At 71.5% G+C, this 53,989-nt stretch carries 55 protein-coding genes and 2 rRNA genes (1 of these 57 cut by a window edge); 30 read left to right on the top strand and 27 right to left on the bottom strand.

The window, feature by feature from the left end; translation table 11 throughout:
* The 13 genes in view from FJ694_RS00285 to FJ694_RS00225 are tightly spaced (at most 55 nt apart) and all read left to right on the top strand, a layout consistent with a single transcriptional unit that may run on beyond the window.
* Window positions 1-504, top strand: the 3' portion of a protein-coding gene (locus FJ694_RS00285) for a DUF8689 domain-containing protein (RefSeq protein WP_157263428.1). The gene continues 822 nt to the left of window position 1, outside the view; the window shows 504 of its 1,326 coding nt (coding positions 823-1,326); the start codon falls outside the window, past its left edge; its stop codon occupies window positions 502-504.
* 41 nt (window positions 505-545) lie between these two features.
* Window positions 546-1,409, top strand: a complete 864-nt coding sequence (gene cpaB / locus FJ694_RS00280) for a Flp pilus assembly protein CpaB (RefSeq protein WP_157263427.1) — start codon at window positions 546-548, stop codon at window positions 1,407-1,409.
* Window positions 1,409-3,055 (top strand): type II and III secretion system protein family protein, encoded by a 1,647-nt coding sequence (locus tag FJ694_RS00275; RefSeq protein WP_232539818.1) that lies wholly within the window; start codon window positions 1,409-1,411, stop codon window positions 3,053-3,055. Before cpaB ends, FJ694_RS00275 begins: the two co-directional genes overlap by 1 nt.
* A 14-nt stretch (window positions 3,056-3,069) precedes the next feature.
* Complete coding sequence (locus tag FJ694_RS00270; RefSeq protein ID WP_157263426.1) at window positions 3,070-3,330, top strand: pilus assembly protein; 261 nt, start codon at window positions 3,070-3,072, stop codon at window positions 3,328-3,330.
* Between the two features lie 15 nt (window positions 3,331-3,345).
* A complete protein-coding gene (locus FJ694_RS00265; RefSeq protein WP_157263425.1) occupies window positions 3,346-3,903 on the top strand; it encodes a pilus assembly protein TadG-related protein in 558 nt (185 codons plus the stop codon).
* An 11-nt stretch (window positions 3,904-3,914) separates the two neighbouring features.
* Window positions 3,915-4,400: a TadE/TadG family type IV pilus assembly protein gene (locus FJ694_RS00260; protein WP_157263424.1), complete on the top strand. Its 486-nt coding sequence runs from the start codon at window positions 3,915-3,917 to the stop codon at window positions 4,398-4,400.
* Window positions 4,391-4,858 carry a TadE/TadG family type IV pilus assembly protein gene (locus tag FJ694_RS00255; RefSeq protein WP_157263423.1) on the top strand — a complete coding sequence of 156 codons (468 nt, stop codon included), beginning with the start codon at window positions 4,391-4,393 and terminating at the stop codon, window positions 4,856-4,858. Before FJ694_RS00260 ends, FJ694_RS00255 begins: the two co-directional genes overlap by 10 nt.
* A gap of 31 nt (window positions 4,859-4,889) precedes the next feature.
* The gene (locus FJ694_RS00250) at window positions 4,890-6,044 is read left to right on the top strand and encodes a CpaE/TadZ family protein (protein WP_157263422.1); all 1,155 of its coding nucleotides are present in this window, start codon (window positions 4,890-4,892) and stop codon (window positions 6,042-6,044) included.
* A 46-nt stretch (window positions 6,045-6,090) separates the two neighbouring features.
* Window positions 6,091-7,446, top strand: a complete 1,356-nt coding sequence (locus FJ694_RS00245; protein WP_157263421.1) for a TadA family conjugal transfer-associated ATPase — start codon at window positions 6,091-6,093, stop codon at window positions 7,444-7,446.
* Window positions 7,447-7,452: 6 nt separating this feature from the next.
* The gene (locus FJ694_RS00240; RefSeq protein WP_157263420.1) at window positions 7,453-8,427 is read left to right on the top strand and encodes a type II secretion system F family protein; all 975 of its coding nucleotides are present in this window, start codon (window positions 7,453-7,455) and stop codon (window positions 8,425-8,427) included.
* Window positions 8,428-8,437: 10 nt separating this feature from the next.
* On the top strand, window positions 8,438-9,382 hold the full coding sequence (locus FJ694_RS00235) for a type II secretion system F family protein (protein WP_157263419.1): 945 nt from the start codon (window positions 8,438-8,440) through the stop codon (window positions 9,380-9,382).
* 17 nt (window positions 9,383-9,399) lie between these two features.
* Complete coding sequence (locus FJ694_RS00230) at window positions 9,400-10,560, top strand: LytR C-terminal domain-containing protein (protein ID WP_198320664.1); 1,161 nt, start codon at window positions 9,400-9,402, stop codon at window positions 10,558-10,560.
* A 55-nt stretch (window positions 10,561-10,615) separates the two neighbouring features.
* Entirely contained in the window at window positions 10,616-10,996 is a 381-nt protein-coding gene (locus FJ694_RS00225; RefSeq protein WP_375140183.1) for a COG4315 family predicted lipoprotein, read from the top strand.
* Between the two features lie 77 nt (window positions 10,997-11,073).
* Here the strand turns inward: FJ694_RS00225 and FJ694_RS00220 are convergent, their stop codons facing one another.
* Complete coding sequence (locus FJ694_RS00220) at window positions 11,074-12,363, bottom strand: extracellular catalytic domain type 1 short-chain-length polyhydroxyalkanoate depolymerase (RefSeq protein ID WP_157263417.1); 1,290 nt, start codon at window positions 12,361-12,363, stop codon at window positions 11,074-11,076.
* A 296-nt stretch (window positions 12,364-12,659) separates the two neighbouring features.
* Here FJ694_RS00220 and ahpC point away from each other — a divergent pair, with 296 nt between their 5' ends.
* Together ahpC and ahpF are read left to right on the top strand one after the other, a co-directional pair.
* Window positions 12,660-13,223: an alkyl hydroperoxide reductase subunit C gene (ahpC, locus tag FJ694_RS00215; RefSeq protein WP_157263416.1), complete on the top strand. Its 564-nt coding sequence runs from the start codon at window positions 12,660-12,662 to the stop codon at window positions 13,221-13,223.
* Between the two features lie 215 nt (window positions 13,224-13,438).
* The gene (gene ahpF / locus FJ694_RS00210; protein ID WP_157263415.1) at window positions 13,439-15,010 is read left to right on the top strand and encodes an alkyl hydroperoxide reductase subunit F; all 1,572 of its coding nucleotides are present in this window, start codon (window positions 13,439-13,441) and stop codon (window positions 15,008-15,010) included.
* Window positions 15,011-15,105: 95 nt separating this feature from the next.
* Here ahpF and FJ694_RS00205 read toward each other — a convergent pair whose 3' ends face one another.
* From FJ694_RS00205 to FJ694_RS00175, 7 genes are all read right to left on the bottom strand, one after another.
* A complete protein-coding gene (locus FJ694_RS00205) occupies window positions 15,106-15,777 on the bottom strand; it encodes a 3'-5' exonuclease (protein ID WP_259373139.1) in 672 nt (223 codons plus the stop codon).
* A complete protein-coding gene (locus FJ694_RS00200; protein ID WP_157263414.1) occupies window positions 15,774-17,609 on the bottom strand; it encodes a DUF294 nucleotidyltransferase-like domain-containing protein in 1,836 nt (611 codons plus the stop codon). Before FJ694_RS00200 ends, FJ694_RS00205 begins: the two co-directional genes overlap by 4 nt.
* A 95-nt stretch (window positions 17,610-17,704) precedes the next feature.
* Window positions 17,705-18,349: a 2-hydroxychromene-2-carboxylate isomerase gene (locus tag FJ694_RS00195; protein WP_157263413.1), complete on the bottom strand. Its 645-nt coding sequence runs from the start codon at window positions 18,347-18,349 to the stop codon at window positions 17,705-17,707.
* Window position 18,350: 1 nt separating this feature from the next.
* Window positions 18,351-18,608, bottom strand: coding sequence for a DUF1289 domain-containing protein (locus FJ694_RS00190; RefSeq protein WP_157263412.1), 258 nt, complete (start codon window positions 18,606-18,608; stop codon window positions 18,351-18,353).
* Window positions 18,605-19,102 carry a YbaK/EbsC family protein gene (locus FJ694_RS00185; RefSeq protein ID WP_157263411.1) on the bottom strand — a complete coding sequence of 166 codons (498 nt, stop codon included), beginning with the start codon at window positions 19,100-19,102 and terminating at the stop codon, window positions 18,605-18,607. The genes FJ694_RS00190 and FJ694_RS00185 overlap by 4 nt, the downstream gene beginning before the upstream one ends.
* A 113-nt stretch (window positions 19,103-19,215) precedes the next feature.
* Window positions 19,216-20,406 (bottom strand): dienelactone hydrolase family protein, encoded by a 1,191-nt coding sequence (locus FJ694_RS00180; RefSeq protein WP_157263410.1) that lies wholly within the window; start codon window positions 20,404-20,406, stop codon window positions 19,216-19,218.
* A complete protein-coding gene (locus tag FJ694_RS00175; RefSeq protein WP_157263409.1) occupies window positions 20,403-20,840 on the bottom strand; it encodes a rhodanese-like domain-containing protein in 438 nt (145 codons plus the stop codon). Before FJ694_RS00175 ends, FJ694_RS00180 begins: the two co-directional genes overlap by 4 nt.
* Window positions 20,841-20,963: 123 nt before the next feature.
* Between FJ694_RS00175 and FJ694_RS00170 the strand changes: the two genes are divergently transcribed.
* Window positions 20,964-21,593 carry a hypothetical protein gene (locus FJ694_RS00170; RefSeq protein ID WP_157263408.1) on the top strand — a complete coding sequence of 210 codons (630 nt, stop codon included), beginning with the start codon at window positions 20,964-20,966 and terminating at the stop codon, window positions 21,591-21,593.
* A 77-nt stretch (window positions 21,594-21,670) separates the two neighbouring features.
* Here the strand turns inward: FJ694_RS00170 and FJ694_RS00165 are convergent, their stop codons facing one another.
* From FJ694_RS00165 to FJ694_RS00150, 4 genes are all read right to left on the bottom strand, one after another.
* The gene (locus tag FJ694_RS00165; RefSeq protein WP_157263407.1) at window positions 21,671-22,333 is read right to left on the bottom strand and encodes an SDR family oxidoreductase; all 663 of its coding nucleotides are present in this window, start codon (window positions 22,331-22,333) and stop codon (window positions 21,671-21,673) included.
* A gap of 93 nt (window positions 22,334-22,426) precedes the next feature.
* On the bottom strand, window positions 22,427-24,280 hold the full coding sequence (gene aceK, locus FJ694_RS00160) for a bifunctional isocitrate dehydrogenase kinase/phosphatase (protein WP_157263406.1): 1,854 nt from the start codon (window positions 24,278-24,280) through the stop codon (window positions 22,427-22,429).
* A 47-nt stretch (window positions 24,281-24,327) separates the two neighbouring features.
* Window positions 24,328-25,074 (bottom strand): carbonate dehydratase, encoded by a 747-nt coding sequence (can, locus tag FJ694_RS00155; RefSeq protein ID WP_157263405.1) that lies wholly within the window; start codon window positions 25,072-25,074, stop codon window positions 24,328-24,330.
* Window positions 25,075-25,142: 68 nt separating this feature from the next.
* A complete protein-coding gene (locus FJ694_RS00150) occupies window positions 25,143-25,598 on the bottom strand; it encodes a PaaI family thioesterase (RefSeq protein WP_157263404.1) in 456 nt (151 codons plus the stop codon).
* A gap of 66 nt (window positions 25,599-25,664) precedes the next feature.
* Here FJ694_RS00150 and FJ694_RS00145 point away from each other — a divergent pair, with 66 nt between their 5' ends.
* Entirely contained in the window at window positions 25,665-26,738 is a 1,074-nt protein-coding gene (locus FJ694_RS00145) for an MBL fold metallo-hydrolase (RefSeq protein ID WP_157263403.1), read from the top strand.
* Window positions 26,739-26,996: 258 nt separating this feature from the next.
* Here the strand turns inward: FJ694_RS00145 and FJ694_RS00140 are convergent, their stop codons facing one another.
* The 7 genes from FJ694_RS00140 to FJ694_RS00110 form a co-directional block, all read right to left on the bottom strand.
* On the bottom strand, window positions 26,997-27,806 hold the full coding sequence (locus FJ694_RS00140; protein WP_157263402.1) for a M48 family metallopeptidase: 810 nt from the start codon (window positions 27,804-27,806) through the stop codon (window positions 26,997-26,999).
* 1 nt (window position 27,807) lies between these two features.
* Window positions 27,808-28,593 carry a lysophospholipid acyltransferase family protein gene (locus FJ694_RS00135; protein ID WP_157263401.1) on the bottom strand — a complete coding sequence of 262 codons (786 nt, stop codon included), beginning with the start codon at window positions 28,591-28,593 and terminating at the stop codon, window positions 27,808-27,810.
* 1 nt (window position 28,594) lies between these two features.
* Window positions 28,595-29,200 carry a D-glycero-beta-D-manno-heptose 1,7-bisphosphate 7-phosphatase gene (gmhB, locus tag FJ694_RS00130; RefSeq protein ID WP_157263400.1) on the bottom strand — a complete coding sequence of 202 codons (606 nt, stop codon included), beginning with the start codon at window positions 29,198-29,200 and terminating at the stop codon, window positions 28,595-28,597.
* Complete coding sequence (glyS, locus tag FJ694_RS00125) at window positions 29,197-31,338, bottom strand: glycine--tRNA ligase subunit beta (RefSeq protein ID WP_157263399.1); 2,142 nt, start codon at window positions 31,336-31,338, stop codon at window positions 29,197-29,199. Before glyS ends, gmhB begins: the two co-directional genes overlap by 4 nt.
* 14 nt (window positions 31,339-31,352) lie before the next feature.
* The gene (glyQ, locus tag FJ694_RS00120) at window positions 31,353-32,282 is read right to left on the bottom strand and encodes a glycine--tRNA ligase subunit alpha (RefSeq protein WP_157263398.1); all 930 of its coding nucleotides are present in this window, start codon (window positions 32,280-32,282) and stop codon (window positions 31,353-31,355) included.
* A gap of 75 nt (window positions 32,283-32,357) precedes the next feature.
* The gene (gene lnt, locus FJ694_RS00115) at window positions 32,358-33,887 is read right to left on the bottom strand and encodes an apolipoprotein N-acyltransferase (protein WP_232539817.1); all 1,530 of its coding nucleotides are present in this window, start codon (window positions 33,885-33,887) and stop codon (window positions 32,358-32,360) included.
* Window positions 33,884-34,732, bottom strand: a complete 849-nt coding sequence (locus FJ694_RS00110) for a CorC family transporter (RefSeq protein ID WP_157263397.1) — start codon at window positions 34,730-34,732, stop codon at window positions 33,884-33,886. The genes lnt and FJ694_RS00110 overlap by 4 nt, the downstream gene beginning before the upstream one ends.
* A gap of 171 nt (window positions 34,733-34,903) precedes the next feature.
* On the opposite strand from FJ694_RS00110, the gene FJ694_RS00105 reads away from it, so the two are divergent.
* The 7 genes from FJ694_RS00105 (at window position 34,904) to FJ694_RS00075 (ending at window position 41,983) form a co-directional block, all read left to right on the top strand.
* Window positions 34,904-35,953, top strand: a complete 1,050-nt coding sequence (locus tag FJ694_RS00105) for a CobW family GTP-binding protein (RefSeq protein ID WP_157263396.1) — start codon at window positions 34,904-34,906, stop codon at window positions 35,951-35,953.
* A gap of 4 nt (window positions 35,954-35,957) precedes the next feature.
* On the top strand, window positions 35,958-36,683 hold the full coding sequence (dksA, locus tag FJ694_RS00100) for an RNA polymerase-binding protein DksA (RefSeq protein WP_232539844.1): 726 nt from the start codon (window positions 35,958-35,960) through the stop codon (window positions 36,681-36,683).
* 32 nt (window positions 36,684-36,715) lie between these two features.
* The gene (locus FJ694_RS00095) at window positions 36,716-38,230 is read left to right on the top strand and encodes a hypothetical protein (RefSeq protein WP_157263395.1); all 1,515 of its coding nucleotides are present in this window, start codon (window positions 36,716-36,718) and stop codon (window positions 38,228-38,230) included.
* Between the two features lie 73 nt (window positions 38,231-38,303).
* Window positions 38,304-38,864, top strand: coding sequence for an ATP-dependent protease subunit HslV (gene hslV, locus FJ694_RS00090; protein WP_157263394.1), 561 nt, complete (start codon window positions 38,304-38,306; stop codon window positions 38,862-38,864).
* Between the two features lie 56 nt (window positions 38,865-38,920).
* A complete protein-coding gene (gene hslU, locus FJ694_RS00085; RefSeq protein ID WP_157263393.1) occupies window positions 38,921-40,258 on the top strand; it encodes an ATP-dependent protease ATPase subunit HslU in 1,338 nt (445 codons plus the stop codon).
* Window positions 40,259-40,399: 141 nt separating this feature from the next.
* A complete protein-coding gene (gene egtB, locus FJ694_RS00080; protein ID WP_157263392.1) occupies window positions 40,400-41,665 on the top strand; it encodes an ergothioneine biosynthesis protein EgtB in 1,266 nt (421 codons plus the stop codon).
* A gap of 36 nt (window positions 41,666-41,701) precedes the next feature.
* On the top strand, window positions 41,702-41,983 hold the full coding sequence (locus tag FJ694_RS00075) for a DUF427 domain-containing protein (RefSeq protein WP_157263391.1): 282 nt from the start codon (window positions 41,702-41,704) through the stop codon (window positions 41,981-41,983).
* A gap of 83 nt (window positions 41,984-42,066) precedes the next feature.
* On the opposite strand, the gene FJ694_RS00070 is transcribed toward FJ694_RS00075, so the two are convergent.
* From FJ694_RS00070 to minC, 5 genes are all read right to left on the bottom strand, one after another.
* Window positions 42,067-42,834 carry a type III pantothenate kinase gene (locus FJ694_RS00070; protein ID WP_157263390.1) on the bottom strand — a complete coding sequence of 256 codons (768 nt, stop codon included), beginning with the start codon at window positions 42,832-42,834 and terminating at the stop codon, window positions 42,067-42,069.
* 56 nt (window positions 42,835-42,890) lie between these two features.
* Complete coding sequence (locus FJ694_RS00065) at window positions 42,891-43,274, bottom strand: hypothetical protein (protein WP_157263389.1); 384 nt, start codon at window positions 43,272-43,274, stop codon at window positions 42,891-42,893.
* 55 nt (window positions 43,275-43,329) lie between these two features.
* A complete protein-coding gene (gene minE, locus FJ694_RS00060; protein ID WP_157263388.1) occupies window positions 43,330-43,590 on the bottom strand; it encodes a cell division topological specificity factor MinE in 261 nt (86 codons plus the stop codon).
* 6 nt (window positions 43,591-43,596) lie between these two features.
* On the bottom strand, window positions 43,597-44,412 hold the full coding sequence (gene minD, locus FJ694_RS00055; RefSeq protein WP_157263387.1) for a septum site-determining protein MinD: 816 nt from the start codon (window positions 44,410-44,412) through the stop codon (window positions 43,597-43,599).
* 62 nt (window positions 44,413-44,474) lie between these two features.
* Window positions 44,475-45,215, bottom strand: coding sequence for a septum site-determining protein MinC (minC, locus tag FJ694_RS00050; protein WP_157263386.1), 741 nt, complete (start codon window positions 45,213-45,215; stop codon window positions 44,475-44,477).
* A gap of 116 nt (window positions 45,216-45,331) precedes the next feature.
* Here minC and FJ694_RS00045 point away from each other — a divergent pair, with 116 nt between their 5' ends.
* From FJ694_RS00045 to fusA, 6 genes are all read left to right on the top strand, one after another.
* Window positions 45,332-46,819: an AMP nucleosidase gene (locus FJ694_RS00045; protein ID WP_157263385.1), complete on the top strand. Its 1,488-nt coding sequence runs from the start codon at window positions 45,332-45,334 to the stop codon at window positions 46,817-46,819.
* Between the two features lie 145 nt (window positions 46,820-46,964).
* Window positions 46,965-47,129: a hypothetical protein gene (locus tag FJ694_RS00040; protein ID WP_157263384.1), complete on the top strand. Its 165-nt coding sequence runs from the start codon at window positions 46,965-46,967 to the stop codon at window positions 47,127-47,129.
* Between the two features lie 21 nt (window positions 47,130-47,150).
* A complete protein-coding gene (locus FJ694_RS00035; RefSeq protein WP_157263383.1) occupies window positions 47,151-48,038 on the top strand; it encodes an endonuclease/exonuclease/phosphatase family protein in 888 nt (295 codons plus the stop codon).
* Entirely contained in the window at window positions 48,035-49,282 is a 1,248-nt protein-coding gene (gene clsB / locus FJ694_RS00030) for a cardiolipin synthase ClsB (RefSeq protein ID WP_157263382.1), read from the top strand. The genes FJ694_RS00035 and clsB overlap by 4 nt, the downstream gene beginning before the upstream one ends.
* 28 nt (window positions 49,283-49,310) lie before the next feature.
* The gene (locus tag FJ694_RS00025; protein ID WP_157263381.1) at window positions 49,311-50,309 is read left to right on the top strand and encodes a lysylphosphatidylglycerol synthase transmembrane domain-containing protein; all 999 of its coding nucleotides are present in this window, start codon (window positions 49,311-49,313) and stop codon (window positions 50,307-50,309) included.
* Between the two features lie 183 nt (window positions 50,310-50,492).
* A complete protein-coding gene (gene fusA, locus FJ694_RS00020; protein WP_157263380.1) occupies window positions 50,493-52,541 on the top strand; it encodes an elongation factor G in 2,049 nt (682 codons plus the stop codon).
* Between the two features lies 1 nt (window position 52,542).
* On the opposite strand, the gene FJ694_RS00015 is transcribed toward fusA, so the two are convergent.
* From FJ694_RS00015 to FJ694_RS00005, 3 genes are all read right to left on the bottom strand, one after another.
* The gene (locus FJ694_RS00015) at window positions 52,543-53,520 is read right to left on the bottom strand and encodes an alpha/beta hydrolase (RefSeq protein WP_157263379.1); all 978 of its coding nucleotides are present in this window, start codon (window positions 53,518-53,520) and stop codon (window positions 52,543-52,545) included.
* Between the two features lie 134 nt (window positions 53,521-53,654).
* Window positions 53,655-53,767, bottom strand: a 5S ribosomal RNA gene (gene rrf / locus FJ694_RS00010).
* Window positions 53,768-53,898: 131 nt separating this feature from the next.
* A 23S ribosomal RNA gene (locus FJ694_RS00005) occupies window positions 53,899-53,989 on the bottom strand; the annotation flags it as partial.

Genomic DNA, 53,989 nt, shown 5'->3' with positions numbered 1-53,989 from the left:
AAGGCCAACAACGGGCTGCTGCTGGTGGACGACCTCGGGCGCCAGATCGTCACGCCGCGCCAGCTGCTCAACCGCTGGATCATGCCCATGGAGCAGCACCACGACTACCTCACGCTGCGCAACGGCATCAAGTTCCGCATTCCCTTCGACAGCCTGCTGTTCTTCTCGACCAACCTGCGTCCCGAGGAGCTTGGCGACGAGGCCTTCCTGCGCCGCATCGGCTACAAGATCTTCGTCGGCCCGGTGCCGCCCGAGGACTACCGCCACATCCTGCGCCAGAGCTGCGAGCAGTACGGCGTGCCCTACGACGAAGCGGCCTTCGAGCAGCTGCTCAACGAGATGCACCAGCCCGAGGGCCGGCCGCTGATGCCGTGCTACCCGCGCGACCTGGTCAGCCAGATCGTTGACTTTGCAAACTACAACGGCCTCAAGCCCGAGCTCAGCCCCAGGCTGATGAAGTGGGCCTGGGGCAACTATTTCGCCAACAGCGCGGTGTGGGCCTGAGCCGGCACCGCCAAACCTGAGCGCACACGGGAGGACTTGACATGGGCGGCGGCAAGCGAGGATTGACGATGCTGGCGGTGGCACTCATCGCGGGGCTGCTGGCGGCGCTGTCCGCGGCGCGCTGGCTGGGCAGCCAGTCGGGCAACGTGGGCAGGATCGCCGTGGCGGCGCAGGACGTGGAGATCGGCGCGCGCATCGGTGCCGACGCGGTCAAGCTCGTGGAGTGGCCCAAGGGCAGCGAGCCGCCGGGCGCCTTCGACGACCTCGCCAAGGTGCAGGGGCGCGTGGCGCGCACCGCGCTCACGCGCGGCGAGCCGGTGCTCGAAGCCAAGCTCGCGCCCGTGGGCACCAAGGGCGGGCTCTCGGCGGTGGTGGTCGAGGGCAAGCGCGCCATGACCGTGCGCGTCAACGACGTCATCGGCGTGGCCGGCTTCGCGCTGCCGGGCAACTACGTCGACATCATGGTCAACACGCAGAACAAGGACAAGGCCGGCTCGCAGGTCAGCGAGCAGGACAAGGCCATCAGCAAGATCGTGCTGGAGCGCATCCTGGTGCTGGCCGTGGCGCAGGAGGCCAACCGCGACGAGACCAAGCCCAAGGTCGTCAACGCCGTGACGCTGGAGGTTACGCCCGAGCAGGCCGAGATGCTCGACCTCGCGCGCAGCGTGGGCACGCTGTCGCTGGTGCTGCGCAACCAGGTCGATCCGCAGCCCGGGGGCACCGGCGGCGCCACCAAGGACTCGCTGCTGCAGGTCGTCTCCACCGTGGAGCCGCCCGCGGCGCCGGCGCCGCGCGCGCAGCAGCCCGCGGTCCGCCACAGGCCCGTGGCCACAGCCGCCGCGGCGCCCGCGCGGCACTGCGTCGAAGTCATCCGCGGCACGACTCGCACCAACGAATGCTTCTGATGAACCAGCCTCACCGTCGTATGCGCATCACCTTCCAGACCCTCTTCGCGCGGCGCCTGCCGGGGCCGGGCCGCGCCGCGCCGGCGACGCTGGCGGCGCTGATGCTGCTGGGCACGCTGGCGCCGGCCGTGCCGGGCATGGCCGCGGCACCGGCCCCCGGCGCCAGCGCCGGTGCCGCCGGTGCCGGGCCGTCGTGCAGCCGCGTCGAGATCGCACCGCCGGTGCAGGTCACCGCGGGCAAGTCCACGGTGATCCGGCCCGCGGGCGCCATCCGGCGCGTGCTGCTGGGCAATGCCGAGGGATCGCGCGCCGTGGCGCCGCGCCCGGCGGCGCCGGCCTCGGGCGCGGCCGCCGGCACGCCGGCGCCGGCCGACGACTCGGCGCAGCGCCCGGGCGTGGCCGACATCGACGTGCTGCTGCTGGGCCCCACCGAGGTCTACGTGCTGGGCAAGTCGCTGGGCACGACCAACCTGGTGCTGCTGGAGCAGTCCGGGCGCTGCACGGCGGTGGACGTGGTGGTGAGCATGGACACCAGCGGGCTGCAGGCGATGCTCACGCAACTGCTGCCCGAGGAGAAGAACATCCGCGTGAGCGCCGCCTACGACGCCGTGGTGCTCTCCGGCACGGTCAGCGACTCCATCACGCTGTCGCACGTCAACGAGATCACCAACGCCTACGTGCGCGGCCCGGGCATCGGCGGCTCGCTCAACGGGCTTTCCGCCGTGGCCGGCATCAACCCGCGCATCGTCAACATGCTCAGCGTCAACGCGCCGCAGCAGGTGATGCTCGAAGTCAAGGTGGCGGAGATCTCCAAGTCGGTGCTCGACAAGTTCGGCACGAGCATCGCCGCCTCGCGCACCAAGGGCGACTGGACCTACAGCTTCCTCACCAACTTCCTCAGCGGCGGCGGCGCTGCGGCCGGGGCGGCCAAGCCCATCAACGGCTCCAGCGTGGTGCTGGACGCGCAAAAGGACGACGGCCTGATCAAGATCCTGGCCGAGCCCACCGTGATGGCCATCAGCGGCCAGAAGGGCCACTTCCTGGCCGGCGGCAAGATCTTCATCCCCGTGGCCGTGGACAACGGCAGCAGCGGCCGCACCATCACGCTGGAGGAAAAGGAGTTCGGCGTCTCGGTGAACTTCCTGCCCACGGTGCTCAGCGGCGGGCGCATCAACCTGGAGGTGTCCTCCGAGGTGTCGGAGCTCAACCGCGAGGGCGTGGGGCTGACCGTGCCGGGCAGCAGCGGCCTGGCCGTGCTGCCCTCGTTCACCTCGCGCCGCGCCCGCACCACGGTGCAGCTCGCCGACGGCCAGAGCTTCGCCATCGGCGGGCTGATCAAGAACAACAGCACCAACAGCATCCGCGCCCTGCCCGGCCTGGGCGAGATCCCGATCCTGGGCGCGCTGTTTCGCAGCACGCAGTTCCAGACCGACCAGTCGGAGCTGCTGTTCGTGATCACGCCGCGCCTGGTCAAGCCGCTGCCCTCGGGCTACGCGCTGCCGACCGACCAGTTCGTGCCGCCCAGCCGCGCCGAGCTGCACCTGCTGGGCCGGCTCGAAGGCCAGCGCACCGCCCAGGACGGCGAGGCGGCGGCGACCCAGGCTGCACCCAGCGCCGCTGCCGCCCCCGGCTTCCAGGTCAAGTGAAGGAGAAGCGCACCATGAAGACGACTCTGGCCCTGCTGGCGCTGGTGCTGGCCGGCTGCAGCTCCACGCCCGACTGGGATGCCCGGCTGGGCCACAGCAGCCGCCAGGCGCGCGCCGCGCAACTCATCGACCCGGCGGCATCGAGCCGCACGCCGCCGCCGGCCACCGTGGACGGCAAGGCCGTGGCCGGCTCGCTGCGCGACTACGCCGACACCTTCGACTACGTCGAGCGGCCGCCGCGCACCCTGCTGCCGCAACGCATCAACCCGCGCTGAGACCAGGAGCCGCACATGCAGGCGCACCGCAACTTCCGCTCGCGGCGCCGCGCCCGGCAGCAGGGCGCGGTGGCCGTCATGTTCGCGCTGGCGCTGGTGGTGCTCATGGGCTTTGCCGGGCTGGCGCTCGACGGCGCACGGCTCTACGTCAACCGGGCCGAGCTGCAGAACGCCGCCGATGCCTGCGCGCTGGCGGTGGCGCAGGAGCTGCCGTCGTCGGGCAACACCACGCTGGCGCTGCGCCAGCGCGCCCGCGACGCCGGCCTGCGCGTGGCCACGCGCAACCGCATCGACTTCCAGCAGCAGGCGCTCACGGATGCGGACGTGACGGTCGAGTTCTCCAGGAGCGCCACCGGCAACCCCTGGCTGGCAGCGGATGCCGCGCCCGCGGATGCGCGCTTCGCGCGCTGCAAGGTGGCACCAAGCGCCGTGACGCTGTGGTTCATGCCGGTGCTGGGTCAGGGCAGCGCCCAGGTCAACGCGCTGGCCGGCGCCACGCGCGACATCAGCGGCAACAACTGCGCAGCCCGGCCGCCCGACAACTGCACCACCGTGGCCAGCCTGGTGAGGTGAGGAACCATTCCATGAAGGCACTGCATTTCCCCCGCTCCCGTGCGCGCCGCCGCGACCAGCGCGGCGTGGCCACCGTGGAGCTCGCGCTGGTGCTCATGCCGCTGGTGCTGCTGCTGGCAGCCACGGCCGACCTGGGCCGCGCCTTCTACACCTACAGCACGCTGACCAGCAGCACGCGCAACGCCACGCGCTTCCTGGCGCTGTCCAATCCGCTCGACGACACGGCCAAGGATCGCGCCCGCAACCTGGTGCGCTACGGCAACATCCACGGCACCGGCACCCTGCTGGTGTCGAACCTGAGTGCCGACAAGATCGAGATCTGCACTAGGAGCACCTGCGGCGACCACGACGCCGTGGCCACCGGCTCCGGCACGGTGAACCTGGTGTCGGTGCGCATCAGCGGCTACGTCTACACCTCGCTCTTCAGCGCCGTGCTGCCGGCCCAACTGGCCTTCAGCACGATCAACATGACGATGAGGTCCCACCCATGCTGCTGATGAGTCGTGGCGGTTGCCGCAGGGCGCGCCAGCGCGGCGCGATGGCGGTGGAGTTCGGCCTGGGCGCCTTCCTGCTGTGCACGGCGCTGCTGGGCGCCATCGAGGTGTCGCGGCTGCTGTGGGTCTGGAATGCCGGGGCCGAGGCCACGCGGCTGGGCGCGCGGCTGGCGGCGGTGTGCAGCCCGGACGAGAACCGCATCAAGACGCGCATGCTGGCGCAGCTGCCGCCCGGGATCGTGACCACCAACATCTCGCTGACCTACTCCAACCCCGGCGGCGGCGGGGGCGCGTGCAACGCCAACAACTGCCGCTTCGTGAGCGTCGAGCTGCAGGGCTACACGCACCAGCTGCTGATGCCGCTGCCGACCTCGCTGGGCGCCATTGCGATGCCCTCGTTCACGACCACGGTGCCGCGCGAAGTCATGGACAGCGGCAACTCGCCGGAATGCTCCTCGTGACCCGACCGACCTCCCCCATGCAGGAAACGCCATGAAGATCAAGGTCATCTCCCCTCTCGCACAACGCGCCGAACAGGTCGCCCGGCTGCTGGGCGAAGGCGACTCCAGCCTGGAAGTGCTCAGTGCCGCGGCCGAGCCGCATGCGCTGGCCGAAGCCGTCAACGGCAGCCGGCCCGCGCTGGTGGTGGTGGACGGCGTGAACGCGCCGGCGCTGCCGGCCATCGGCCGCTTCACGGCCGAGCACCCGCAGATCGAGATGCTGGTGCTCTCGGCCGAGCAGTCGCCGGCGTTCCTGATGCAGGCCATGCAGTCCGGCGTGCGCGAGGTGCTGCCCGCCGGCGCCGACGCCGCGGCGCTGCGCGCGGCCGTGCAGCGCGCGGCACGCCGCCACGCGCCGCCGGCGGTGCAGCAAAGCCGCGTGGCGGCCTTCATCGGCTGCCGCGGCGGCAACGGCGCCAGCGTGCTGGCGGCCAACCTGGCGCAGCGCCTGGCCGCCGGCGGCACGCAGCGCGTGGCGCTCATCGACCTGGACCTGCACGGCGGCAACGCGCTGCTGCTGCTGAGCAGCCAGCATGCGGCCAGCGACGTGGCCGAGGTGGCGCGCAACGTGCAGCGGCTCGACGCGGAGCTGCTGCGCGCGGCCATGGTGTCGCTGTCGGAGACGCTGCACGTGCTGCCCGCGCCCGAGGACGTGGCGCAGGCCCTGGAGGTCAAGGCCGAGCACGTGCAGGCCATCGTGCGCCAGGCACGCCAGATGTTCGACTGCGTGGTGCTGGACCTGGGCGGGCGCATCGACGCGCTAAGCCTGCCCGCGCTGGACCAGGCCACGCACGTGTTCCCGGTGCTGCAGCTGTACCTGCCGCAGCTGCGCGACGCGCGGCGCATGCGCGCCACGCTGCAGTCGGTGGACGTGCCGCAGCACAAGCTGTGCTGGATCGTCAACCGCTACCAGAAGAACAGCGAGCTGCCGCTGCAGGCGCTGACGCAGGTGCTCGGCGGCGACCCGGTGCACACGGTGCCCAACCACTACGCCAGCGTGAACGCGGCCGTGAACCAGGGCCACCCCATCGCGCCCGGCAGCCCCGTGACGCGCGCGCTCGACGGGCTGGCGCAGCGCCTGGCGCCGCAGGAAGCCGCGCCGCCCAGGGAGCAGCGCTGGTTCGCGCAGTGGTTCGCCCGGGCCTGAAGACCCGGCCAGGACCAAGACCAAGGAAGAGGGAGAGGACCAGACCATGAACCTGCGACAGCAACTCGTGACCGGGCCGGGCATCGACGCCCCGGCGATGGGCGGGTCCGAGCCCGGCGGGCGCGACCTGCACGCCTACCAGCGCATGAAGTCGCAGGTGCACCAGCGGCTGCTGGAGCGGCTGGACCTGCACGCGCTCGAAGGCATGGCGCCGGAGCGGCTGCGCCAGGAGCTCGGCGCGCTCGTGGAGCGGCTGCTGGGCGAGGAAAACCTGGTGCTCAACGCCGCGGAGCGGCGCACCCTGGTGCGCGACATCCAGCACGAGATGCTGGGGCTGGGACCGCTGGAGCCGCTGCTGGCCGACCCCACCGTCTCCGACATCCTCGTCAACGGCCCGCGCCAGGTCTGGGTCGAGCGCCGCGGCAAGCTCAGCCTCACCGACGTGGTCTTCGCCGACGACGACCACCTGATGAAGATCGTGGACAAGATCGTCTCGCGCGTGGGACGCCGCGTCGACGAGCTCAGCCCCATGGCCGACGCGCGGCTGCCCGACGGCTCGCGCGTGAACGTGATCATCCCGCCGCTGGCGCTGGACGGGGCGCAGATGTCGATCCGGCGCTTCGCGGTGGTGCCGCTGACCATCGACAACCTGGTCGAGTACAAGACGCTCACGCCGGGCATGGCGCAGCTGCTGCAGGCGCTGGCCACGGCCGAGGTCAACCTGCTGATCTCCGGCGGCACGGGCAGCGGCAAGACCACGCTGCTCAACATCCTGTCGGGCTTCATCGATGCGGGCGAGCGCATCGTCACCATCGAGGACGCCGCGGAGCTGCAGCTGCGCCAGCCCCACGTGGTGCGGCTGGAGACGCGCCCGCCCAACATCGAGGGCCGCGGCGAGATCACGCAGCGCGACCTGCTGCGCAACGCGCTGCGCATGCGCCCGGACCGCATCATCCTGGGCGAGACACGCGGCGCCGAGGCGCTGGACATGCTGCAGGCCATGAACACCGGCCATGAGGGCTCGATGACGACCATCCACGCCAACACGCCGCGCGACGCGCTCTCGCGCCTGGAGAACATGCTGGCCATGGCGGGCCTGAATGCGCCGCCGCGCGTGGCGCGCGCGCAGATCGCCTCGGCCATCGGCGTGGTGGTGCAGGCCAACCGCCTCAGCGACGGGCGGCGCAAGGTCACCAGCATCGCCGAGGTCACCGGCATGGAAGGCGAGATGGTGACGATGCAGGAGATCTTCGTCTTCAAGCAGACGGGCGTGGCCGAGGACGGCAGCGTCAAGGGTCACTTCCAGGCCTGCGGCGTGCGCCCGCGCTTCATGGACCGGCTCAAGGCGCGCGGGCTGGTGCTGCCCGACGACCTGTTCACCCCGGGCATCCGTTGGGAGTGACACACCATGGACACGAGCTACCTGCTCTTTGGCGTGCTGCTGTTCCTGGCCGTCGTGCTGGCCCTGGAAGGGCTGTACCAGATGTGGAACTCGCGCCACAGCGCCGAGGCCCGCCGCCTGGAGGCGCGGCTGCGCTACCTCGAAGGCGCGCCGGCGGTCGATCCCGAGTCCGGCGCACGGCGCAATGCCGAACAGCGCTGGAAATGGATCGAGAGCCAGCTGTTGCAGCCGCTGCCCCTGGGCCAGCGGGTGCTGGACTACGTGGCCAGCGCCGCCACCGGGCGCAGCGCGGGCGAGCTGGTGCTGGCGAGCGCGGGGCTGGCCGCGCTGGGGCTGGCGCCGGTGCTGATGCTGGACTGGCCCTGGCTGCAGGCGCTGGCGGCGGGCGGCGCCGGCGCGGTGCTGCCGTGGCTCTGGCTGGCGCGCCAGCGCGCCAAGCGGTTGCGCCGCCTGGAGCAGCAGCTGCCCCTGGCGCTGGATCTCATGGGCCGGGCGCTGCGCGCGGGCCATGCGCTGCCCACGGCCATCCGCCTGGTGGGCGAGGAGGCCTCCGACCCGATCGCGCGCGAGTTCCGGCAGCTTGCGGAGGAAACCAACTTCGGCATGGGCCTGTCCGAGGCGCTGATGCGGCTGTCGCAGCGCGTGCCGCTGGAGGACGCGCGCTACTTCGTCATCGCCGTGCTGATCCAGCGCGAGACCGGGGGCAACCTGGCCGAGCTGCTGGACAACATCGCCAGCATCGTGCGCGCGCGGCTCAAGCTCATGGGCCAGGTCCGCACGCTCTCGGCCGAGGGCAAGCTCTCGGCGTGGATGCTGGGCACGCTGCCCTTCGTGATGGCCTTCCTGATCCACATGATCAACCCGGAGTTCATGAAGGTGCTGTGGACCGACCCGGCGGGCACGAAGCTGGTCGGCACGGCGTTGGGCGTGATGGCGCTGGGCGTGTTGTGGATGCGCAAGATCATCCGCATCCGGATCTGAAAGGCTTGCAATGAATACAGCGGAGCTGAGCTTCGTCGGGCTGATCTTCGTGGCCTCGGTCGCGCTGGTGCTGCTGGTGGGCCAGTTCGCGGCCCGCGGCGCCACCAAGGAGCGCACGCGCCGCCTGGTCGCCGGCGGCAGCGACACGCAGGCGCGCAAGCGCCGGCCCTGGATCGAGCTGCTGGCGCGTGGCACGCAGCCCCTGGCACGCTTCTCGGAGTCCGAAACCGGCGCACAGGCCTCGGCGCTGCGGCGCAGGCTGCTGAACGCGGGCATCCGCCATCCGCAGGCGCCCGGCGCCTACTTCGGCACCAAGACGCTGCTGGCCATCGGGCTGCCGCTGCTGGCGTTCGGCGCGCAACTGCTGCTGCCCAAGCCGCTGGAGGGCAACGCGCTGATGCTGGCCCTGCTGTTGGCCGCGGCGCTGGGCTACTACCTGCCCAACGTGGTGCTGTCGCGCATGGTCTTCCTGCGCCAGCGCGAGATCTTCGAGAGCTTCCCCGACGCGCTGGACCTCATCACGGTGTGCGTGGAGGCGGGCCTGGGCATCGAGTCGGCGCTGGCCCGCGTGGCCGATGACATGCAGCACCGCAGCCGGGTGCTGTGCAACGAGCTCCACCTGGTGGGGCTGGAACTGCGCGCGGGCGCGCCGCGCGAGCACGCGCTGCACAACCTGGCGCTGCGCACCGGGGTGGAGGAGGTGGACGGCTTCGTGTCCATGCTGATCCAGGCCGAGCGCTTCGGCACCAGCATCGCGCAGGCGCTGCGCGTGCATGCCGACATGCTGCGCACACGCCGGCGCCAGCGCGCCGAGGAGGCGGCGGCCAAGATCGCGCTGAAGCTGCTGCTGCCGCTGATCCTGTGCATCTTCCCGGCGCTGCTGCTGGTGCTGCTGGGGCCGGCCATGATCAACATCCACCGCGTGCTCATGCCGGCCCTGACGGCCGGCGGCTGAAAGTGCGAGCCATGTCGATGACGCAACCACCCTCTTCCCTGCTGCCCTGGTGCGCGGCGCTGCTGCTGGCGCTGGGCGGCTGCGCCACCCAGAAGAACCCGTTGCCCTGGCGCATCGAGCCGGTGCAGTCGGTGAAGCACGGCACGGCCTCGGCCCAGGGCTACTACGTGGTGGGGCGCCAGGTCGAGCGATCGCGCGACTGGATGCGCGCCGCCGACGCCTACCGCCAGGCGCTGCGCCTGGACCCCGGCCACGTGGACGCGCGCAACGCGCTGGCCGTGGCGCTGGCGCAGCTGGGGCTGCTGCCCGAGGCCGAGGCGCAGCTGCGCCTGGCGCTGGCCGCCGCGCCGCAGCGCGCCGACCTGCACAGCAACCTGGGCTACCTGCTGCTGCTGCGGCAGCGGCCGCAGCAGGCGCAGGCGGCGCTGCAGGAAGCGCTGGCGCTCGATCCGCACAACCCGGTGGCGCAAGCCAACCTCCTACTCGCCCGGGGACGCACCGAGGCACCGGCCACGCCTGAGACGGCGCTGGCACGGGCCGAGGCGCCTGCCGCAGCCAGCGCTGCGGCAGCGGCGACGACCATGCCAGCGGCGGCGGTCCCGGCCGCCGCGGCGCCACCGCAGCAGCACCCCGGCACGGCGGCGCTGCAGGCGTCGGACCGCCCGACGCTGGCGGCCCTGGACCGGGTCCAGGCGGCCGATGCCGGCGCGGACACCGCGGCGGAACCCGGCTTCGCGCCCGCGCCGCCGCTGCCCAGCGCGGCTGCGGCCACCGCCGCCCTGCCGGCGGCCTCGCCCGAGGGCGCCCCGGCGCCGGCTGCGGCGAGCACGCCGGCGGCCAGGGCAGCCGCGGACACGCCCGCGCAGTCCTTCACGCTGGAGCTGAGCAACGGCGCGGGCCGGCGCGGCGCCGCCACCGAGTTGCGCACTCAACTCCAGCGCCGCGGCTTCGCGGTGCATCGCACCACCAACCAGACGCCCTACCGCCAGCGCCACACCGTGGTGCTGTACCAGCCCGGCCAGGAGGCCGCGGCGCGGCGCGTGGCGCGCTCGCTGCCGCTGTCGGTGCCGCTGCAGCCCGACGCCGCCCAGCGCACCGGCGTGCGCGTGCTCATCGGCCGCGACTGGCCCGGGGTTTCCTTGCGCGTGGCCGGCACCGTGGCCGGCAGCGCCGAATAAAAGGCGGGCGTCGCGCGTACACCTGCCGTCACGATCGACGACAGGAGAAGACGCGATGCGAATGAAGTTCACGGCCGCGCTGGTGCTGGCGGCGTTGCTGCAGGGCTGCGCCATGACGGGCGGCGCCGGCGCGCCGGCACGCACGGCCGACGGCGCCCTGGTCGGCCCCAGCGGCATGACGCTCTACACCTTCGACCGCGATGCCGCCGGCAGCGGCAAGAGCGTGTGCAACGGCCCCTGCGCCACCAACTGGCCGCCGCTGGTGGCCGCGGCCGATGCCCGCGCCCAGGGCGACTGGAGCGTGGTCACGCGCGACGACGGCTCGCGCCAGTGGGCCTACAAGGGCAAGCCGCTGTACTACTGGGCCAAGGACGCCAAGCCCGGCGACCGCACCGGCGACGGCGTCAACCAGGTCTGGCACACGGCCCGGCCCTGAGAGGCCCCTCGGCCGGCGCGCGGCCCCGGGCGGCAGGAGAGGAGCGCCCGGGGCCGCGTGTTTTTTTCTGGTCGGCCTCAGCCGCCGCAGCCCGCGGGGCGCTGTGGCTGCCATTGCCCCGCCGACACCTGGTACAGCCGCACGCTGGACCAGCTGTCCCAGGCGAAGCCGATGTCCTGCCGGTTCGCCGTGGCCAGCGCGCGCAGGTTGAAGTACCCGCCCGCCACCGCCCGCGCCGCGCCGATGTGCGCCATGGGCGTGGCGGCGGTGCCGGTGCAGTCCGCACCCGTGGGCGGCGGCGGCGGGGACGGCGGGGGTGGCGTCGTGCCGCCGTCGGTGCGCGGATGGCGCGCGAAGAAGCTCCAGACGATGTCCGGATACACCGGCCCCTGGCGCAGCGCCCACTTGCCGTCGAGGCCCTGCTCGCCGCCGATCCAGTAGTGGCCGTGGTCGGTGTCGGCGGTGTTGGGCGTGGCGGTGGGGCCGCCGTAGATCACGGTTTCCACCAGCGAGCGGCTCTCGGGCCGGCCGTCCACGGTGTAGCGCGCATGGCGGCACCCGTAGTCGCTGCCGAAGACGGGCGTGCAGGCCTTGTCCTCGGCCAGCGCTTCGGCCGGCGTGTCGTGCGCCGCGTCGCCGTTGAGCTTGAGCTGCGCGTCGCGCAGCAGGTGGGCCGCCTGCAGCAGCACGGTGCAGTCGCGCTGGTTCTGCAGGACCATGAGCGGGATCGGGTAGGCGCTGTCGCGCTCGGCGCGCATGTCGGCGGCGAGCCGGTCGGCCGAATGGAAGGTGGCCGAGCCGGGACAGCCCGAGAAGGACACCGAGGCCGCGTCCTCGCCGTAGCCCAGGCCCGCGGCGCTGGCCGCCGCGGCCCAGTACTCGTTGTGCGCCACCGAGGCCGCCACCGTCATCGCGCCGCCCGAGGACAGCCCGGTGATGAAGCGCCGCCGCGGGTCGATGCTCCAGCGCCGCTCCACCTCCTGGCCGATGCGGCGCAGGTCCTCCACCTCGCCGGCGCCCTGGTGGCGGTGCTGCTCGAACCAGAAGCCCCAGCAGTTGGCGTTGCGCAGCCCGTCGTAGCGCGTGATGAAGGGCGTCACCAGCACGAAGCCGTGGCGGTCGGCCGCCGCGCGCAGGCCCCAGTCATTGAGCACGTCCTGCTCGGTCTGCTGGCAGCCGTGCAGCGCCATGACCATGGGTGCCGGGCCGCTCAGGCCGTCGGGCACGTACACCTGCACGCGGCGCAGCTGCGAGCCGGCGTAGCCCTGCGGGCCGACGTCGAAGCTGCTGAGCGTGCCCGCCAGCGCGGTGCCGCCCGCCACGGCCAGCGCCGCCGCGGCGACCCAGCGCCTGATCGCGTATCGCATGGCTTGTCTCCTGTGCTTGTCGGTAAAGGGCGCCCATCGTAGGAAGCGCGCCCGTACCGGCGGCAGTGACACGGGTCAGGGCGTGGGCATGCGAGGCCTGCACGCACTTGCCCCCTGCGCTAAGGTTGACGGGATGTCCGCGCCATGCTGTGGCCGGACAGGGCCCGCGCCGGGTCACGAGCCCGGTGATAGGCAGCGTCAATCGGCCTCATTTGATTAACTTTCACAATTGAGAAGCCGATGGCTATAGTATTCATCCCGTTCCGTTCAACCACCCAGCCAACAGGAAGCACGCAATGTCCCTGATCAACACCGAAGTCAAGCCTTTCAAGGCCACCGCTTTCCACAACGGCAAGTTCGTGCCGGTGAGCAACGAGGACCTGAAGGGCAAGTGGTCGGTCCTGATCTTCATGCCGGCCGCCTTCACCTTCAACTGCCCGACCGAAGTCGAGGACGCGGCCGACAACTACGCCGAGTTCCAGAAGGCCGGCGCCGAGGTCTACATCGTCACCACCGACACCCACTTCTCGCACAAGGTGTGGCACGAGACCTCGCCGGCCGTGGGCAAGGCGCAGTTCCCGCTGGTGGGCGACCCGACGCACACCCTGACGCGCGCCTTCGACATCCACATCGACGAGGAAGGCCTGGCGCTGCGCGGCACCTTCATCATCGACCCGCAGGGCGTGATCAAGACGATGGAAGTGCACGACAACGCCATCGCCCGCGACGTCAAGGAGACGCTGCGCAAGCTCAAGGCCGCCCAGTTCGTGGCCTCGCACCCGGGCGAAGTCTGCCCCGCCAAGTGGCAGGAAGGCGCCAACACGATCAAGCCGTCGCTGGACCTGGTCGGGAAGATCTAAGTCGCAGGAGCGGGTGGCCTGCGGCCACCCTTCCCGGCTGTGCGGCGGCTGCGCCGCCGCGCAACACCCACGTGCCGTCTCCCCGGCGGCACGCGCCCTGCCCGGGCCTCCCGGAAAGCGCCTGCGGCGCACCGCCTCGCCAGGCGCTTTCCATGCGGCCACGAGCTGCAAGCACGAATCCCAATTCGAAGTTTTTCGACCCGAAGGACACCGCCATGTTGGACGCCGACCTCAAGGCCCAGTTGAAGGGCTACCTGCAACGCCTCACGCAACCCATCGAGCTGGTCGCCTCGCTCGACGACTCCAAGAGCGCGCAGGAGATGCTGGAGCTGCTGCGCGACGTGGCCGAGCAGTCCGAGAAGGTGTCGCTGGTCGAGAGCCGCGACGACGCCGAGCGCAAGCCCTCGTTCCTGATCCGCCGCGTGGGCACCGACATCGGCGTGCGCTTCGCCGGGCTGCCCATGGGCCACGAGTTCACCTCGCTGGTGCTGGCGCTGCTGCAGGTCGGCGGCTACCCGCCCAAGGTCGAGCGCGAGCTCATCGAGCAGATCGCGTCGCTGGACGCCGACCTGCACTTCGAGACCTACATGTCGCTGTCCTGCCACAACTGCCCGGACGTGGTGCAGGCGCTGAACCTGATGGCGGCCGTCAACCCGCGCATCAAGCACACGGCCATCGACGGCGGGCTGTTCCAGAAGGAGGTCGAGGAGCGCCAGGTCATGGCCGTGCCGATGATCTTCCTCAACGGCCAGCACTTCGGTCAGGGCCGCATGGGCCTGGAGGAGATCCTGGCCAAGGTGGACACCAACGCCGCCGCGCGCGACGCCGCCAAGTTCAACGCCAAGGACCCGTACGACGTGCTCATCGTCGGCGGCGGCCCTGCCGGCGCGGCCGCGGCCGTGTACGCCGCGCGCAAGGGCATTCGCACCGGCGTGGTGGCCGAGCGCTTCGGCGGCCAGACCCTGGACACCCTGGGCATCGAGAACTACATCTCCGTGCTGGCCACGGAAGGGCCGAAGTTCGCGCTCGCCCTGGAAGAGCACGTCAAGGACTACGACGTGGACATCATGGCCGCGCAGCGCGTGGAAGAGCTGCTGCCGGCCGATGCCTCCGGGCTGGCGCAGGTGCGGCTGGCCAACGGCGCGCTGCTCAAGGCCCGCTCGGTGATCCTGGCCACCGGCGCGCGCTGGCGCAACGTGGGCGTGCCCGGCGAGCAGGAGTACCGCAACAAGGGCGTGGCCTACTGCCCGCACTGCGACGGCCCGCTGTTCAAGGGCAAGCGCGTGAGCGTCATCGGCGGGGGCAACTCCGGCGTGGAAGCGGCCATCGACCTGGCGGGCATCGTCGCGCACGTCACGCTGGTGGAGTTCGCCGACCAGCTCAAGGCCGACGCGGTGCTGGTGAAGAAGGCGCAGAGCCTGCCCAACGTCACCATCATCACCAACGCCCAGACCACCGAGATCACCGGCGAGGGCGGCAAGGTCAGCGGGCTGCGCTACAAGGACCGCGCCACGGGCGAGGAGCACCTCGTGCCGCTGGAGGGCGTGTTCGTGCAGATCGGCCTGGTACCCAACACCGAGTGGCTCAAGGGCACGGTCGAGCTCAGCCGCTTCGGCGAGATCGTGATCGACGCCAAGGGCCAGACCAACCTGCCCGGCGTGCTGGCCGCAGGCGACTGCACCACGGTGCCGTACAAGCAGATCATCATCGCCGCCGGTGCCGGCGCGGCCGCGGCGCTCAGCGCCTTCGACCACCTCATCCGCAGCCCGGCGCCGGTGGCGGCTTGAGGCCGGCAAGGCCGGGCCTGCCGGCCCGGCCCATGGAAAAAGCCCGCTGCCGCGGGCTTTTTTTCCTCTGGAGGCAGCGGGCCTCGCTGCCGTGCCTACGTGCCGCTGAGCAGCCGGCGCAGCTTCACGAAGGCCAGCGCCGCCATCACCGCGTCGTTCATGGCGTCGTGCGCCTCGCGCAGCGGCAGTTCCAGCTCGCCCATGACGGCGGCGAAGCTCAGGTCCACGTTGCGGTTGCCGCGCTCGTGCGCGGGCAGCCGGCGGTTCTTCCACTCGTAGAACAGGGCCGAGACCTCGATCTTGGGCTGCGGCAGCCGCAGGCCCAGCATCGGCCAGACGACGCGGTTGAGCATGGCCACGTCGAACTCCAGGTAGTAGCCCACCAGCGGGCGGCTGCCGATGAAGCGCAGCAGCCGGGCCATGGCCTCCTCCGGCTGCAGCCCCTGCGCCACGTCCTGCTCGCGCAGCCGGTGCACCTTCACCGCCTCGGAGGAGATGGTGCGCTTTTCCGGGCGCACGATCAGCTCCAGGCGCTCGCTGGTGAGCACGCGGCTGCCCACGATGCGCACCGCGCCGATGGAGATGATCTCGTCGCGCCGGCGGTCCAGCCCCGTCGTCTCGCAGTCCAGCGCCACCCACTCGTCGGGCGGCGGCGGCTCGAACATGAAGCGGAAGTTGTCGTTGGCCAGGTGGTAGAGCAGCCAGCCCTTCTTGAGCTTCTCCCAGGGGCCGGCCAGGGGGCCGAGAAGGTTGACGGTGGACTTCAATGCAGTGCGTCCAGGTGATAGCGCAGCCGCAGCGTGGCCTTGAAGCGCTTGACCACGCCCAGCGTGTCCTTGAGCAGGTCGCGGTCCAGGCTGTTGAGCTGCGAGGTGTGCACCGCGCCGGTCACGTCGCGGCCGAGCTCCAGCTCCTGCAGCCCGGCCTTGAGCTTGAGTCCCATGAAGAACTGCAGGCTCTGCACCACGTCGCTGCCGATCTCGGGCGCCATGTGGCCGGCGGCCACCAGCGCCTGCACGCGCTCGACCGTGCCGCATTCGCGCACGCGCTTGTCCAGCGCCAGGCTGCGCACGCCGTGCACCAGCGGGAAGATGCCGGCCTTCTTCAGGTCCAGCCGCTGCGGGTCCTGCTCGCCCAGCGTCAGCAGCCGGTTCCACCAGCCGCTGTGCTCGTCGAAGAGCGTGATGGCCGCGGCAAAGCGCGCCTTGAAGGCGTCACTGTCGGCGGCCAGCGCGAACACCTCCTCGCGCAGCGCCTCCAGCAACGCCGGATCGCCGGACACGGCATGCGCGTCCACGAAGATGGCCAGCGCCATGAGGCTGTCGGCCGTGGGCATGAGCATCCAGCGCCGCACGGTCTCGGCGAAGGCCGCCTGCGGCTGGCGCCATGCCGGGTTGCTGACCATGATGTTGCCCGGGCACGGCGGGTAGCCGAAGTCGATGAGCGCCTGCGTGAAGCGCGCGCAGATGTCCTCCAGGTCGGGCGGGGGCTCGTAGCCGTCGCGCAGCACCAGGCCGTTGTCCTGGTCGGTCTTGAGCAGCTGCTCGCCGCGGCCCTCGCTGCCCATGACGAACAGGCAGCTGTTGGCCACCAGCTCGCGCGGCGCGATGAGCTGCCAGGCGCGCTCGAACAGCTTGGCGTTGAGCTCCCGCACCAGCCGCGCGATCATGCCCACGCGCGTGCCGCCGCGGTGCAGGATGGCGATGAGCCGCGTGATCTGCTGCGAGGCCTCCTTCAGCGCCGCCAGGTCGCGCGCCTGCGCGATCTGCACGCCCACCAGGTAGGAGTGGTTGGAGAGGAAGCTGAACACCTCCAGCGCCTCCAGCACGCCGTGCACCGTGCCGTCCTCGTCGCGCACCACCACGCGGTGCAGGTTGTGGCGCAGCATCAGCGCCAGCGCCTCGCCCACCGGGTCGCTGGGCTTGACGCACACCAGCGAGAAGGTGGCCAGCCGCCCCACCGGCAGCTGCTCCAGCGGCGTGCCGTCGAGGATGGCGCGCTGCAGCCCGGTGGTGGTGAAGATGCCCAGCCGCGGCGCCTCGCCGCCGTCGTCGCGCACCAGCACGCTCGACACCTTGTGCTGCTGGAATACGCGCGCCACCTCGACGATGGAGGTGTCGGCCGCGACGATCTGCGCCGGGCGCACGCCGTTGTCGGCGACGCGCGCCATGGTCAGCGACTGCATCTCGTGCTGGCTGCGCCGCTGCGACAGCGCCGAGAGCTTGTTGGAGAGGTCGGAGAACAGCAGCGCGCCGAAGGTGGCGTTGCGCGCGATGAGCTCGTTGACGGCGCGGCGCGCCAGCTGGTAGGCCAGCACCTCCTCCTGCGCCACGAAGCGGCTGGTGACGCGCCCGGCCACGAGCGCGCGGCCGTCGAAGGTGTCGTCGGGCCCGTAGGTGGCGAGCACCTGCTGGTCCTCGTCGAACTGCTGCACGTGGCCCTTGATCAGCACGAACAGGTAGCCCGGCTCGATGCCGGGCTCCAGCATCGCCTCGCCGGCGCGGAAGTAGGCGATGTCCACGCTGTCGCGCACGAGCTGCCGCTCCTCGGTGTCGAGGCAGTCGAAGGGCGAGGCGTCGAAATTGAAGGCGGTAGGCATGACCGGACATTGTGAGCACCGGTGCCTGACGCGAACTTGATGCAGCGCGTGCCCGGTGCGCGGTGACCGGCGGGCCGGCGCGCCCGGGGCCGGGCTCAGCGCCGCTTCACGCCCGGCCGCGGCCGCGCCGCCTCCTGCCACGGCCCGTCGAACCACGGGTCGCCCTGCAGCGCGGCCCTGAGCATCGGCAGCGCGTCCAGGCCCCAGAACAGCCGGCCCTCGCAGGCGATGGTGGGCACGCCGAAGATGCCCAGCGCGATGGCTTCGTCGGTGTGCTCGCGCAGCCGCGCCTTCACGGTGTCGCTGCGCGGGTCCAGCGCGGGGGCGAGCTCGCGCTCGAGGGCCTGCAGCCGCGCCGGGTCGTTGGCATCCGCCCCGCCGCCGCGCCAGACGTGGTGGAACAGCGCCTCCACCACGCGGCGACTGGGCAGGGCGTCCGCCGTCTCGCCGCAGGCCAGCGCCAGGCGCTGCAGCGCCAGCGGATTGAAGGGATGTTGCGCCGGCAGCGCCAGCTCGATGCCGGCCTCGTGCGCCAGCCAGTGTACCTGGCGCATGGTCCAGGCCCGCTTGGGCTCGAACTCGGCCGGGCCGAGCTGTCCCCAGTGGTTCAGCAGCGCCCCGAACAGCAGCGGGCGGTAGCGCACGCGGTACGAGCAGCCTTCGAGCGCCTGCGGCAGCCGCTCGAAGGCCAGGTAGGCGTAGGGCGAGACGGCGTCGAACCAGAAGTCCAGGGTCTTCATGTCACGGCTTCCGTGGCGCGGGCAGCGCGCCGTGCAGGGTTTTCAGCCGGGCCTGGCGCGGCGGCAGCTGCAGCCACACGGCATGCCGGGCCGCGTCGTCGAGCGTGGACCAGGCGGCGATCTCGTCGATGGTGCGGGCGCAACCCAGGCACCAGCCGGTGCTGGCGTCCATGCGGCACACGCCGGTGCAGGGCGAGGACACGCGCGCGGGCGGGCTGGCGGGCGTGTCGCCGCAGGGCGGTGCGGGCGGCGCCTTCACGGCAGCTGCACCACGTCGGCCACCGGCGCGCCGGTGAGCGCTTCGAGCTCGCGCGGGCTGAGCCGGAACACGCCGTTGGGATGCCCGGCGGCGGCCCAGATCTCGTCGAAGCGGAACAGGTCCCGGTCGATGAGCGTCAGCGGCGGGTTCGCATGCGCCACCGGCGAGACGCCGCCGATCGAAAACCCCGTCTGCGCCTTGACGAAGTCGGCGTCGGCGCGGCCCACCGGCCCGACCAGCGCCGCCACCTTCTTCTCGTCCACGCGCCGGTCGCCCGAGGTGACGACGAGGACGGCACGCGGCGCGTCGGCGCGGAGCTTGAAGATCACGCTCTTGGCGATCTGGCCCACCGACACGCCCAGCGCGTCGGCCGCCTCCTGCGCGGTGCGCGCTGCGGTGTCCAGGTAGCGCGGCGCGTGCGGATGGCCCTGCGCCGCCAGGGCCCGCGCCACGCGGATGAAGCCTTCCGGGCGCTGCTGGAGATCGTCGTCCATGTCTTCTTCTTCCTCGAAACCGCCGCCGCGGTGGACGGCGCGCGGCGACTATAGCGGCCGCCCTGCACCCGCCCGGCGCGCAGGGGCGGGCGGGTGCGGGGCCGCTTCCGTGCTCAGGGCGCGTCCGTCGGCACGGGCCAGACCACCGCGTCGTCCACGGCGTAGAGCGTGCACTCGCCGCGCTGCACGCGGGCACAGTTCGCCAGCGCGCGGCCCGGCGCGTCGTCGCCGCCCTGGGCCCAGCCCCAGGCGCCGCCGGCCGACAGCGCGAAGGCGCGCGGGGGCGGCTTGTCCAGGAACACGCGGTAGCCCGCGCGCCCGGTGTCGCGCAGGTGCGGCAGCCGCTCCACGTCGTGCAGCGCGGCAAAGCCGCTGGGCGGCGGCACGGCCGCCTTGCCCGCGCTGGCGTACTGCGGCAGCACCACGTCCACCGGCAGCTGCGCCGCCGCCAGCGCCTGCAGCAGCGGCGGCAGCCAGACCGACACGCCCTCGGGATGGTTGAGCAGCCCGTGCGCGTCGCGGCCCGGCAGCTCGTAGCTCACCAGCTGCGCCGCGCCGCCGGCGCTGCGGTAGGCGGCATGCGCGGCGCTGGCCAGCGCCGGGGGGAAGTAGCTGTCGCTGGCGCCGTAGAACCACAGCGAGGCGCCGCGCGTGGCGGCGCCGTAGCGGCGGAAGGCCTGCACCATGCCCTCGCGCCAGTCGCAGCCGTTGGCATCGCTGCCGCGCAGGCCGCCGGCGAAGTTGACGAACAGCCGGTAGCCCGGATGCGGCTGCTGCGCGTAGGCCAGCGTGGCCAGCCCGCCGTGCGACTGGCCCAGCATCACCATGCGCTGCGTGTCGGCCCAGGGCTGCTGCTGCAGCCATTGCGTCACGGCGTCCAGGTCCAGGGCCTGCGCGTCGCCGGCGGCGGCCGTGTTGCAGGAGTTGCCCACCACGCTGCCGCCGGAGCCGGCAAAGCCCTGGCGCATGGGCAGCACCACGGCGTAGCCGCGCTGCAGCAGCTCGCGCACCAGCAGCAGCGGCCGGTAGCGCGGCTGCTGCTGGTTGTTGCCCGGGGCCTTGCCGTGGTTGACCACGGCCACCGGGAACGGCCCCGGGCCGGCGGGCCGGAACACGGTGGTCTCCAGGCCCTCTCCGACCGGCAGCAGCCGCAGCGAGCGCACCAGCTCGACGCTCTCGCCCAGCGCCGGCTCCACGGCCACGGCCGGGGCCGCGGCCGCTGGCCCCAGCACGAACGCCAGGGCCAGGCCCGCCAGGGCCCGGGCGGCACGCCGCTTCGGGACCGGGAACCGCCCGGTGCTCAAGCCGCGCGGCCGGCCGCGGCCGGCGGCTCGCCACCCGGCGCCTTGCGCGGCGCCAGCGCCGCCACCGGCCCGCCGCCCTCCTTCCAGGCCTTGAAGCCGCCGTCGATGTGGGCGACGTTGTCGAAGCCCATCTCCTGCAGCGTGCGCGTGGCCAGCGCCGAGCGCCAGCCCATGGCGCAGAACAGCAGCAGCCGCTTGCCCGAGGCGAACACCGGCTTGTGGTACGGGCTTTGCGGGTCGGCCCAGAACTCCAGCATGCCGCGCGGGGCATTGAAGGCACCGGGGACGGTGCCCTCGCGTTCGAGCTCGCGGATGTCGCGCAGGTCGATGAACTGCACGTCCTCGCGCCCGTGCAGCGCCAGCGCCTCGGCCAGCGTGCAGGTCTCGATCGACGCCAGCGCTTCCTCCACCAGCTGTTGAGCGGTCTTCTTCATGGCTCTCCTCCTGGGTTTCCCTCTTCACACCGTAAGCATGGTCCATATGAACCCGAATCCGCGCCTTCCCTTGCGCTGGGCAAAGGAGACTGCACCGGAATTTGGGCACGATGGATGCTGACCATGCGCATGCTGCTTGAACTTCTCGCCCTGCTCACCGCCTGCGGCGTGGCCCTGTGCTTCAAGCCCTGGGCCACGCTGCGCGCCGCTGACCTGCGCAACCCTTGGCTCGGCGCGCTGGTGCTCATGCCCTGGGTCTGGTCGATGCAGGGCGTGCTGCCGGGCGGGCCGCCGCTGCAACTGTCGTGCGTGGCGCTGCTGGTGCTGATGTTCGGCTGGCCGCTGGCGGTGTTGAGTTGCGTGCCGGTGGCCATCGGCACCGCGCTGATCGACGCCGGCGGCGCCGCCGCCGCGCTGCACCAGGCGGTGTGGAACGGCGTGCTGCCGGCCACGCTGGCGCTGGGCGTGGGGCTGCTGACGCGGCGCTGGCTGCCGCAGCACCTGATGGTCTACATCCTGGCGCGCGGCTTCGGCGCCACGCTGCTGGCCATGGCGTTCACGGGCGGGCTGTGGCTGCTGGCGCATCCGCTGCCCGCGGGCAGCGACGTCGCCGCCGTGCTCACCGGGCGCTGGCTGGTGGCCTGGAGCGACGCCGTGCTCACCGGCATGCTGTGCGCCATCTTCGTGGCCTGGCGCCCGCAGTGGCTCATGACCTATTCCGACCAACGCTACCTGCCGGTGGCGCCGCGCTGAAGCGCAGCCAAAGGCGCCACGCGGTTCAGCCCCCTGACACCCGCAGGCCGTCCTTTCCAGGGCGGCCTGTTTCACGTTTACCAGGCAATGGGTTGACCCCGGTAGTCGAAGAAGCCTCCGTGCTGCCGCGCCGTCAGCCCGGCAAGTACCTGCCGCAGCGCCGCCACGCTGTCCTCCACCGTCAGCGCCGCGCCGGGCCCACCCATGTCGGTCTGTACCCAGCCCGGGTGCAGCGCCACGCACAGCGCACGGCCCTGCAGCGCCAGCGCCGCGTCCTTCAGCACCGAGTTCAGCGCCGCCTTGGAGGCGCGGTAGAGCCAGCGCCCGGATGAATTGCGAGCGCCGATGGAGCCCATCTGCGAGGACAGCACGGCCAGCCGCGCGCCCGGCGCCAGCACCTCGGCCATTACCGGCAGCAGCCGCATGGCGCCCAGCACGTTGACGTGCATCACCGCGTCGAAGTCGGCCTGCGATGGCGGCTCCAGCCCGGCGCTGGCCGGGCCGATGAGGCCGGGACAGTAGATCGCCACGTCCATCTCCAGCCCGTCCAGCCGCCAGCTCAGGGACGAGGCGCTGGCCGCGTCCGCCACGTCCAGCTCGAAGGCCGTGGCGCCCAGCGCCTGCACCGCCTGCAATGCCTCGCCGCGCGCCGTGGCCCAGACCTGCGCGCCCGCCGCGCGGTACTGGCGCACGAACTCCAGGCCGATGCCGCGCGAGGCGCCGATCACCAGGACTTTCATGGAATGCTCCCCCTGCCGTGTCCGCAGCCGGCCCGGCACCACGCCGCCGGCGTCGGAATCCAGGGGCAATCGCGACGCCGGCCGCGCGCGCCTTCAGGAAGCTGCCGGGATGCCGGATTCAGTGGCGGCTTCGGCAGCGGCCGCCGCGGCCCGCGCCGCGCGCTGGTGCACGAAGCGCTTGTGCGGGTCGTAGGGAAAGACGTCGTGCACGTGCCCGGCCTGGATGCGCTGCTTGTGCGCGTTCCAGAAGCCGGCGTCGAGCAGCTCGGCGTGGTGCTTCATGAACACCTCGCGCACGCTGGCGTTGCCCAGCAGGAAAGGCGCGAAGGTCTCGGGGAACACGTCCTTGGGGCCGACGTGGTACCAGATCTCGCCCGACATCTCCTCTTCCTCGTTGCGCGGCTCGGGCACACGGCGGAAGTTGCAGTCGGTGATGTACTCGATCTCGTCGTAGTCGTAGAACACCACCTTGCCGTGGCGCGTGACGCCGAAGTTCTTCCACAGCATGTCGCCGGGGAAGATGTTGGCCGCCACCAGGTCCTTGATGGCGTTGCCGTACTCGATCACGGCATGCTCGATCTGCTCGGCCGTGGCCTCCTGCAGGTAGATGTTGAGCGGGATCATGCGGCGCTCGATGTAGACGTGCTTGAGGATCACCTCCACCTGCCCGTCGCCGTCGCGGTCGGAGATCTCCACCAGGCTGGGGCAGAAGTGCCGCAGCTCCTGCACCAGCGCGTCATCGAAGCGCATGCGCGGGAAGGCCACGTTGGAGTACTCCAGCGTGTCGGCCATGCGCCCGACACGGTCGTGCGTCTTCACCAGCTGGTACTTGGCCTGCACCAGCTCGCGCGTGGTCTCCTTCGGCGAGGGGAAGAAGTCCTTGATGCACTTGAACACGAAGGGAAAGCTCGGCAGGTCGAACACCAGCATCACCATGCCCTTGATGCCCGGCGCGATGCGGAACTTGTCCGTCGAGTGGCGCAGGTGGTAGAGGAAGTCGCGGTAGAACAGGTTCTTGCCCTGCTTCTGCAGCCCGATGGCGCTGTAGATCTCCGAGCGCGGCTTGCGCGGCATGAGGCTGCGCAGGAACTGCACCCAGGCTGCGGGAATCTCCATGTCCACCATGAAGTACGCGCGCGCGAAGCTGAACAGCAGCAGCAGCTCCTCCTCGCCGAAGAGCGCCGCGTCGATCATCAGCGTGCGCCCCTCCTGCGCATGCAGCACCGGCAGCACGAAGGGCGTCTCGTGGAAGCCGTTGACGATCTTGCCCACGATGTAGCCGCCCTTGTTGCGGAAGAACATCGACGACAGCACCTGGATCTGGAAGTTGGTGCGCCAGCGCGTGTCGCCCAGCTGGCGGCGCAGCGCCTCCAGCACGTCGTCGAGGTCGCGGCCGAGGTCTTCGAAGGGCAGCTGCAGCCCGAAGTGCCGCACGATCCGCTCCAGCGTCTCGCGCAGCGTCGCCGGCGTCGGGTAGTAGGCGCGGTAGGTCGGCGCCGCCGCGGGCTCGTCGTTCTCGATGTACTCGGTCGAGACCGCCGGGCGCACGAAGATGAAGTCGTTGTGGAAGTAGTTGCGGTGCAGGATCTTGGTCGTGACCGAGTTGAAGAAGGTCTCGGCCAGCTCGGGCTGGTGATGGTTGGTCAGCAGCCCGATGTAGTGCAGCTTGATCTGCTGCCAGGTGTCCATGGGCAGGCTCGACGCCTGGAACTGCGTCTGCAGCCGCTCCACCGCCTCGTCCACGCGCATGTCGTAGAACTCGATGCGCTCGCGCTGCGCGCGCTGCTGGCCGTGCCAGTCGGCCTGCTCGAAGCGCTGCCGCGCCGCGGCGCTGGTCTCGCGAAAGAGCCGGTAGTGGCGGTTGAAGCCCTCCAGCAGCGCGCCGGCAATGGCATAGGCGCGGCTGTCGTCGAGCACCCGGGGAAAGCGCTGCGGGTTGTTCAGCATCGTCGTGTCTCCTCCTCGCGGCGCGGGCCGGACGGCCGCCGTGCGGCTCAGGCCCCGGACGGCGGGGCCACGGCCTCGGGCGCGGGGGCCGGCGCGGGCTCGCTCCCCGACCCGGCCAGCAGCTTCTCCTCCAGCACCGCCACGCGCTGCTTGAGCGAGTGCAGCGCCTGCTCGTAGGCCGGCGCGATGTCGTCGGGGCCGCCGACGGTCATGGCCAGGTCCTGCAGCAGCCCGTTGTGCAGCCCGTACACCCAGCCGTGCACCACCACGCCCTGGCCGCGCAGCCAGGCGTCCTTGACCACCGTGGTCTGGCACACGTTGAGCGCCTGCTCCAGCACGTTGAGCTCGCACAGCGCGTCGGTGCGCAGCTCCGGCGCGATGCCGAAGAGCCACTCGCGGTGCTTGTCGCGCACGTCCTGCACGTGGCGCAGCCAGTTGTCCACCAGGCCCACGCGCAGGTCGTGCAGCGCGGCCTTGACGCCGCCGCAGTTGGAGTGGCCCACGACGATGACGTGCTGCACCCGCAGCGCGTCCACGGCGAACTGCAGCACCGACAGGCAGTTCAGGTCCGAGTGCGCCACCACGTTGGCGACGTTGCGGTGCACGAACAGCTCGCCCGGCAGCAGCCCGACCAGCTCGTTGGCAGGCACGCGGGAGTCGGCGCAGCCGATCCACAGGTACTGCGGCGTCTGCTGCTTGAGCAGCCGCGAGAAGAAGCCGGGTTCGCGCGTCTCGGTGCTTTCAGCCCATTGCTGGTTGCGCTCGAAAAGGTCCTGCAGGTCGTTGTTGGGCATGGCGGGGTGTGGTTGCTTCGGTAACGGGATGCAGGACGCGCGGATGCGGCCGGGAGAGGCGGCTCGCCTCAGCCGCGCACGTCGGGGCGGCCCTGCACGGTCATCATGGTGGCGGTCATGGTGGCCACGAGCCTTTCCGGGCCGCCGCCGTCGTGCTGCAGCGCGCGCCCTTCGACGACGCTGATGGTGCGCCCGGCCTTGATGACGCGGCCCTCGCAGCGCAGCCACGGCCCCTGCGCGGGCGCAAGCAGGTTGACCTTGAACTCCACCGACAGCACCGAGGCATCGGCGGGCATGAGCGAGAACGCGGCGAAGCCGCAGGCCGAGTCCAGCGCCGCGGTGAGCATGCCCGCGTGCATGAAGCCGTGCTGCTGCGACAGCTCGGCCTTGTGGCGCAGCACGATGACCACGTGCCCGGGCGACACCACGTCGAGCGAGGCTCCGAGCGTGCGCATGGCGCCCTGGCGCGCGAAGCTCTCGCGCACGCGCTGCGCGTAGCCGGGATCTGCGGGAACGAAGCTCATCAATCCTCTCCGGGTACTCGGCGGCAGTCCCCGGATTCTAGGGGGGCCTCGCTACACTGCCCGCGCATGAGCCATTCGCAGGAACAAGCACAAGCGCTGCACTACCCGCTGGGCGAGCAGCTTCCCGCCACCGGACGCACCCTCGACATCGCCCCGGGCGTGCGCTGGGTGCGCATGGAGCTGCCCTTCGCGCTGGACCACGTCAACCTCTGGCTGCTGCGCGACCGCATCGACGGCGTCGAGGGCTGGACGGTGGTGGACACCGGCATCGCCAACGACGCCACGCGCGCGGCCTGGGAGCAGCTCTTCGAGCACGCCCTCGACGGCCTGCCGCTGCTGCGCGTGGTGGTCACGCACATGCACCCCGACCACATTGGCCTGGCGCAGTGGCTCACCGCGCGCTGGGACTGCCGGCTGTGGATCAGCGCCACCGACTACCTCGCGGCCTGCCAGGGCAGCCGCAGCACCACGGGCCACGGCGGCGAGGCCGCGGCCGAGTTCTTCCACTGCCACGGCCTGTCGGATGCGACCGCGCTGGACGAGGTGCGCCAGCGCGGCAACTTCTACGCCAGCATGGTGCGGGAGGTGCCGGCGCAGTTCCGGCGCCTGATCGACGGGCAGCGCCTGCTCGTCGGCGGCCACGAGTGGCACTGCATCGCCGGCCACGGCCACGCGCCCGAGCACATCAGCCTGCACTGCCCGGCGCTGGGCGTGCTGATCTCCGGCGACATGCTGCTGCCGCGCATCTCCACCAACGTCAGCGTCGTCGACCTCGAGCCCGAGGCCGACCCGCTGCCGCTGTACCTGGCCTCGCTGGAGCGCCTGGCGCAGCTGCCCGGCGACACGCTCGTGCTGCCCTCGCACGGCAAGCCCTTCACGGGCATCGGGGCGCGCGTGCAGCAGTTGCGCGAGCACCATGCGGCGCGGCTGCAGGAAGTGCTCGACGCCTGCGCGCGCGAGCCGCTGCATGCCGCGGCGCTGCTGCCGGTGCTGTTCCGCCGCCCGATGGACCTGCACCAGACCACCTTCGCCCTGGGCGAGGTCATCGCGCACCTGCACGCGCTGTGGCACGGCGGCCGGCTTGAGCGCCGCCTCGGCGACGACGGCGTGTGGCGCTTCGCCCTGCCCGGGGCCGCCTGACGGCGGCGACGGCAACGCGGGCAAAAAAGAAGGGCCTGCCCGCACATGCGGACAGGCCCTGCCGGTGCACCGCCCTCGCCGTCGGACGCGGCCTCCTCCCTCGGTGCACGCCGTCATGGACAGCGAGCCGCCAGTCTGGGCCCACCCCCGCATCCCCGCTCCCCCCAAGAGGGGGATGCCGTGTGCTGAACGCCACGTTTCTGCGCTATTGCAAGCGCCCCGTGCGGCCCGGCTTGCGCGCGCCGCCGCCAGGCTTTCTCACTCCAGCAGCGGCAGCACCGCGGCGCGCAGCGCGGCGCGGCGCTGGGCGAAGTCGGGCAGCACGGCGCGCACGTGAGCCCAGAAGGCGGTGCTGTGGTTCATTTCGCGCAGGTGCGCCAGCTCGTGCACGACCACGTAGTCGATGAGCGGCAGCGCCAGGTGCGCCAGGCGCCAGTTGAGCCGGATCGCGCCGCCGGCGCTGGCGCTGCCCCAGCGCGTGGCCGCGGCCGACAGCGACAGCCGCGTCGGGCGCACGCCCAGGCGCGGCGCGTACAGCGACAGGCGCTGGCGGAACAGCTCCAGCGCCCGCGCCTGCACCCAGCCGCGCAGCGCGGCGGCCCACTGCGCCGGCGGCGCGTCGGCGGCCAGCGGCATGTGCAGCAGCGCGGCCTCGACGTCGAGCCGCCAGTCGATCGCATCCGGTTGCAGCCGCAACGTCCCGCCCAGCCAGGGCAGCGTCGCCTGCGGTCCCCACACCGGCTGCGCGGCGCGGCGGCGCAGCGCCTGGTCCTGCTGCGCGGCGAGGTGGCGCAGGATCCACGCCGCCTTGGTGCGCAGCACCTGCTCCACCTGCGCCAGGGTGGCCGCGCGCGGCGCGGCCACGCGCAGGCCCTGCGCATCGACCACCAGCCCGATGCTGCGCCGGCTGCTGCGCTTGAGCGCGTAGGCCACCTCCGCGCCCGGCAGCGCCACGGCATGCCGCGCCTCGGGATGGCGCCACAGCGCCGGGGTGGAGGCCTCGGCGTCGCGCGCCCGGGCCGGCGCGGCGGCGGCGTCGTCGTGGGAACGCGGCGCGCGCGGGCTCAACTCAGGACTGCGCGGTGGCGGCGGGCTGCCGCGGCTCGGCCGCGGCGTAGGCCTCGGGATCGAGGCGGCGCATCTCGGCCTCGATCCAGCCCTCCACCTCGCGCGTGAGCGAGTCGGGGCTGCGGCCCTGCACGGCGATGGGCGCGCCGATGGAGATGTCGATCACGCCCGGCTTGAGCAGCCAGCTCTTGCGCGGCCAGCAGCGCGCCGAGGTCACGGCAATGGGCACCAGCGGCACGCCCGCTGCCAGCGCCAGGCGCGCCGCGCCGCTCTGGTAGCGCGCCTGCTCGCCGCGCGGCGTGCGCGTGCCCTCGGGGAACATGATCACCCAGGTGCCGCGCGCCATGAACTTGCGGCCCTGCGAGGCAACCTTGTTCCAGGCCTCGGTGCGCTTGGCGCGGTCGATGTGGATCATGTCCAGCCGCGCCATGGCCCAGCCGAAGAACGGGATGTAGAGCAGCTCGCGCTTGAACACGTAGGCCAGCGGGTGCGGCATCAGCGCGGGAAACGCGAAGGTTTCCCAGGTGGACTGGTGCTTGGCCGCCAGCAGCACCGCCTCGGTCTTGCCCTGGGGCAGGTGCTGCAGGCCCTGCACGCGCCAGCGCACGCCGCAGATGATGCGCGCGCCCCAGATGGCCAGGCGCAGCCAGCCCGCGCACATCCAGTACACCGGGTCGCCGCGCCGGAAGATCGACACCAGCATCACCGCCAGCGCCCACGGGATGACGGTCACGGCCAGGAAGACGAGGTACAGCGCCGAGCGCACGATGGACAGCAGACGGCCCATGTCAGCGGCCTCCTTCGACTTCGGCGCCGAAGCGCTCGGGGCGCTCGCGCTCGAGCAGGTAGTCGGCAAAGGCCGAGAGGTCGGCGTGCACCATCAGCCCGGGCACCTGGGCGGCGAGCTGCTGCAGCTGCGCCTCGTCGAGCGACGCGCCGCGGCCGCTGCGCAGCAGGTGCGGCTGGCAGCCCGCGGCGCGCGCGGCGAGCATGTCGCGCGCGGTGTCGCCCACCAGCGGCACCTGCGTCAGGTCCGCGCCGTAGCGGCGGCCGATGTCGAGCATCAGCCCGGGCAGCGGCTTGCGGCAGTCGCAGCGGTCCTCGGGCGTGTGCGGGCACAGGAACACCGCGTCCACCCGCGCGCCGTTGGCCACCAGCGTCTTCATCATGTGCGCGTGCACGGCATTGAGCGAGGCCATGTCGATCATCCCGCGCCCGATGCCGGCCTGGTTGGTGGCCACCACCGCGTGCCAGCCGGCATGGTTGAGCCGCGCCACGGCCTCCAGCGCGCCGGGCACCGGCACCCACTCCGAAGGCTCCTTGACGTGGTCGTCGCGGTACTGGTTGAGGATGCCGTCGCGACCGAGGATGACGAGTTTCGGGATGGGGTTCATTGCGCCAGCCGCGACAGGTCGGCCACGCGGTTCATGGCCGCGTGCAGTGCCGACAGCAGCGCCAGCCGGTTGGCGCGCAGCGCCGCGTCCTCGGCGTTGACCATGACGTGGTCGAAGAACGCGTCCACCGGCGCCTTGAGCGCGGCCAGCGCCTGCAGCGACGCGGTGTACTCGCCCTGCTCGAACAGGCTGTCGGCACCCGGCTGGACGGCGCGCAGCTGGCTGGCCAGCGCCTGTTCCGCGGGCTCGCGCAGCAGCTCGGCGTTGACTGCGGCCGGCGCCGGCTCGGCCGACTTCTTCAGGATGTTGGCGATGCGCTTGTTGGCCGCGGCCAGCGCGGCGGCTTCGGGCAGCCCGGAGAAGGCGCGCACCGCCGCCAGCCGCTTGGGCACCTGGCCCAGGCGCTCGGGGCGCAGCGCCAGCACCGCGTCCACTTCCTGCGCGCTGTAGCCCTGCTCGCGCAGGGACACCGCCAGGCGGTCGAACATGAAGTCCTGCAGCGGCGCCACGGGGTTCGTGACCAGCTCGCCGAAGGGCGGCACCGCCTGCGCCAGCAGCTCCGGCAGCGCCAGCGGCAGGTTCTTCTCGACGAGCAGCCGGATCACGCCCAGCGCGTGGCGGCGCAGCGCGAACGGGTCCTTGTCGCCGGTGGGCAGCTGGCCGATGCCGAAGAGGCCCACCAGCGTCTCCAGCTTGTCGGCCAGCGCCAGCACCGTGCCGGTGTGGTTGCGCGGCAGCACGTCGCCGGCGAAGCGCGGCTTGTAGTGGTCCTCGATGGCGATGGCCACGCCGTCGCGCAGGCCCTCGTGGCGCGCGTAGTAGCCGCCCATGATCCCCTGCAGCTCCGGGAACTCGCCCACCATGTCCGTGACCAGGTCGGTCTTGGCCAGCAGCGCGGCCTCTCGCACCTTGCTGTCGAGCACGTCGAACTCGTCCTTGGCCTCGACCGTGTACGGCACCGTGGCCAGGCGCAGCTGGTTGACGATGGCGTGGCCGATGGCCTGCACGCGCTCGGCGCGCTGGCCCTGCGTGCCGAGCTTGCCGTGGTAGACCACCTTGGCCAGCGCGGGCACGCGCGAGGCCAGCGTCTTCTTGCGGTCCTGGTCGAAGAAGAACTTGGCGTCGGCCAGGCGCGGGCGCACCACGCGCTCGTTGCCCTGCACCACGGCGCTGGCGTCGTCCGGGCGGATGTTGCTGACCACCAGGAAGCGGTGGGTCAGCCGGCCGGCGGCGTCGAGCAGCGGGAAGTACTTCTGGTTGGCCTTCATCGTCAGGATGAGGCACTCCTGCGGCACTTCGAGGAATTCCTTCTCGAACTGGCAGGTCAGCACGTTGGGCCGCTCCACCAGCGCCGTGACCTCGTCGAGCAGCGCCTCGTCCTCGATGGGCTGCAGGCCCTCGCGCGCGGCAGCCTCCTGCAGCTGGCGCGCGATGTCGGCACGGCGGTCCGCGAAGCTGGCGATGACGGCGCCCTCCTCCTGCAGCTGCGGCGCGTAGCCGTCGGCGTCGCGCAGCTGCACCGGGTCGGCCGCGGCCTCGAAGCGGTGGCCGTGCGTGGCGCGCCCGGCCTGCAGGCCCAGCGCCTGCACCGGCACCACGTCGGCGCCGTGCAGCGCCACCAGCGCATGCGCCGGGCGCACGAAGTTCACGCTGCTCCAGCCGTCGGCGAGCTGGTAGCTCATGACCTTCGGAATGGGCAGCTTTGCCAGCGTGTCGTCGAGCGCCTTCTGCAGCCCTTCGGCCAGCGCGGCGCCGCGCAGCGTGCTCTGCAGGAACAGCGCCTCGGCCTTGCCGTCGGGGCGGCGCTGCAGTTGCGGCAGCACCGAGGCGTCGGCGCCCAGCGCGCCGAGCTTCTTGAGCAGCGCCGGCGTGGGCTGGCCCTCGGCATCGAGCGCCACGGCCACGGGCATCAGCTTCACGAGCTGCTCGCGGTCGGCGGCTTGCGCGGCCACGGCGGTGACGTGCGCGGCCAGGCGGCGCGGCGAGGCAAAGGGCGTCGCCACCGCGTCCGCGCCGGCCAGGCCGGCGGCCTGCAGGCCCTTGAGCAGCCCTTGCGTGAAAGCCTCGCCCAGGTTCTTCAGCGCCTTGGGCGGCAGCTCCTCGACGAAGAGCTCGACCAGCAGGTTCTTGGTATTCATGTCCGAAGCCGCCATCACGCCGCCTTCTTCTTCAGTTCGAGTTGTGCCGACACCTCGTCGGCCCAGGCCTTGGGTGCCATGGGGAAGCCCAGGCGCGCGCGGCTGTCCAGGTAGCTCGCCGCCACCGAGCGCGCGAGGTTGCGGATGCGGCCGATGTAGGCCGCGCGCTCGGTCACGCTGATGGCGCCGCGCGCGTCGAGCAAATTGAAGGTGTGCGCGGCCTTGAGCACCTGCTCGTAGGCCGGCAGCGCCAGCTGCTGCGCCACCAGGTGCTGCGCCTGCTTCTCGTGCGCGCCGAAGGCCGTGAGCAGGAACTCCACGTCGGAGTGCTCGAAGTTGTAGGTGCTCTGCTCGACCTCGTTCTGGTGGAACACGTCGCCGTACTTGAGCCCCTCGGTGTACTCCAGGTCGTAGACGTTCTCCACGCCCTGCAGGTACATCGCCAGCCGCTCCAGGCCGTAGGTGATCTCGCCGGTGATGGGCTTGCAGTCGATGCCGCCGACCTGCTGGAAGTAGGTGAACTGCGTCACCTCCATGCCGTTGAGCCACACCTCCCAGCCCAGGCCCCAGGCGCCCAGCGTGGGGTTCTCCCAGTCGTCCTCGACGAAGCGGATGTCGTTCTTCTTCAGGTCGAAGCCGAGCGCCTCCAGCGAGCCCAGGTACAGCTCCAGGATGTTGGCCGGCGCGGGCTTGAGCACGACCTGGTACTGGTAGTAGTGCTGCAGCCGGTTCGGGTTGTCGCCGTAGCGCCCGTCCTTGGGGCGGCGGCTGGGCTGCACGTAGCCGGCCTTCCAGGGCTCGGGGCCGAGCGCGCGCAGGAAGGTGGCGGTGTGGCTGGTGCCCGCGCCCACCTCCATGTCGTAGGGCTGCAGCAGCGCGCAGCCCTGGGCGCCCCAGTACTCCTGCAGGCGAAGGATGATTTGCTGGAAGCTCAGCGTGGCCATGAGGTGGAAGTTCCGGACATAAACCCTTGATTTTAGGGTGGCGCCCGGGCCCTCTCCCCGGGCCGGCGTCAAGTCTCAGGCGCGGCGCACGCGCAGCAGCACCAGCGCGATGGTGGCCAGCGCCGCCAGCAGCAGCGGCCACAGCCCGGCGCGCGCGGCCCACCAGGCGAAGGGCGTGACGCCCTCGCGCGCCTGCACCACGGCGTCGAGCGTGCCGCGGGTGAAGGACGGCAGCTGCGCCGTCACCTTCCCCTGCTCGTCGACGACCGCCGTCACGCCGGTGTTGGTGGCCCGCAGCATCGGGATCTGGAACTCCAGCGTGCGCATGCGGCTGATGTTGAGGTGCTGCGGCAGCGCCACCGTCTGGCCGAACCAGCCGATGTTGCTGACGTTGACGAACACCGTGGGCGCGTGCGCGGGCTCCCCGAAGCGCTGCGCCAGCTCCTCGCCGAACAGGTCCTCGTAGCAGATGTTAGGCGCCAGGCGCTGGCCCAGCGCGACGAAGGACGGCGCGTTCAGCGGCCCGCGCTCGAAGTCGCCCAGCGGGATCTCCATCAGCCGCGTGAACCAGCGGAACCCCGTCGGGATGAACTCGCCGAAGGGCACCAGGTGGACCTTGTCGTAGCGGTAGGGGTCGCGGTCGGCGGTGTGCGAGGACAGCCCCAGCACCGAGTTGGCGTAGCCCTGCTCGAAGTCGCCCAGCGGCACGCCGATGAGCGCGGCCTGCGGCGAGTGCTCGAAGCGCTCGCGCAGCGCGGGCCAGTAATTCGGGTCGAATTCCTGCAACTGCTGCGGCAGCAACGGGATGGCGGTCTCGGGCGCGACCACCAGGTCGCCCTGGGCCGCGTCCAGCGCCTGGCGCAGCCACTGCAGCGCGCCAGGCAGGTGCTCGACGGCGAATTTCTCGTCCTGCGCCACGTTGCTCTGCACCAGGCTCACGCGCAGCGTGCCGTGGCCCAGCGTGAAGGCCGCCGGCCCCAGCGCCGCGGCCAGCCCCAGCACGGCCGCCACGCCGGCCAGCGACAGGCCCAGCGCGCGCGCGCCCATGCGCGCGGCCACCGCCGGCAGCGCCGACAGCAGCGCCAGCGCCGCGCCGATGCCGTAGACGCCGACCCAGGGCGCAAGCACCGCCAGCGGCGCGTCCACCTGCGCGTAGCCGCTGGCCAGCCACGGGAAGCCCGTGAACAGCGTCCCGCGCGCGATCTCCGCCAGCAGCCACAGCGCCGCCCACAGCAGCGCGTCGGGCAGCACGCCGCGGCCGCGCCGCAGCCGCGCGTACAGCCCCATGGCCACGCCCAGGTACGCCCCCATCGCCAGCGCCAGCGCCGCCACCGCGGCCATGGCCAGCGGCGCGGGCAGCCCGCCGTAGCGGTGCATGCTCACGAACAGCCACCAGGTGCCCGCGCCCACCCAGGCGCTGCCGAAGGCCCAGCCCAGCAGCGCCGCGCGCCGCGGCGGCGCCGCCTGCACCCGCCAGGCCAGCAGCGCCACGCACAGCAGCTGCAGCGGCCAGGCCGCCGTGTGCACGAAGATCAGCGAATGCAGCGCCCCCAGCGCCGCCAGCAGCAACGGCTCCAGCCGGCGGATCCAGGCAGCGGCAGTCAAGATGCGGGCGCGTCGGCGCCGGGGGCGGTGCGCGTCACCTTGAACCAGCGCACCGCGCCGCCGCGCGTGAGCATGACCGTGAAGCGCAGCGCGCCGATCTCCACCGCCTCGCCGCGGCGCGGCACGTGGCCCATCTCGTGCGCCACCAGCCCGCCGATGGTGTCGAAGTCCTCGCGCGGCAGCGCCGCGGCGAAGGCCTCGTTGACGGCGTCGATCTCGGCGTCGCCGGCCACGCGGTAGCTGCCGTCGGCCAGCGTGTAGACGGCGCTCTCGACGTCCTTGTCGTCGAACTCGTCCTCGATCTCGCCGACGATCTGCTCCAGCACGTCCTCGATCGTGATCAGCCCGGCGGTGTTGCCGAACTCGTCGATGACGATGGCCAGGTGGTTGCGGTTGCTGCGGAAGTCGCGCAGCAGCTCGTTGAGCCGCTTGCTCTCGGGCACGAACACGGCCGGGCGCAGCAGCGTGCGCAGGCTCAGCTCCGGGGCGCGCTGCAGCTTGAGCAGGTCCTTGGCCATGAGGATGCCGATAATGTTGTCGCGCCGGTCGTCGAACACCGGGAAGCGCGAGTGCCCCGCGGCGATGACCTGCTCCAGAAGCTCCTCGTAGGGCGACTCGATGTCGAGCAGGTCCATGCGCGGCGCGGCCACCATCACGTCGCCGGCGCTCATGTCGGCCATGCGCAGCACGCCTTCGAGCATCAGGCGCGACTCCGGCTCGATGAGTTCGCGCTGCTCGGCGTCGGCCAGCGTCTCCATCAGCTCGGCCTTGGAATCGGGCCCCGGCGAGATGAACTCCACCAGCCGCTCGAACAGGCTGCGTTTCTCGGCCGGCAGGCGCGGCATCCTGCCAGAGGGGGACTTGACGGATTGAGGCGGCTCTGACACGGCGGGTGTCGCAAGTGGCAAGGGGGCCAAGAATACCCGATCGGCTTGACAGGGCACGGAGCTTGCATGACAGTCCGTCGCCCTCAACCGCCCCCCCGGCTCATGGGCCGGACAGCAGCCCACATTCCCATGTCCAACGGATTGATTCCCGCCACCATCCTCACCGGCTTCCTCGGCAGCGGCAAGACGACGCTGCTCAAGCGTGTCCTCAGCGAGAGTCACGGGCAGAAGATCGCCGTGATCGAGAACGAGTTCGGCGAGGAGAACATCGACAACGAGATCCTGGTGGCCGACACCGAGGAACAGATCGTGCAGCTGTCCAACGGCTGCGTGTGCTGCACCATCCGCGAGGACCTGCGCTCCACGCTGTCGGTGCTGGCGGCCAAGAAGCGCCGCGGCGAGCTCAGCTTCGACCGCGTCGTGATCGAGACCACCGGCCTGGCCGACCCCGGCCCCGTGGCCCAGACCTTCTTCATGGACGACGAGATCGCCGAGAGCTTCCTGCTCGACTCGATCCTGACGCTGGTGGACGCCAAGCACGCCAACGGCCAGCTCGACACCCGCCAGGAAGCGCGCCGCCAGGTCGGCTTCGCCGACCAGATTTTCATCAGCAAGTCCGACCTGGTCGCGCCTGAAGAGGTCGAGGCGCTGTCGCACCGCATCAAGCACATGAACCCGCGCGCGCCGCAGCGCCGGGTGCACTTCGGCGAGGTGCCCATCAGCGAGGTCTTCGACCTCAAGGGCTTCAACCTCAACACCAAGCTCGAGATCGACCCGGAGTTCCTCAACGACACCGGCCACGCTCACGCCCATCACCACGACCACGACCACGACCACGAGCACGGCGAGCACTGCGACCATCCGCACCACCACCATCACGACGACGACGTCAAGTCCTTCGTGTTCCGGGCGGACAAGGCCTTCAACCCGGCCAAGCTCGAAGACTTCCTCGGCGCGATCGTGCAGGTCTACGGCCCCAAGATGCTGCGCTACAAGGGCGTGCTCTACATGAAGGGCAGCGACCGCAAGGTCGTGTTCCAGGGCGTGCACCAGATGATGGGCAGCGACCTGGGCCCGAAATGGGCGCCGGGCGAGAAGAAGCAGAGCAAGATGGTGTTCATCGGCGTGGACCTGCCGCGCGACATCCTGCTGCAAGGCCTGGAGCAATGCCTGGTGTAAGCAGCTGCAAGCAAGGCGCTGGCTACAATGCCGCGCGCCTTGCGCACCTGCCCGCCGCAGGGCGTGCCGTCGATTCGAGGAGAGCGAAGTGAGCAAGACCCCGGTCAAGAGCGCGGCAGCCGCCGGCACCTCCCCTGCGATCGAATCCGGCGCCGCCGCCGTGGCGGCCTCATCCGCCGCCTCCAGCCGCTTCGCCGAGCGCTTCTCGCCTTCTCCCCAACCCGCCGCCAGAACCTATCCCGAACCCGCCATGGAATCCCTCAAGCAACCCGTCAAGGCGGACCCCAAGCTCGCCAACGCCTGGAAGACCAAGTCGGGCCGCGAGCTGACCGAAGAAGAGCTGCTCGCCATGCCCGACAGCGAGTACATGAACGACAAGCAGCTGGAGTTCTTCCGCACGCGGCTGTCGGCGCTCAAGGACGACCTGCTGTCCAACGCCGGCGAGACCACCGAGCACCTGCGCGAGGACACCTCCATCGTCCCCGATCCGGCCGACCGCGCCACGATCGAGGAGGAGCACGCGCTGGAGCTGCGCACGCGCGACCGCGAGCGCAAGCTGCTCAAGAAGATCTCGCAGTCGCTGGCGCGCATCGACGCCGGCGACTACGGCTACTGCGACGAGACCGGCGAGCCCATCGGCCTGGGCCGGCTGCTGGCGCGCCCGACGGCCACGCTGTCGCTCGAAGCGCAGCAGCGCCGCGAGCTCAAGCAGAAGATGTTCGGCGACTGACGGCGCCGCGTCCACTCGACCCAGCAGTCCCCATGGCCGAGCCGAAGGACGGCACGAGCTTCCTGCGCAAGGTGGCGCGTTTCGTGTCCACCGGCGGCGCCGAGGGCGACAGCCCGGCCGAAGACAGCACGCTCATGGGCCTGGAGCGCTCCGAGCTCAAGGCCATGATCGAGCGCAAGCGCCGCAACGACTTCGTGCGCAAGCGCGAATTCGACATGCTGCGCAAGCTGCGCCGCGAGGGCCTGTCCAGCGGCGTCCCGCTCGACGCCCTGCAGCTCGACACCGAGCCACGCGCCGACAGCGCCGGCGCCTTGCCGCCGGAGTACGGCGTCAAGGCCAAGATCGACGCGATCGAGCAGCAGATGGTGGGCGATGCCGCGTCCGCCAGCCGGCTGCTGGCGCGCGCGCCGGCGCGGCCCCTGGCCATGCTGGAGCCCGCGCCTGCGGGCTTCCCCACTGCCGCCAGCACCGAGGTGGCGCAGGACCCGCTGCTCGACGAGGCCGTCATCGCCTTCGCCAACGGCGAGTTCGTGCGCTGCGAGCAGCTGCTGGCCGAGCTCACCGGCCCGGGCGGACTGCGCTTCAACCATCCCGACACCTGGCTGGTGCGGCTCGACCTCTACCGCGCCACCGGCGCGCAGGCCTCCTTCGAAACGCTCGCGGCCGAGTTCGCGCAGCGCTTCCACCGCTCCCCCCCGCAATGGTTCTCGCTGCCGCAGCGCCTGGCGCTGCAGCCGCCGCAGGGCTGCGCCGCGGCGCAGCCGGGCCAGGGCTGGGTCTGCCCGGCGGTGCTCGACGCCGCAGCGGTGCGGCGGCTGCAGGAGCATGTGCGGCGCATGCCCGCGCCGTGGCTGCTGGAGTGGTCCGGGCTGCAGCACGTGCACGCCGACGCCCCGGCGCTGCTGGCGCCGCTGCTGCAGGAATGGGCCAGCCAGCCGCTGCAGCTGCACTGGCTGGGCAGCGAGACGCTGCTGCAGCGCCTGCGCGAGGCCACGCCCGCAGGCGTGCGCGACACCGACCCGGCGCTGTGGCTGCTGCGGCTGCAGGCGCTGCGGCTGCTGCACCGCGCGCAGGCCTTTGACGAGGCCGCCATCGACTACTGCATCACCTACGAGATCTCGCCCCCGCCCTGGGAGGCGCCGGCCTGCCGCGTGCGGCTGACGCGCGACGGCGCGCCCGCGCCGGTGTCCTCGCTGCCGCCGCCCTCCACGCTGCTGTCCGTGGTGGCCAGCGGCTTCGACTCCTCGCTGCACTACGGCGCCGAGGCCGTGGCCGAGCTGGAGCTCGCCGGCCAGCTCACCGGCGACATCAGCTCGACCCTCGGCCGGCTGCAGCAGCAGCTCGGCGACGCCGCCAGCGTCAACGTATGCTGCGCACGGCTGGTGCGGGTGGACTTCAACGCCGCCGGCGACCTGCTCAAATGGGTCGTGGCGCGGCGCCAGGAGCACCGCAGCCTGCATTTCTGCGACGCTCACCGCCTCGTCGCGCTGCTGCTGGGCGCGATGGGCATCAACGAGCACGCGCGCGTGCGCGTGCACAGCACCTGAGAGCCCGCCGTCCGCGCCCTGTGCGCCGGACGGCGCCACCCGCGGCCCTGGCGCCGCCCGAAACCCCGATCCCATGGAATCCTTTCACGGCACCACCATCCTCAGCGTGCGCCGCGGCCCGCTCGTCGCCCTGGGCGGCGACGGCCAGGTGACGCTGGGCAACATCGTCGTCAAGTCCAGCGCGCGCAAGGTGCGCCGCCTCTACCGCGACCAGGTCCTGGCCGGCTTCGCCGGCGCCACGGCCGACGCCTTCACGCTCTTCGAGCGCTTCGAGGGCAAGCTGGAGAAGCACCAGGGCCACCTGGTGCGCGCCGCTGTCGAGCTGACCAAGGACTGGCGCACCGACCGCGTGCTGCGCCGCCTCGAAGCCATGCTGGCCGTGGCCGACAAGGAAACGTCGCTGATCATCACCGGCAACGGCGACGTGCTCGAGCCCGAGCACGGCATCGTGGCCATCGGCTCCGGCGGCGCCTATGCGCAGTCCGCGGCGCGCGCGCTGCTGCAGCACACGCAGATGTCGCCCGCGGAGATCGTCAAGCAGTCGCTGCAGATCGCCGGCGACATCTGCATCTACTCCAACCAGAACCACGTCATCGAAACCCTGGGCACCGCCGCTCCCGCGGCCGGCGCCTGACACCAGGGGCCATTCCCAGCGTGCCGTCCGACAACCCTTCCCCCGTGAGTCCCGCCATGAGCGCCATGACCCCCCAGGAAATCGTCTCCGAGCTCGACCGCCACATCGTCGGCCAGGCCCAGGCCAAGCGCATGGTGGCCATCGCGCTGCGCAACCGCTGGCGCCGCCAGCAGGTGGACGAGAAGCTGCGCGCGGAGATCACGCCCAAGAACATCCTGATGATCGGCCCCACCGGCGTGGGCAAGACCGAGATCGCCCGGCGCCTGGCGCGGCTGGCCGACGCGCCCTTCATCAAGGTCGAGGCCACCAAGTTCACCGAGGTCGGCTACGTCGGCAAGGACGTGGACACCATCGTGCGCGACCTGGTGGACGTGGCCGTGAAGCAGGAGCGCGAGCGCCAGATCCGCGCCAAGCGCACCCAGGCCGAGGACGCCGCCGAGGACCGCGTGCTCGACATCCTGGTGCCGCCGCCGCGCCACCCCGGCTTCGGCCTGACCCCGGCCGAGCCGCCCGCCGACAACGCCGCGCGCCAGGGCATGCGCAAGCGGCTGCGCGAGGGCACGCTCAACGACAAGGAAATCGAGATCGAGGTCGCCGACCACCGCCCCGCGCTGGAGATCCTGGGCCCGCAGGGCATGGAGGAGATGGCCGAGCAGCTCAAGGGCCTGTTCTCGCAGTTCGGCCAGGCCAAGCGCCACACGCGCAAGCTGCCCATCGCCGAGGCGCTGAAGCTGCTGGTCGAGGAGGAAGCGGCCAAGCTCGTCAACGAGGACGAGATCAAGACCGCCGCGCTGGCCAATGCCGAGGGCAACGGCATCGTCTTCATCGACGAGATCGACAAGGTTGCCGGCAGCGGCGAGTCGCGCGGCGCCGACGTCTCGCGCCAGGGCGTGCAGCGCGACCTGCTGCCGCTGGTCGAGGGCACCACCGTCAACACCAAGTACGGCATGGTGCGCACCGACCACATCCTCTTCATCGCCTCGGGCGCCTTCCACCTGGCCAAGCCCAGCGACCTGATCCCGGAGCTGCAGGGGCGTTTCCCGATCCGCGTCGAGCTGGGCTCGCTGTCGGTGGACGACTTCGAGGCCATCCTCAAGTCCACCCACGCCAGCCTGGTGAAGCAGTACCAGGCGCTGCTGGCCACCGAGGGCGTGACGCTGGAGATCGCGCCCGAAGGCATCCGGCGCCTGGCGCAGATCGCCTACGACGTGAACGAGCGCACCGAGAACATCGGCGCGCGGCGCCTGGCCACGGTGATGGAGCGGCTGCTCGACGAGGTCAGCTTCGACGCGCCCAACCTCTCCGGCCAGACCGTCACGATCGATGCCGCGGCGGTGGATGCCAAGCTCGGCGAGCTCTCGCGCAACGAGGACCTGTCGCGCTTCATCCTGTGAATCGCCGGTGAATCGCCGGTGACTCCCCGGTGCAAGCCCGGGCCGGCCGCTTGCCCCGGAGGCGGCCGGCCCGCGCTGCCGCGCTGCGTGCCCGGTGTACGCCGCGTCGCATTGACGGCCGCGAAAGGAGACTCCCGAGCGATGGACCGTTCCCGACTGCTGCGCCGCCTCCAGGCGGTGCGCGCGCACAGCCTGGCGCTGGCGCAGCCGCTCTCGGCCGAGGACTGCGCGCTGCAGTCCATGCCCGACGCCAGCCCCGTCAAGTGGCACCTGGGGCACACCAGCTGGTTCTTCGAGACGCTGGTGCTCTCGCCGCACTGCGCGGGCTACCGCGCCTTCGACGCGCGCTTCGCCTACCTCTTCAATTCCTACTACGAGGCGCTGGGCCCGCGCCATCCGCGCCCGCAGCGCGGCCTGCTCTCGCGCCCGGCGCTGGCCGAGGTGCTGGACTACCGCCGGCACGTGGACGCGGCGCTGCAGGAGTTCGTCGAGGCCGGCGCGGAAGAGGCCTTCAATGCCGCGGCGGCGCTGATCGAACTGGGCCTGCAGCACGAGCAGCAGCACCAGGAGCTGATCGTCACGGACGTGAAGCACCTGCTGTCGCTCAACCCGCTGCAGCCGGCCTACCTCGCTCCCGAAGCAGCGCCGGCGGCGGCCGCCGCCGCCGAGGCGCCGCCGCTGCGCTGGCTGGACTTCGAGGGGGGCCTTGCCGAGATCGGCCACGCCGGCACGGGCTTCGCCTTCGACAACGAGGGCCCGCGCCACCGCGTCTGGCTGGAGCCCTACCGGCTGGCGAACCGCCCGGTGAGCTGCGGCGAGTTCCTGGACTTCATCGCCGACGGCGGCTACCGCCGACCCGAGCTCTGGCTCAGCGACGGCTGGGCCTGGGTGCAGGCCGGCGGCGTGGCCGCGCCGGCGTACTGGCATCCGCAGGACGGCCTGCTCTTCACGCTGCGCGGCCCGCGCCCGCTGGACCGCGCCGAGCCCGCCTGCCACCTCAACCTCTACGAGGCGGCGGCCTACGCGCAGTGGGCCGGCGCGCGGCTGCCGACCGAGGCCGAGTGGGAGGCGGCGGCGCAGGCACAGCCTGCCGCGGCAGCCCCCGCCGGGAAATCGCTGGCGGAGCACCTGCACCCGCGCCCGGCCGCCGACGGCCCCGGGCTGCTGCAGCTCGACGACGCCGTGTGGCAGTGGACACGTTCGGGCTACGAGCCCTATCCGGGCTTCCAGCCGCTGGCCGGCGCGGTGGGCGAGTACAACGGCAAGTTCATGGTCGGCCAGAACGTGCTGCGCGGCGGCAGCTGCGCCAGCCCGGCCGGCCACGTGCGGCCGAGCTATCGCAACTTCTTTCCGGCGGCGGCGCGCTGGCAGTTCACGGGCGTGCGGCTGGCGCGCGATGCGCCCTGAGCCGCGCCGCGACCATGTCAGTCAGGAGGTGAACCGATGAAAGCGATCTGGAACGGCGAGGTGATCGCCGAGAGCGACGACACCGTGCTGGTGGAGGGCAACCACTATTTCCCCGAAAGCGCCGTCAAGCGCGAATACCTGCTGGCGAGCAACCACCGCACGAGCTGCCCGTGGAAGGGCCAGGCGCGCTACTGGTCGCTGCTGGTCAACGGCGACCTGAACCCCGAGGCCGCTTGGTACTACCCCGAGCCCAGCGAGGCCGCGGCCGAGATCAAGGGCCGCATCGCGTTCTGGAAGGGCGTGCAGGTCACGGAGTAAGTGACGCGTACCCCCATGCAGCCCCCGGCCGGTTGCCGCGCAACCCGGCCGCGCCGGATGTCCGGGGGGACAAGACCGGCGGCCTACAGCGCCAGCCGGTGCGCCTGCAGCGCCAGCAGACCGTCGAAGATCAGCGACTCGACCAGCTCGTGCTCGACGTCCAGGTGGGGCGCCACCTTCCAGCCCGCGCCGCCGGTCATGACGGTGATGGGCGCGCGGCCGCAGTGGCGCTGCAGCCGCCGGTGCATGTGCTCGATGGCGCCGGTGATGGCGAAGGTACCGCCGCTGGTGAGCGCGTCGGAGGTGTTGGTGGGGAAGTCGCGCACCTCGCCGGTGGGCACATGCAGCCCGGCGGTGCCGCTCTCCAGGGCGCGCAGCATGATGCCGTGGCCCGGCAGGATCAGCCCGCCGAGGAAGCGGCCCTCGCCGTCGAGGGCGTCCACCGTCACCGCGGTGCCCACCATCACCACCAGCACCGGGCCGTCCACGCCGCGGGACAGCGCATGCGCGCGCGCGCCGATGAGCGCCACCCAGCGGTCGGCGCCCAGGCGCCCGGGATGGTCGTAGCCGTTGCGCACGCCACCGTCGCGGGCGTTGGACACGGCCCAGCGCGGCGCGATGTCCCACAGCTCCAGCTGCTCCTCGGCGCGCCGGCGCACGGCGTCGCCGGCGACGTTGCAGCCCAGCATCGAGCTCGGCGGCTGCAGTCCCTTCCACTGCGACTCGGCCAGCTCGTCGATGGTCTCCAGGAATGCCGCGCCCTGCGCCAGGACGGCCGCGCCGGGTTGGGGAGCGGCGTACAGCGCCCACTTGAGCCGCGTGTTGCCGATGTCGATGGCCAGGAAACTCATGGCGGCGAGGGTATCAGGGTGAAACGACGGCGCCGCTGAACGGGATCAAGGCTTGTTCAGCGCCACAGGGCCAGCGCCAGCACCGCCACGGCCAGCGCGGCGATGCCGCCCGCGAGCCAGCGCTGGCGCAGGCGCAGCACCTGCACGGCTTCCACCAGCCGCGCGTTGTGCTCGGTGAGGGACTCGATGAGCGCGGCGCTGTCCTGCTGCTGGCGGGCCAGCGCTTCAAGCCGTGCCGAGACTTGCTGCAATTGCGCCCGCAACGCCGCGGCGGAGTCGGGGTCGGCCGCGGCCGGCGTGGCCGCCGCGGCGGCCTCCTCGGCGCCGGAGGAAAGGTCCTGGCTGTGGGCGAACATGCGGCGCGCGCCGCGCACCAGGCCGGGGGCGGCCTCGATCACCTCGGACCAGGGCACGAGCTTGAGTGCGCTGAGCCAACCCATGGCCTGTGCCGTTCAGTTCAGTTCAGTACTGCCTGCTGCTGCCCGGGGCTGGCCCTCAGCGCGCGGCCTCGGGCAGCTCGATCTTGACTTCCAGTACTTCCAGGTTGTCCTGCCGCTCCAAGTGCACCTTGATGTCGTCGGAGCTGATGGCCACGTATTTCGTGATCACCGCCAGCAGCTCGCGCTGCAGCGCGGGCAGGTAGTCGGGGCTGCGGCTGCGGCCGTTGCGCTCGTGCGCCAGGATGATCTGCAGCCGCTCCTTGGCGACGTTGGCCGAGCGCTTCTTCTCGCCCATCAGGAAGGACAGAAAGCTCATGACGCGTTACCTCCCGCCGAAAAGTCGCTTGAAGAAGCCGGGCTTGACCGCGTCGGTGAAGCGCATGGGCTTTTGCTCCCCCAGGAAGCGGTCCACCACGTCCTTGTAGGCCTCGGCAACGTCCGTGCCATTCATGTGGACCACCGGCACGCCCTGGTTCGACGCCTGCAGCACGACCTCGGATTCCGGGATCACGCCGATGAGCTCGATGCGCAGGATGTCCTGGATGTCCTGCAGCGAGAGCATTTGGCCGTCCTCCACGCGCAGCGGGTTGTAGCGCGTGATGAGCAGGTGCTCCTTGATGGGCGTGTCGCCGTTGATGGCGCGGCGCGTCTTGGAGCCCAGCATGCCCAGGATGCGGTCCGAGTCGCGCACCGAGGACACCTCGGGGTTGGTCACCACCAGCGCCTCGTCGGCGAAGTGCATGGCCAGCATCGCGCCGCTCTCGATGCCCGCGGGCGAGTCGCAGACGATGTACTCGAAGCCCTGCTCGGCCAGGTCGGCCAGCACGCGCTCCACGCCTTCCTTGGTCAGCGCGTCCTTGTCGCGCGTCTGCGAGGCCGGCAGCACGTAGAGGTTGTCGCAGTGCTTGTCCTTGATCAGCGCCTGGTGGAGGTTGGCCTCGCCGTTGATGACGTTGATGAGGTCGTACACGACGCGGCGCTCGCAACCCATGATCAGGTCCAGGTTGCGCAACCCGACGTCGAAATCGATGACGGCCGTCTTGTGGCCGCGCAGGGCCAGGCCGGAGGAGAAGCTCGCGCTGGTCGTGGTCTTGCCGACCCCGCCCTTGCCGGAGGTCACGACGACGATTCTGGCCATCTCAGGTACATCCTTTCAGCTGTCGGTTCGGTGTGTAGTTACAGCAGCGCGCCCCCCGCGCGCTAGATCTTGATCGGCTCGATCACCAGCTTCTCCCCTTCCAGCCGCACCATCGCCGGCTTGCCCAGCACGTCGGCGGGCAGCGGGTTCTCTGCGGTGCGGTAGGTACCGGCAATCGAGATCAGTTCCGGCTCCAGGCAGGTGGTGTAGATGCGCGCCGTGGTGTCGCCACGCGCACCCGCCACCACCTTGCCGCGCAGCGGCGCGTACACATGCACGCTGCCGTCGGCAATCACTTCCGCGCCGCAGTTCACCTGCGCCAGCACCACTAGGTCGCCGCTGCGGGCGTAGACCTGCTGGCCCGAGCGCAGCGGCTTGTCCACCAGCATCGCCGTGCCGCCCACGGGCACCTGCACCTCGCGCACGACCTCGCGCACCACTTCGCGCACGGTTTCGGCACGCGGCGTCAGCGGCACGGCGTCGGGCGAGTCGCCCAGCCCGGCGGCGGCCGCCGCCTCCATCTGCGCCGGGCTGCCGCCGCGCGCGGCCACAGGGAGCATGCGGTGGCGGCGCAACAGCTTGACCAGCGCCTCCATGTCCAGCGGCGTCGGGTCGTCACGCACGGCCGCCAGGTCCACCAGCACGGGTTCCTGGTTGAAGAGCTCGGGCGTGTCGGCCAAGCGCTGCGCCAGCTCCGCCGCCAGCAGCTTCAGGTCGGTGCTCTTGAGCAGCAGCGCCAGCAGCGTCAGCGAGGCGCTTCTGAGGTCGAACGGGGACGTCACTCCGGCGGAAACAGCGGCCATGGGGCGGAACCAGCCTAAAAGGTAGGCAGTTTAGCGGTCCGCCACAGCGGCCAGACCGCTGTTGCCGCAAGTATTCGCTGCGCTGCAGCAACAAGGCGTGCGGGCCACAATGGCCCATGCCCACGCTCATCGCGACCCAATCCTTCACCGACGCGGCCGCCGCCCTGGCGCACGCGCGCCACATCTACGACATCGGCATCACGCACCTGCGCCAGTCGCTGCAGGAATTCGTGGCCGGCACCGACCCGGCGCGCCGGGTGCGCGCCTGCTACCCGTTCGCGCGCATCCACGTCGACACGGTGGCGCGCGCCGACTCGCGCCTGGCCTACGGCTTCGTGGCCGGCCCGGGCAGCTACGAGACCACGCTCACGCGCCCCGACCTCTTCGGCGACTACTACCTGGAGCAGTTCGAGCTGCTGCTGCGCAACCACGGCGTGGCACTGGAAGTGGGCATGAGCACGCAGCCCATCCCGATCCACTTCTCCTTCGCCGAGCACGACCACATCGAGGGCACGATGAGCGTCGAGCGGCGCCAGCGCATGCGCGACCTGTTCGACCTGCCCGACCTCGCGGCCATGGACGACGGCATCGCCAACGGCACCCACGGCGTGCCCCCGGGCCAGCCCATGCCGCTGGCGCTCTTCACCGGACCGCGCGTGGACTACTCGCTGCACCGGCTGCGCCACTACACCGGCACGGCGCCGGAGCATTTCCAGAACTTCCTGCTGTTCACGAACTACCAGTTCTACATCGACGAGTTCGTGCGCCTGGGCCGCAGCCTGATGGCCGCGCCCGACGGCGACGAGGTGGCCGACGGCTACTGCGCCTTCATCGAGCCGGGCAACGTCGTCACGCGCCGCGCGGGCCACCCGGCGCAGCCGCACGACGCGCTGGGCGCGGCCCCGCCGCGGCTGCCGCAGATGCCGGCCTACCACCTGGTGCGGCCGGACCGCAGCGGCATCACCATGGTCAACATCGGCGTCGGGCCGGCCAACGCCAAGACCATCACCGACCACGTCGCCGTGCTGCGCCCGCACGCCTGGATCATGCTCGGCCACTGCGCGGGGCTGCGCAACACGCAGCAGCTCGGCGACTACGTGCTGGCCCACGGCTACGTGCGAGAGGACCACGTGCTCGACGAGGAGCTGCCGCTGTGGGTGCCGATCCCCGCGCTGGCGGAGATCCAGGTGGCGCTGGAGCAGGCGGTGGAGGACGTGACGCAGCTGCGCGGCTTCGAGCTCAAGCGCATCCTGCGCACCGGCACCGTGGCCTCCACCGACAACCGCAACTGGGAGCTGCTGCCGCATCCGGGCCCCGAGCAACGCTTCAGCCAGAGCCGCGCCGTGGCGCTGGACATGGAGTCGGCCACCATCGCTGCCAACGGTTTCCGCTTCCGCGTGCCCTACGGCACGCTGCTGTGCGTCTCGGACAAGCCCCTGCACGGCGAGATCAAGCTCCCCGGCATGGCCAACCAGTTCTACCGCGAGCGCGTGGACCAGCACCTGCGCATCGGCATGCGCGCCATCGACATCCTGCGCCGCCAGCGCCTGGACCAGCTGCACAGCCGCAAGCTGCGCAGCTTCAACGAAGTCGCCTTCCAGTAAGGCGCCGCCCCTTCTGCGCCGCCCGGCCCCGGGAGGGGCTCGGGTAGGCCGCTTCCTACGTCCGGACGCGGCGGCTGCTGCCTGACGCGCGCACCGCCGGGCGCAACCATTGCTCCCAGTGATGCCAAGCATTCAGGAGCAAGCCATGAACGACGTGCACGACCGGCTGGACGGCATCCAGCGCTGGTTCTACGGCGGCGAGCCCGGCATGGACGACCTGCCGCTCGACGACGACCCGGTCGCCGCCCCCGTTGAAGAGCAGCCCCCCGCCGCCGGCGTCTGCAGCGCCCACGCGCTGCGGCAGCACTGAAGCACGGGGAGCCGAGCCGCGATGCGACTGCCGGTCCCGCTGCGCCATGACGAACCCGTGGTGGACGGCGCGCCGCACCTGCGCGTGCTGACGCTGAACCTGCACAAGGGTTTCACGGCCATGAACCGCCGCTACGTGCTCGCCGAGATGCGCGAGGCGGTGCGCGCCACGTCCGCCGACATCGTGTTCCTGCAGGAGGTGGCCGGCGCCGCCTCGCACCGCCACGACCTGGGGCCTGTGCGCCGCATCGCCGGCCGCGCCGCGCGACGCATCGGCGGCCGCGGCTCGGCCGCGTCGTCCGCCGGCACGGCCGCGAGCGTGGGCACGGCGCTGATGCGCATGCCGCAGTACGAGTTCCTGGCCGACACCATCTGGCACCAGCATGCCTACGGGCGCAACGCGGTGTCGCCGGCCGGGCACCACGGCAATGCGCTGCTCTCGAAATTCCCGATCCTGCGCCACCGCAACGTGGACGTGAGCGCGGATTTCGACGGCGACGAGAAGCGCGGCTTGCTGCACTGCGAGCTGGAGATGCCGGGCTCGGAATACCCGCTGCACGCCATCTGCGTGCACCTGGGGCTCAAGGAGGCGCAGCGCCAGCGCCAGGTCGACCTGCTGGGCGAGCTGCTGCGCGAGGCCGTGCCGGCGCAGGCGCCGCTGGTGATCGCCGGCGACTTCAACGACTGGCGGCTGTGCGCGCACCAGCGGCTGCAGGACGAGCTCGGGCTGCAGGAGGTGCACGAGCACGCCCATGGCCGGACGCCGCGCACCTTCCCGGCCCGGCACCCGGTGCTGCGGCTGGACCGGATTTACGTGCGCAACCTGCGCCATGCCCCCATCGGATTGCCCAAGCGGCCGTGGTCACACCTGTCCGACCACGCGCCACTGGCAGCGGAGGTGATGTTGTGAAACTGAAATGGAACGCGGGCAACCGCATCGAACTGCTGGAAAACGGCGAGGAGTACTTCCCGCGCGTGTTCGCCGCCATTGCCGCGGCCAGGCGCGAGGTGGTGATCGAGACCTTCATCCTGTTCGACGACCCGGTCGGGCAGCAGCTGCACGCGGTGCTGCTGGAAGTGGCGCGCCGCGGCGTGCAGGTGGACCTGACGGTGGACGGCTACGGCTCGCCCGACCTGACGCCGGAGTTCATCGGCGCGCTCACCGACGCCGGCGTGCGGCTGCACGTCTACGACCCGCGCCCGCGGCTGCTGGGCCTGCGCTACAACCTCGTGCGCCGCATGCACCGCAAGATCGTGGTCATCGACGGGGAAACCGCCTTCATCGGCGGCATCAACTTCTCCGAGGACCACCTGCTGTCCAGCGGCCCGGAATCCAAGCAGGACTACGCGGTGCAGGTCCACGGCCCGGTGGTGGCGCAGCTGCACGGCTTCGTGCACCAGGTGCTGGCGCCGGTGCGCAGCGCGCTCATGGGCTGGGTGCGGCAGGGCTTCCGCCGCGCGCCGAAGGTGGCGCCGGTGCAGCTGCCCGCCGCGGGCGAGGCGCACGCGGCGCTGGTGACGCGCGACAACGAGCGCCACACCAACGACATCGAGCGCTGCTACCGCATGGCCATCCGCACCGCGCGGCGCGAGATCGTCATCGCCAATGCCTACTTCTTCCCCGGCTTCCGGCTGCTGCGCGACCTGCGCCGCGCCGCGCGCCGCGGGGTGGACGTGCACCTGATCCTGCAGGGCGAGCCCGACATGGCGATCGTGCGCATCGGCGCGCGGCTGCTCTACCACTCGCTGGTCAAGGACGGCGTGCACGTGCACGAGTACTGCAGGCGCCCGCTGCACGGCAAGGTGGCGGTGGTGGACGGCGAATGGGCCACGGTCGGCTCCAGCAACCTCGACCCGCTGAGCCTGTCGCTCAACCTGGAGGCGAACCTGCTGATCCGCGACACCGGCTTCGCCGCCGAGCTGCGGCGGCGGCTGCAGCGGCTGATCGACAACGAGTGCCGCGAGATGGCGCACGACGCGCTGCCCAAGCGCACGATGTGGCGCTACCTCACCAGCGCCGTCGCCTTCCACCTGCTGCGCCACTTCCCGAGCTGGGCCGACGCGCTGCCGCGCGACGGCAAGTTCGTCCGCTCCTTCATCGGGCGGCGCCAGGTGGACATCCCGCCCGAGGCGCTGCGCCAGGTCGAGCGCTGACACCGGGCATGCCATCGTGGCACGCGCCATGACCCGCGGCCCGCTGCACGCGCACCGGCACCTGGCTTCCGTGTGGGGACGGGTGCGCCGGCCGCTGCTGGCGCTGGCGCTGCTGGCGCTGCTGTCCTTCATCGCCTGGCGCGCGCGCAGCCTGGACTGGGCCGCGGCCTGGGCCGCGCTGCTGGACTACCGGCCCGGCACGCTGGCGCTGGCCGCGCTCAGCGCGGCGGTGGCGCACGCGCTCTATACCGGCTACGACCTGCTCGGCCGCTTCTACAGCGGGCACCGCCTGGCGCCGGGGCGGGTGGCGGCTACCGCCTTTGTCAGCTTCGCCGCCAACCTCAACCTGGGCGCGATGGTGGGCGGCGTGGCGCTGCGGCTGCGGCTGTACGCGCGCCAGGGGCTGCCGATGGCGACCATCGTGCGCGTCTGGGGCTTCAGCCTGCTCACCAACTGGATCGGCTTCGCCGCGCTGGCGGGCGCCGTGTTCCTCAGCGGCTGGGTGCAGCTGCCGCCGGACGCCCCGCTGAGCGGCCACGCGCTGCGCGGCGTGGGCGCGGGCCTGTGCGCGGCGGTGGGGCTGTACCTGGTGGCGTGCCGCTGGTCGCGCAAGCGGCTGTGGGTGCTGCGCGGGCACCGGCTGGAGCTGCCGCGCGCGCGCCTGGCCTTCGCGCAGGTGGCGCTGGCGGCCACGCACTGGGCGCTGGTCGCAGGGGTGCTGTACGTGCTGCTGCACGGCGGCGTGGACTACCCGACGGTGCTGGGCGCGCTGATGCTGGCCAGCATCGCCGTGATCGCGCTGCGCGTGCCCGCGGGCCTGGGCGTGCTGGAAGCGGCCTTCCTGACGCTGCTGGCCGGGCGCGAGGGCGAGGCCCAGCTGCTGGCCGCGCTGCTGGCCTACCGGGCGCTGTTCTACCTGCTGCCGCTGGCGGTGGCGGCGCTGGTCTACCTGGGACTGGAGGCGCGGCTGCGGCACAGCGCGGCCGCGGCGCGGGCAGCGGCGCCGCGCCCGGTGCGCGGGCATTGAGGGGGGTATCGGGGGGCATCGAGGGAGGCACTGAAAGGGCGTTGACCGGGCACAAACGCCCATGCCATGCACCACGACATGGCGCAAGGCACGTGCCTTGTGCGCCCCGGGGCGATCCCGTACGCTGGATTTCCACCACCTCAGCAGCGCCAGCCGCGGGGCCGGCGCACAAGGAGACCCAGCATGTCGAGCCCATCCACTTCCGTCGCCGCCATCCGCACCCTGGCCCTCGTGGGCGCGGCCGCCTCCGGCAAGACCTCCCTGGCCGAGGCGCTGCTGCACCACGCCGGCGCCATCGGCGCGCCGGGCAGCCTGGAGCGGGGCAGCACGGTCAGCGACTTCGACCCGCTGGAGCGCCGCATGCAGCACTCCCTGAACTCGGCGCTGATGCACCTGGACCACCAGGGCACGCGGGTCCACTTCATCGACACGCCGGGGGCGCCGGACTTCGTCGGCCAGTCGCTGCCGGCGCTGGAAGCGGTGGAGACGGCCGCGGTGGTCGTTAACGCCGCCACCGGCATCGAGCCGATGACGGTGCGCATGATGGAGTACGCGGCCCAGCGGCGCCTCGACCGCCTGATCATCGTGAACAAGATCGACGCGCAGGGCGTGGACTTGGCCGGCCTGCTGGACCAGATCAAGGAAACCTTCGGCCGCGAGTGCCTGCCGCTGAACCTGCCGGCCGGGGGCGGCGCCCAGGTGGTGGACTGCTTCTTCAACCGTGAGGGCACGACCGACTTCGGCGCCGTCGAGGACGCGCACCGCGCGCTGGTGGAGCAGGTGGTGGAGGTGGACGGGGAGTTCGTCGAGCGCTACCTCAACGACGGTGACGTGGACGCCACCGAGCTGCACGCGCCGCTGGAGCAGGCGCTGCGCGAGGGCCATCTGATCCCGGTGTGCTTCGTCTCCGCGCGCACCGGCACCGGCCTGGCGCAGCTGCTCGACGTGATCGTGAAGCTGCTGCCGCACCCGGGCGAAGGCAACCCGCCGGCCTTCCTCAAGGGCGAGGGCGAGGACGCCAGGCCGCTGGAAGCCAAGCCCGACCCGTCAATGCACGTGCTGGCGCACGTCTTCAAGGTCACGGTGGACCCCTACGTCGGCAAGATGGGCATCTTCCGCGTGCACCAGGGCACCCTCACCCGCGACAGCCAGCTCTACATCGGCGACGGCCGCAAGCCCTTCAAGGTGAACCACCTCTTCATGCTGCAGGGCAAGGAGCACGTGGAAGTGCAGAAGGCGCTGCCGGGCGACCTGTGCGCGGTGGCCAAGATCGACGAGCTGCACTTCGACGCGGTGCTGCACGACGCGGCCGAGGACGACCACATCCACCTGCAGCCGCTGGACTTCCCGGTGCCGGTGCACGGCCTGGCGATCGAGCCCAAGCGCCACGGCGACGAGCAGCGCATGTGGGAGATCCTGACCAAGCTGCTCGACGAGGACCCGTGCCTGAAGGTCGAGCACGTGCCCACCACCAACGAGACCATCGTCTACGGCCTGGGCGAGCTGCACCTGCGCATGCTGCTGGAGCGGCTGCGCGAGGTCTACAAGTTCGAGGTGCAGACGCGGCCGCCGCGCATCGCCTACCGCGAGACCATCACCGCCCCGGCCGAGGGGCACCACCGCCACAAGAAGCAGAGCGGCGGCGCCGGCCAGTTCGGCGAGGTGATGCTGCGCGTGGAGCCGCTGCCGCGCGGCGCGGGCTTCGAGTTCGTGGACCAGGTCAAGGGCGGCGCGATTCCCGGGCAGTTCATCCCCGCCGTGGAAAAGGGCGTGCGCGAGGTGCTGGCCTCGGGTGCCATCGCCGGCTACCCGGTAGTGGACGTGCGCGTGGTCGTGCTCGACGGCAAGAGCCACAGCGTGGACAGCAAGGAAATCGCCTTCGTCACCGCCGGGCGCAAGGCATTCATGGCGGCGATCCGCGAGGCGCGGCCGATCGTGCTGGAGCCGATCGTCAACGTGGAGATCCTGGCGCCGGACAGCGCCATGGGCGACATCACCGGCGACCTGTCGTCGCGCCGCGGCCAGGTCAGCGGCACGCAGAACGGCGCGGTCGGGACGATGCTGGTGCGCGGGCAGGTGCCGCTGTCCGAGCTGAGCAACTACCAGTCGCGCCTGAACGCCATGACCAGCGGCCAGGGCCGCTACACGCTGGCGCTGTCGCACTACGACCCGGTGCCGCCCAACACGCAGCAGCAGCTGGTCGGCCAGTTCAAGGTGCGCGACGAGGAGTGATTCACCGGCCCGGGGCCGTGCCGCTGCGCCGGGAAGCGCCGGCGGCAGCCCGGGCCGCGGCTGGCGCAGCCGCCCCGCCGTCGGCCGCGGCGTAGGCCAGCACCGCCTCCAGCAACTCCGGCGCATCGAGCAGGTCCACATGTGCCCAGCCGCGCAGCAGCCGGTTCTCCGCGCCCGGCAGCGCGGCCACCGAGGGTGGGAACACCACGTTGTCGCAGTCGCTGAAGAAGCAGCTCAGCGGCACGCCATGCGGCCGGTCCGCCTCGTCGCGCGCCAGCGCCTGCAGCCAGGGGCTGTCCAGCCGCAACTGGCGCGCGTTGGGCGTGAAGCCGAAGCGCGCCAGCCAGGTGCCACGGTGCGGCGAGGCGACCGTGACCACGCGCTGCACCAGCGCCGGATCGCCGCCGTTGCGCAGCCAGGCGCGCACCGCGAGGCCGCCCAGGCTGTGCGCGACGATCAATACCGGCCGGCCGGTGGCGGCGTGCAGGCGGCGCACGGCCGCGTCGATGGCGGGTGTCCAGCTGTCGATCAGGCCGAACGGCGGCTCCAGGCTGGGCGCCAGCACCGGGATGCCGCGCCCGCGCAACTCGCGCAGCCAGGGGATCCAGACGCCGCGGTTGCACACCAGCCCATGCACCAGCAGCACGCCGGGCGCGGCCACGGGCTTGGACGGCAGATGGTCAGGCTCCAAGCGGTGCTGAAAGGGCTGGCGCCAACAAAACACGCGCACGCCGGTGATGCATTCCGCCCGCCAGGCTTTCAGCAGTGCCGGGATGGAAGCGGGTTGCACCGGATCGCGGCGTGAAGCGAAGTATTGAAGCGTCAACTCCAGGCCCAGCACGGCGGCGTGCAGGGTGAGCAGCAGCAGCGTGCCCAATACGGCGGCAAGGCGGTGCTGGTGCGACCAGGCCCAGGCGAACCAGGCCAGCGCGCCGAGCAGCCAGGCGATGGTCGTGAACTGCTGCAGGCGGGCAATCATGGGTCGAACCGGTCGCAGGGGTTCATGAGGGTTTCACAAGCCAGCGTACCCGCAACTGTATTCATGCAGGAATCAAGACCCCAAAAGCAAAACGCCCCGACCAAATGTTGGTCGGGGCGTTTGCCGGGATATTAGCCTGACGATGTCCTACTTTCACACGGGAATCCGCACTATCATCGGCGCTGAGGTGTTTCACGGTCCTGTTCGGGATGGGAAGGGGTGGGACCACCTCGCTATGGTCATCAGGCTTGACTGGTTGCCATGCTGATTTCTGGATCAGCACAGCCAATTCGATAGAGTCGTTTCAGCGTATTGATTGCGTCGCCGTCTTGGCGAACAACTTGAATACCGTGTCTTTGACCGCTTGGTCAAAGTTATAGGGTCAAGCCTCACGGGCAATTAGTACTGGTCAGCTTAACACGTCACCGTGCTTCCACACCCAGCCTATCAACGTCCTGGTCTCGAACGA

Origin of the sequence: Azohydromonas aeria, from assembly GCF_009760915.1 — a bacterium.
Classification (GTDB): domain Bacteria; phylum Pseudomonadota; class Gammaproteobacteria; order Burkholderiales; family Burkholderiaceae_C; genus Azohydromonas; species Azohydromonas aeria.
Note: the sequence above shows the minus strand (reverse complement) of the source record. Positions and strands in the feature narration are given on the sequence as shown.

What these genes read in the sequence shown, in the direction of transcription:
- minE (WP_157263388.1), bottom strand. Translation starts at nt 43,590, where the DNA reads ATGAGCTTTCTGTCCTTCCTGATGGGCGAGAAGAAGCGCTCGGCCAAC.
- egtB (WP_157263392.1), top strand. Translation starts at nt 40,400, where the DNA reads ATGGACCGTTCCCGACTGCTGCGCCGCCTCCAGGCGGTGCGCGCGCAC.
- FJ694_RS00070 (WP_157263390.1), bottom strand. Translation starts at nt 42,834, where the DNA reads ATGAGTTTCCTGGCCATCGACATCGGCAACACGCGGCTCAAGTGGGCG.
- FJ694_RS00035 (WP_157263383.1), top strand. Translation starts at nt 47,151, where the DNA reads ATGCGACTGCCGGTCCCGCTGCGCCATGACGAACCCGTGGTGGACGGC.
- FJ694_RS00245 (WP_157263421.1), top strand. Translation starts at nt 6,091, where the DNA reads ATGAACCTGCGACAGCAACTCGTGACCGGGCCGGGCATCGACGCCCCG.
- minD (WP_157263387.1), bottom strand. Translation starts at nt 44,412, where the DNA reads ATGGCCAGAATCGTCGTCGTGACCTCCGGCAAGGGCGGGGTCGGCAAG.
- FJ694_RS00065 (WP_157263389.1), bottom strand. Translation starts at nt 43,274, where the DNA reads ATGGGTTGGCTCAGCGCACTCAAGCTCGTGCCCTGGTCCGAGGTGATC.
- FJ694_RS00195 (WP_157263413.1), bottom strand. Translation starts at nt 18,349, where the DNA reads ATGAAGACCCTGGACTTCTGGTTCGACGCCGTCTCGCCCTACGCCTAC.
- FJ694_RS00165 (WP_157263407.1), bottom strand. Translation starts at nt 22,333, where the DNA reads ATGAAAGTCCTGGTGATCGGCGCCTCGCGCGGCATCGGCCTGGAGTTC.
- FJ694_RS00265 (WP_157263425.1), top strand. Translation starts at nt 3,346, where the DNA reads ATGCAGGCGCACCGCAACTTCCGCTCGCGGCGCCGCGCCCGGCAGCAG.
- minC (WP_157263386.1), bottom strand. Translation starts at nt 45,215, where the DNA reads ATGGCCGCTGTTTCCGCCGGAGTGACGTCCCCGTTCGACCTCAGAAGC.
- FJ694_RS00220 (WP_157263417.1), bottom strand. Translation starts at nt 12,363, where the DNA reads ATGCGATACGCGATCAGGCGCTGGGTCGCCGCGGCGGCGCTGGCCGTG.
- hslU (WP_157263393.1), top strand. Translation starts at nt 38,921, where the DNA reads ATGAGCGCCATGACCCCCCAGGAAATCGTCTCCGAGCTCGACCGCCAC.
- FJ694_RS00270 (WP_157263426.1), top strand. Translation starts at nt 3,070, where the DNA reads ATGAAGACGACTCTGGCCCTGCTGGCGCTGGTGCTGGCCGGCTGCAGC.
- can (WP_157263405.1), bottom strand. Translation starts at nt 25,074, where the DNA reads ATGCCCAACAACGACCTGCAGGACCTTTTCGAGCGCAACCAGCAATGG.
- FJ694_RS00235 (WP_157263419.1), top strand. Translation starts at nt 8,438, where the DNA reads ATGAATACAGCGGAGCTGAGCTTCGTCGGGCTGATCTTCGTGGCCTCG.
- FJ694_RS00240 (WP_157263420.1), top strand. Translation starts at nt 7,453, where the DNA reads ATGGACACGAGCTACCTGCTCTTTGGCGTGCTGCTGTTCCTGGCCGTC.
- FJ694_RS00045 (WP_157263385.1), top strand. Translation starts at nt 45,332, where the DNA reads ATGCCCACGCTCATCGCGACCCAATCCTTCACCGACGCGGCCGCCGCC.
- FJ694_RS00225 (WP_375140183.1), top strand. Translation starts at nt 10,616, where the DNA reads ATGCGAATGAAGTTCACGGCCGCGCTGGTGCTGGCGGCGTTGCTGCAG.
- FJ694_RS00260 (WP_157263424.1), top strand. Translation starts at nt 3,915, where the DNA reads ATGAAGGCACTGCATTTCCCCCGCTCCCGTGCGCGCCGCCGCGACCAG.
- FJ694_RS00175 (WP_157263409.1), bottom strand. Translation starts at nt 20,840, where the DNA reads ATGAAGAAGACCGCTCAACAGCTGGTGGAGGAAGCGCTGGCGTCGATC.
- FJ694_RS00250 (WP_157263422.1), top strand. Translation starts at nt 4,890, where the DNA reads ATGAAGATCAAGGTCATCTCCCCTCTCGCACAACGCGCCGAACAGGTC.
- hslV (WP_157263394.1), top strand. Translation starts at nt 38,304, where the DNA reads ATGGAATCCTTTCACGGCACCACCATCCTCAGCGTGCGCCGCGGCCCG.
- gmhB (WP_157263400.1), bottom strand. Translation starts at nt 29,200, where the DNA reads ATGAACCCCATCCCGAAACTCGTCATCCTCGGTCGCGACGGCATCCTC.
- FJ694_RS00230 (WP_198320664.1), top strand. Translation starts at nt 9,400, where the DNA reads ATGACGCAACCACCCTCTTCCCTGCTGCCCTGGTGCGCGGCGCTGCTG.
- FJ694_RS00145 (WP_157263403.1), top strand. Translation starts at nt 25,665, where the DNA reads ATGAGCCATTCGCAGGAACAAGCACAAGCGCTGCACTACCCGCTGGGC.
- FJ694_RS00135 (WP_157263401.1), bottom strand. Translation starts at nt 28,593, where the DNA reads ATGGGCCGTCTGCTGTCCATCGTGCGCTCGGCGCTGTACCTCGTCTTC.
- FJ694_RS00095 (WP_157263395.1), top strand. Translation starts at nt 36,716, where the DNA reads ATGGCCGAGCCGAAGGACGGCACGAGCTTCCTGCGCAAGGTGGCGCGT.
- FJ694_RS00015 (WP_157263379.1), bottom strand. Translation starts at nt 53,520, where the DNA reads ATGATTGCCCGCCTGCAGCAGTTCACGACCATCGCCTGGCTGCTCGGC.
- FJ694_RS00255 (WP_157263423.1), top strand. Translation starts at nt 4,391, where the DNA reads ATGCTGCTGATGAGTCGTGGCGGTTGCCGCAGGGCGCGCCAGCGCGGC.
- FJ694_RS00170 (WP_157263408.1), top strand. Translation starts at nt 20,964, where the DNA reads ATGCGCATGCTGCTTGAACTTCTCGCCCTGCTCACCGCCTGCGGCGTG.
- glyQ (WP_157263398.1), bottom strand. Translation starts at nt 32,282, where the DNA reads ATGGCCACGCTGAGCTTCCAGCAAATCATCCTTCGCCTGCAGGAGTAC.
- FJ694_RS00040 (WP_157263384.1), top strand. Translation starts at nt 46,965, where the DNA reads ATGAACGACGTGCACGACCGGCTGGACGGCATCCAGCGCTGGTTCTAC.
- FJ694_RS00110 (WP_157263397.1), bottom strand. Translation starts at nt 34,732, where the DNA reads ATGCCGCGCCTGCCGGCCGAGAAACGCAGCCTGTTCGAGCGGCTGGTG.
- FJ694_RS00025 (WP_157263381.1), top strand. Translation starts at nt 49,311, where the DNA reads ATGACCCGCGGCCCGCTGCACGCGCACCGGCACCTGGCTTCCGTGTGG.
- FJ694_RS00200 (WP_157263414.1), bottom strand. Translation starts at nt 17,609, where the DNA reads ATGCCTACCGCCTTCAATTTCGACGCCTCGCCCTTCGACTGCCTCGAC.
- glyS (WP_157263399.1), bottom strand. Translation starts at nt 31,338, where the DNA reads ATGAATACCAAGAACCTGCTGGTCGAGCTCTTCGTCGAGGAGCTGCCG.
- FJ694_RS00150 (WP_157263404.1), bottom strand. Translation starts at nt 25,598, where the DNA reads ATGAGCTTCGTTCCCGCAGATCCCGGCTACGCGCAGCGCGTGCGCGAG.
- ahpF (WP_157263415.1), top strand. Translation starts at nt 13,439, where the DNA reads ATGTTGGACGCCGACCTCAAGGCCCAGTTGAAGGGCTACCTGCAACGC.
- aceK (WP_157263406.1), bottom strand. Translation starts at nt 24,280, where the DNA reads ATGCTGAACAACCCGCAGCGCTTTCCCCGGGTGCTCGACGACAGCCGC.
- fusA (WP_157263380.1), top strand. Translation starts at nt 50,493, where the DNA reads ATGTCGAGCCCATCCACTTCCGTCGCCGCCATCCGCACCCTGGCCCTC.
- FJ694_RS00105 (WP_157263396.1), top strand. Translation starts at nt 34,904, where the DNA reads ATGTCCAACGGATTGATTCCCGCCACCATCCTCACCGGCTTCCTCGGC.
- cpaB (WP_157263427.1), top strand. Translation starts at nt 546, where the DNA reads ATGGGCGGCGGCAAGCGAGGATTGACGATGCTGGCGGTGGCACTCATC.
- FJ694_RS00075 (WP_157263391.1), top strand. Translation starts at nt 41,702, where the DNA reads ATGAAAGCGATCTGGAACGGCGAGGTGATCGCCGAGAGCGACGACACC.
- FJ694_RS00275 (WP_232539818.1), top strand. Translation starts at nt 1,409, where the DNA reads ATGAACCAGCCTCACCGTCGTATGCGCATCACCTTCCAGACCCTCTTC.
- FJ694_RS00185 (WP_157263411.1), bottom strand. Translation starts at nt 19,102, where the DNA reads ATGGACGACGATCTCCAGCAGCGCCCGGAAGGCTTCATCCGCGTGGCG.
- ahpC (WP_157263416.1), top strand. Translation starts at nt 12,660, where the DNA reads ATGTCCCTGATCAACACCGAAGTCAAGCCTTTCAAGGCCACCGCTTTC.